59 protein-coding genes and 1 tRNA gene are annotated in these 55,854 nt (G+C 66.0%); 40 read left to right on the forward strand and 20 right to left on the reverse strand.

Annotation, left to right across the window (positions count from 1 at the left end; translation table 11 throughout):
- Window positions 1-109: 109 nt before the first annotated feature.
- A tRNA-Ser gene (locus ACIOU8_RS13770) sits at window positions 110-196 on the forward strand.
- A gap of 53 nt (window positions 197-249) precedes the next feature.
- On the opposite strand, the gene ACIOU8_RS13775 is transcribed toward ACIOU8_RS13770, so the two are convergent.
- Window positions 250-1,416, reverse strand: coding sequence for an IS481 family transposase (locus ACIOU8_RS13775; protein ID WP_400790494.1), 1,167 nt, complete (start codon window positions 1,414-1,416; stop codon window positions 250-252).
- A 493-nt stretch (window positions 1,417-1,909) separates the two neighbouring features.
- On the opposite strand from ACIOU8_RS13775, the gene ACIOU8_RS13780 reads away from it, so the two are divergent.
- From ACIOU8_RS13780 to ACIOU8_RS13815, 8 genes are all read left to right on the forward strand, one after another.
- Window positions 1,910-2,731, forward strand: coding sequence for an SGNH/GDSL hydrolase family protein (locus ACIOU8_RS13780; RefSeq protein WP_400790496.1), 822 nt, complete (start codon window positions 1,910-1,912; stop codon window positions 2,729-2,731).
- Between the two features lie 373 nt (window positions 2,732-3,104).
- Window positions 3,105-3,407: an urease subunit gamma gene (locus ACIOU8_RS13785; protein WP_400790498.1), complete on the forward strand. Its 303-nt coding sequence runs from the start codon at window positions 3,105-3,107 to the stop codon at window positions 3,405-3,407.
- A gap of 24 nt (window positions 3,408-3,431) precedes the next feature.
- On the forward strand, window positions 3,432-3,758 hold the full coding sequence (ureB, locus tag ACIOU8_RS13790) for an urease subunit beta (RefSeq protein WP_400790500.1): 327 nt from the start codon (window positions 3,432-3,434) through the stop codon (window positions 3,756-3,758).
- The gene (locus ACIOU8_RS13795) at window positions 3,751-5,448 is read left to right on the forward strand and encodes an urease subunit alpha (RefSeq protein ID WP_400790502.1); all 1,698 of its coding nucleotides are present in this window, start codon (window positions 3,751-3,753) and stop codon (window positions 5,446-5,448) included. Before ureB ends, ACIOU8_RS13795 begins: the two co-directional genes overlap by 8 nt.
- Window positions 5,449-5,553: 105 nt before the next feature.
- The gene (locus tag ACIOU8_RS13800) at window positions 5,554-6,138 is read left to right on the forward strand and encodes an urease accessory UreF family protein (RefSeq protein WP_400790503.1); all 585 of its coding nucleotides are present in this window, start codon (window positions 5,554-5,556) and stop codon (window positions 6,136-6,138) included.
- Entirely contained in the window at window positions 6,131-6,910 is a 780-nt protein-coding gene (gene ureG, locus ACIOU8_RS13805; protein WP_400790505.1) for an urease accessory protein UreG, read from the forward strand. Before ACIOU8_RS13800 ends, ureG begins: the two co-directional genes overlap by 8 nt.
- Window positions 6,907-7,596, forward strand: a complete 690-nt coding sequence (locus ACIOU8_RS13810) for an urease accessory protein UreD (protein WP_400790507.1) — start codon at window positions 6,907-6,909, stop codon at window positions 7,594-7,596. Before ureG ends, ACIOU8_RS13810 begins: the two co-directional genes overlap by 4 nt.
- 24 nt (window positions 7,597-7,620) lie before the next feature.
- Entirely contained in the window at window positions 7,621-8,637 is a 1,017-nt protein-coding gene (locus tag ACIOU8_RS13815; protein ID WP_400790509.1) for a HoxN/HupN/NixA family nickel/cobalt transporter, read from the forward strand.
- A gap of 87 nt (window positions 8,638-8,724) precedes the next feature.
- On the opposite strand, the gene ACIOU8_RS13820 is transcribed toward ACIOU8_RS13815, so the two are convergent.
- The 3 genes from ACIOU8_RS13820 to ACIOU8_RS13830 form a co-directional block, all read right to left on the reverse strand.
- Entirely contained in the window at window positions 8,725-10,056 is a 1,332-nt protein-coding gene (locus tag ACIOU8_RS13820) for an ABC transporter substrate-binding protein (RefSeq protein WP_400790511.1), read from the reverse strand.
- 79 nt (window positions 10,057-10,135) lie between these two features.
- Window positions 10,136-11,092: a nucleoside hydrolase gene (locus ACIOU8_RS13825; protein ID WP_400790514.1), complete on the reverse strand. Its 957-nt coding sequence runs from the start codon at window positions 11,090-11,092 to the stop codon at window positions 10,136-10,138.
- A gap of 74 nt (window positions 11,093-11,166) precedes the next feature.
- Entirely contained in the window at window positions 11,167-12,120 is a 954-nt protein-coding gene (locus tag ACIOU8_RS13830; protein WP_400790517.1) for a nucleoside hydrolase, read from the reverse strand.
- A gap of 235 nt (window positions 12,121-12,355) precedes the next feature.
- Here ACIOU8_RS13830 and ACIOU8_RS13835 point away from each other — a divergent pair, with 235 nt between their 5' ends.
- A complete protein-coding gene (locus ACIOU8_RS13835; RefSeq protein ID WP_400790520.1) occupies window positions 12,356-12,673 on the forward strand; it encodes a hypothetical protein in 318 nt (105 codons plus the stop codon).
- Window positions 12,674-12,711: 38 nt separating this feature from the next.
- Here ACIOU8_RS13835 and ACIOU8_RS13840 read toward each other — a convergent pair whose 3' ends face one another.
- Entirely contained in the window at window positions 12,712-13,437 is a 726-nt protein-coding gene (locus tag ACIOU8_RS13840) for a FadR/GntR family transcriptional regulator (RefSeq protein WP_400790523.1), read from the reverse strand.
- A 62-nt stretch (window positions 13,438-13,499) separates the two neighbouring features.
- Here ACIOU8_RS13840 and ACIOU8_RS13845 point away from each other — a divergent pair, with 62 nt between their 5' ends.
- From ACIOU8_RS13845 to ACIOU8_RS13905, 13 genes are all read left to right on the forward strand, one after another.
- Window positions 13,500-14,633 (forward strand): glycerate kinase, encoded by a 1,134-nt coding sequence (locus ACIOU8_RS13845; protein ID WP_400790526.1) that lies wholly within the window; start codon window positions 13,500-13,502, stop codon window positions 14,631-14,633.
- On the forward strand, window positions 14,614-15,549 hold the full coding sequence (locus ACIOU8_RS13850) for an NAD(P)-dependent oxidoreductase (RefSeq protein ID WP_400790529.1): 936 nt from the start codon (window positions 14,614-14,616) through the stop codon (window positions 15,547-15,549). Before ACIOU8_RS13845 ends, ACIOU8_RS13850 begins: the two co-directional genes overlap by 20 nt.
- Before the next feature lie 58 nt (window positions 15,550-15,607).
- Window positions 15,608-16,357: a FadR/GntR family transcriptional regulator gene (locus ACIOU8_RS13855; protein WP_400790532.1), complete on the forward strand. Its 750-nt coding sequence runs from the start codon at window positions 15,608-15,610 to the stop codon at window positions 16,355-16,357.
- Window positions 16,347-17,807: an amidohydrolase family protein gene (locus ACIOU8_RS13860; RefSeq protein ID WP_400790535.1), complete on the forward strand. Its 1,461-nt coding sequence runs from the start codon at window positions 16,347-16,349 to the stop codon at window positions 17,805-17,807. Before ACIOU8_RS13855 ends, ACIOU8_RS13860 begins: the two co-directional genes overlap by 11 nt.
- A gap of 140 nt (window positions 17,808-17,947) precedes the next feature.
- Entirely contained in the window at window positions 17,948-19,306 is a 1,359-nt protein-coding gene (locus tag ACIOU8_RS13865; protein WP_400790537.1) for an extracellular solute-binding protein, read from the forward strand.
- 12 nt (window positions 19,307-19,318) lie between these two features.
- On the forward strand, window positions 19,319-20,233 hold the full coding sequence (locus tag ACIOU8_RS13870; RefSeq protein WP_400790539.1) for a carbohydrate ABC transporter permease: 915 nt from the start codon (window positions 19,319-19,321) through the stop codon (window positions 20,231-20,233).
- A gap of 1 nt (window position 20,234) precedes the next feature.
- On the forward strand, window positions 20,235-21,116 hold the full coding sequence (locus ACIOU8_RS13875; protein ID WP_400790542.1) for a carbohydrate ABC transporter permease: 882 nt from the start codon (window positions 20,235-20,237) through the stop codon (window positions 21,114-21,116).
- A gap of 49 nt (window positions 21,117-21,165) precedes the next feature.
- The gene (locus ACIOU8_RS13880; protein ID WP_400790544.1) at window positions 21,166-21,951 is read left to right on the forward strand and encodes an SDR family NAD(P)-dependent oxidoreductase; all 786 of its coding nucleotides are present in this window, start codon (window positions 21,166-21,168) and stop codon (window positions 21,949-21,951) included.
- Window positions 21,951-22,889, forward strand: a complete 939-nt coding sequence (locus ACIOU8_RS13885; protein WP_400790546.1) for a polysaccharide deacetylase family protein — start codon at window positions 21,951-21,953, stop codon at window positions 22,887-22,889. The genes ACIOU8_RS13880 and ACIOU8_RS13885 overlap by 1 nt, the downstream gene beginning before the upstream one ends.
- A complete protein-coding gene (locus ACIOU8_RS13890) occupies window positions 22,886-23,965 on the forward strand; it encodes a M24 family metallopeptidase (protein WP_400790548.1) in 1,080 nt (359 codons plus the stop codon). Before ACIOU8_RS13885 ends, ACIOU8_RS13890 begins: the two co-directional genes overlap by 4 nt.
- 26 nt (window positions 23,966-23,991) lie before the next feature.
- The gene (locus tag ACIOU8_RS13895; RefSeq protein ID WP_400790550.1) at window positions 23,992-24,759 is read left to right on the forward strand and encodes an SDR family NAD(P)-dependent oxidoreductase; all 768 of its coding nucleotides are present in this window, start codon (window positions 23,992-23,994) and stop codon (window positions 24,757-24,759) included.
- The gene (locus ACIOU8_RS13900; protein ID WP_400790552.1) at window positions 24,756-25,673 is read left to right on the forward strand and encodes a ribokinase; all 918 of its coding nucleotides are present in this window, start codon (window positions 24,756-24,758) and stop codon (window positions 25,671-25,673) included. The genes ACIOU8_RS13895 and ACIOU8_RS13900 overlap by 4 nt, the downstream gene beginning before the upstream one ends.
- Window positions 25,674-25,709: 36 nt before the next feature.
- On the forward strand, window positions 25,710-26,711 hold the full coding sequence (locus ACIOU8_RS13905) for a LacI family DNA-binding transcriptional regulator (protein ID WP_400790555.1): 1,002 nt from the start codon (window positions 25,710-25,712) through the stop codon (window positions 26,709-26,711).
- A gap of 29 nt (window positions 26,712-26,740) precedes the next feature.
- Here ACIOU8_RS13905 and ACIOU8_RS13910 read toward each other — a convergent pair whose 3' ends face one another.
- Together ACIOU8_RS13910 and ACIOU8_RS13915 are read right to left on the reverse strand one after the other, a co-directional pair.
- Window positions 26,741-27,163 carry a cytidine deaminase gene (locus tag ACIOU8_RS13910; RefSeq protein ID WP_400790557.1) on the reverse strand — a complete coding sequence of 141 codons (423 nt, stop codon included), beginning with the start codon at window positions 27,161-27,163 and terminating at the stop codon, window positions 26,741-26,743.
- Between the two features lie 14 nt (window positions 27,164-27,177).
- Window positions 27,178-28,194 (reverse strand): LacI family DNA-binding transcriptional regulator, encoded by a 1,017-nt coding sequence (locus tag ACIOU8_RS13915; RefSeq protein ID WP_400790560.1) that lies wholly within the window; start codon window positions 28,192-28,194, stop codon window positions 27,178-27,180.
- Window positions 28,195-28,368: 174 nt separating this feature from the next.
- On the opposite strand from ACIOU8_RS13915, the gene ACIOU8_RS13920 reads away from it, so the two are divergent.
- From ACIOU8_RS13920 to ACIOU8_RS13930, 3 genes are read left to right on the forward strand one after another with little or no spacing between them, the layout of a single operon-like run.
- Window positions 28,369-29,322 (forward strand): nucleoside hydrolase, encoded by a 954-nt coding sequence (locus tag ACIOU8_RS13920; RefSeq protein ID WP_400790563.1) that lies wholly within the window; start codon window positions 28,369-28,371, stop codon window positions 29,320-29,322.
- Entirely contained in the window at window positions 29,315-30,853 is a 1,539-nt protein-coding gene (locus tag ACIOU8_RS13925; RefSeq protein ID WP_400790566.1) for an MFS transporter, read from the forward strand. Before ACIOU8_RS13920 ends, ACIOU8_RS13925 begins: the two co-directional genes overlap by 8 nt.
- On the forward strand, window positions 30,850-31,833 hold the full coding sequence (locus ACIOU8_RS13930) for a ribokinase (RefSeq protein WP_400790569.1): 984 nt from the start codon (window positions 30,850-30,852) through the stop codon (window positions 31,831-31,833). The genes ACIOU8_RS13925 and ACIOU8_RS13930 overlap by 4 nt, the downstream gene beginning before the upstream one ends.
- A gap of 145 nt (window positions 31,834-31,978) precedes the next feature.
- Here the strand turns inward: ACIOU8_RS13930 and ACIOU8_RS13935 are convergent, their stop codons facing one another.
- On the reverse strand, window positions 31,979-32,272 hold the full coding sequence (locus ACIOU8_RS13935; protein ID WP_400790571.1) for a UTRA domain-containing protein: 294 nt from the start codon (window positions 32,270-32,272) through the stop codon (window positions 31,979-31,981).
- Between the two features lie 12 nt (window positions 32,273-32,284).
- Here ACIOU8_RS13935 and ACIOU8_RS13940 point away from each other — a divergent pair, with 12 nt between their 5' ends.
- Window positions 32,285-32,785, forward strand: coding sequence for an MFS transporter (locus ACIOU8_RS13940; RefSeq protein WP_400790573.1), 501 nt, complete (start codon window positions 32,285-32,287; stop codon window positions 32,783-32,785).
- Between the two features lie 295 nt (window positions 32,786-33,080).
- Window positions 33,081-33,470 (forward strand): hypothetical protein, encoded by a 390-nt coding sequence (locus ACIOU8_RS13945; RefSeq protein ID WP_400790575.1) that lies wholly within the window; start codon window positions 33,081-33,083, stop codon window positions 33,468-33,470.
- A gap of 262 nt (window positions 33,471-33,732) precedes the next feature.
- On the opposite strand, the gene ACIOU8_RS13950 is transcribed toward ACIOU8_RS13945, so the two are convergent.
- From ACIOU8_RS13950 to ACIOU8_RS13980, 7 genes are all read right to left on the reverse strand, one after another.
- A complete protein-coding gene (locus tag ACIOU8_RS13950; protein WP_400790577.1) occupies window positions 33,733-33,918 on the reverse strand; it encodes a hypothetical protein in 186 nt (61 codons plus the stop codon).
- Window positions 33,919-33,937: 19 nt separating this feature from the next.
- Window positions 33,938-35,059, reverse strand: a complete 1,122-nt coding sequence (locus ACIOU8_RS13955; RefSeq protein ID WP_400790579.1) for a hypothetical protein — start codon at window positions 35,057-35,059, stop codon at window positions 33,938-33,940.
- A gap of 13 nt (window positions 35,060-35,072) precedes the next feature.
- On the reverse strand, window positions 35,073-35,831 hold the full coding sequence (locus ACIOU8_RS13960; RefSeq protein ID WP_400790581.1) for a hypothetical protein: 759 nt from the start codon (window positions 35,829-35,831) through the stop codon (window positions 35,073-35,075).
- Entirely contained in the window at window positions 35,828-36,208 is a 381-nt protein-coding gene (locus ACIOU8_RS13965) for a hypothetical protein (RefSeq protein WP_400341450.1), read from the reverse strand. Before ACIOU8_RS13965 ends, ACIOU8_RS13960 begins: the two co-directional genes overlap by 4 nt.
- Window positions 36,209-36,302: 94 nt before the next feature.
- A complete protein-coding gene (locus tag ACIOU8_RS13970) occupies window positions 36,303-36,608 on the reverse strand; it encodes a hypothetical protein (protein ID WP_400790585.1) in 306 nt (101 codons plus the stop codon).
- Window positions 36,609-36,819: 211 nt separating this feature from the next.
- A complete protein-coding gene (locus tag ACIOU8_RS13975; protein ID WP_400790587.1) occupies window positions 36,820-37,179 on the reverse strand; it encodes a hypothetical protein in 360 nt (119 codons plus the stop codon).
- A gap of 179 nt (window positions 37,180-37,358) precedes the next feature.
- Window positions 37,359-38,111, reverse strand: a complete 753-nt coding sequence (locus ACIOU8_RS13980; RefSeq protein WP_400790589.1) for a DDE-type integrase/transposase/recombinase — start codon at window positions 38,109-38,111, stop codon at window positions 37,359-37,361.
- Window positions 38,112-38,828: 717 nt separating this feature from the next.
- On the opposite strand from ACIOU8_RS13980, the gene ACIOU8_RS13985 reads away from it, so the two are divergent.
- The 5 genes from ACIOU8_RS13985 to ACIOU8_RS14005 all read left to right on the forward strand — a co-directional run bounded on the left by ACIOU8_RS13985 (window position 38,829) and on the right by ACIOU8_RS14005 (window position 43,627).
- On the forward strand, window positions 38,829-39,857 hold the full coding sequence (locus ACIOU8_RS13985) for an ABC transporter substrate-binding protein (protein ID WP_400790591.1): 1,029 nt from the start codon (window positions 38,829-38,831) through the stop codon (window positions 39,855-39,857).
- Window positions 39,857-40,642, forward strand: a complete 786-nt coding sequence (locus tag ACIOU8_RS13990; protein WP_400790594.1) for a class I SAM-dependent methyltransferase — start codon at window positions 39,857-39,859, stop codon at window positions 40,640-40,642. Before ACIOU8_RS13985 ends, ACIOU8_RS13990 begins: the two co-directional genes overlap by 1 nt.
- Window positions 40,643-40,719: 77 nt before the next feature.
- On the forward strand, window positions 40,720-41,823 hold the full coding sequence (locus ACIOU8_RS13995) for a FecCD family ABC transporter permease (RefSeq protein WP_400790596.1): 1,104 nt from the start codon (window positions 40,720-40,722) through the stop codon (window positions 41,821-41,823).
- Window positions 41,820-42,611, forward strand: a complete 792-nt coding sequence (locus tag ACIOU8_RS14000; protein WP_400790599.1) for an ABC transporter ATP-binding protein — start codon at window positions 41,820-41,822, stop codon at window positions 42,609-42,611. Before ACIOU8_RS13995 ends, ACIOU8_RS14000 begins: the two co-directional genes overlap by 4 nt.
- A gap of 8 nt (window positions 42,612-42,619) precedes the next feature.
- Window positions 42,620-43,627 carry a CobW family GTP-binding protein gene (locus tag ACIOU8_RS14005; RefSeq protein ID WP_400790602.1) on the forward strand — a complete coding sequence of 336 codons (1,008 nt, stop codon included), beginning with the start codon at window positions 42,620-42,622 and terminating at the stop codon, window positions 43,625-43,627.
- Here the strand turns inward: ACIOU8_RS14005 and ACIOU8_RS14010 are convergent.
- The 3 genes from ACIOU8_RS14010 to ACIOU8_RS14020 all read right to left on the reverse strand — a co-directional run bounded on the left by ACIOU8_RS14010 (window position 43,598) and on the right by ACIOU8_RS14020 (window position 46,504).
- Entirely contained in the window at window positions 43,598-44,602 is a 1,005-nt protein-coding gene (locus tag ACIOU8_RS14010) for an arsenic resistance protein (RefSeq protein WP_400790604.1), read from the reverse strand. The two genes, ACIOU8_RS14005 and ACIOU8_RS14010, sit on opposite strands and share 30 nt — an antisense overlap.
- Window positions 44,590-45,708 carry an NAD(P)/FAD-dependent oxidoreductase gene (locus ACIOU8_RS14015; RefSeq protein WP_400790606.1) on the reverse strand — a complete coding sequence of 373 codons (1,119 nt, stop codon included), beginning with the start codon at window positions 45,706-45,708 and terminating at the stop codon, window positions 44,590-44,592. Before ACIOU8_RS14015 ends, ACIOU8_RS14010 begins: the two co-directional genes overlap by 13 nt.
- A 97-nt stretch (window positions 45,709-45,805) precedes the next feature.
- Window positions 45,806-46,504, reverse strand: coding sequence for a TetR/AcrR family transcriptional regulator (locus ACIOU8_RS14020; RefSeq protein WP_400790608.1), 699 nt, complete (start codon window positions 46,502-46,504; stop codon window positions 45,806-45,808).
- Between the two features lie 68 nt (window positions 46,505-46,572).
- Between ACIOU8_RS14020 and ACIOU8_RS14025 the strand changes: the two genes are divergently transcribed.
- Genes ACIOU8_RS14025 through ACIOU8_RS14055 form a run of 7 tightly spaced genes read left to right on the forward strand, consistent with a single transcriptional unit; the run spans window position 46,573 to window position 55,096 of the window.
- The gene (locus ACIOU8_RS14025) at window positions 46,573-48,435 is read left to right on the forward strand and encodes an ABC transporter ATP-binding protein (protein WP_400790610.1); all 1,863 of its coding nucleotides are present in this window, start codon (window positions 46,573-46,575) and stop codon (window positions 48,433-48,435) included.
- Window positions 48,432-50,168 (forward strand): ABC transporter ATP-binding protein, encoded by a 1,737-nt coding sequence (locus tag ACIOU8_RS14030; protein ID WP_400790612.1) that lies wholly within the window; start codon window positions 48,432-48,434, stop codon window positions 50,166-50,168. Before ACIOU8_RS14025 ends, ACIOU8_RS14030 begins: the two co-directional genes overlap by 4 nt.
- A gap of 28 nt (window positions 50,169-50,196) precedes the next feature.
- On the forward strand, window positions 50,197-50,847 hold the full coding sequence (locus tag ACIOU8_RS14035) for an MptD family putative ECF transporter S component (RefSeq protein WP_400790614.1): 651 nt from the start codon (window positions 50,197-50,199) through the stop codon (window positions 50,845-50,847).
- A 52-nt stretch (window positions 50,848-50,899) separates the two neighbouring features.
- Window positions 50,900-51,574 carry an energy-coupling factor transporter transmembrane component T gene (locus tag ACIOU8_RS14040; protein ID WP_400790616.1) on the forward strand — a complete coding sequence of 225 codons (675 nt, stop codon included), beginning with the start codon at window positions 50,900-50,902 and terminating at the stop codon, window positions 51,572-51,574.
- The gene (locus ACIOU8_RS14045) at window positions 51,571-53,058 is read left to right on the forward strand and encodes an ATP-binding cassette domain-containing protein (RefSeq protein WP_400790618.1); all 1,488 of its coding nucleotides are present in this window, start codon (window positions 51,571-51,573) and stop codon (window positions 53,056-53,058) included. Before ACIOU8_RS14040 ends, ACIOU8_RS14045 begins: the two co-directional genes overlap by 4 nt.
- Window positions 53,055-54,344, forward strand: coding sequence for an MFS transporter (locus tag ACIOU8_RS14050; RefSeq protein WP_400790620.1), 1,290 nt, complete (start codon window positions 53,055-53,057; stop codon window positions 54,342-54,344). The genes ACIOU8_RS14045 and ACIOU8_RS14050 overlap by 4 nt, the downstream gene beginning before the upstream one ends.
- Window positions 54,345-54,364: 20 nt before the next feature.
- Window positions 54,365-55,096 (forward strand): class I SAM-dependent methyltransferase, encoded by a 732-nt coding sequence (locus ACIOU8_RS14055; RefSeq protein WP_400790622.1) that lies wholly within the window; start codon window positions 54,365-54,367, stop codon window positions 55,094-55,096.
- Between the two features lie 50 nt (window positions 55,097-55,146).
- Here the strand turns inward: ACIOU8_RS14055 and ACIOU8_RS14060 are convergent, their stop codons facing one another.
- Window positions 55,147-55,443: a hypothetical protein gene (locus tag ACIOU8_RS14060; RefSeq protein ID WP_400790624.1), complete on the reverse strand. Its 297-nt coding sequence runs from the start codon at window positions 55,441-55,443 to the stop codon at window positions 55,147-55,149.
- Complete coding sequence (locus tag ACIOU8_RS14065) at window positions 55,440-55,751, reverse strand: ArsR/SmtB family transcription factor (protein ID WP_400790626.1); 312 nt, start codon at window positions 55,749-55,751, stop codon at window positions 55,440-55,442. The genes ACIOU8_RS14060 and ACIOU8_RS14065 overlap by 4 nt, the downstream gene beginning before the upstream one ends.
- Window positions 55,752-55,854 lie beyond the last annotated feature (103 nt).

A 55,854-nucleotide genomic window follows, 5' to 3' on the forward strand; every position in this document is an offset into this window, starting at 1 on the left:
CGAGGATCAGGGTCTCGGTCGAGGATCAGGGTCTCGGTCGAGGATCAGGATCTCAATCGAGGATGCCGCCGATTCGCGCCGTGGCGCGGGTTGTCGTAAGCTAGTCCGCGGTGACGTGTCCGAGCGGCCGAAGGTGCAACACTCGAAATGTTGTGTAGGTTAATCCCTACCGTGGGTTCAAATCCCACCGTCACCGCCGCTGTGATGTCGCAGGACATCGTGAACGGTTGAACCCCCGGTTTCGGGGGTTCAACCGTTTTTGCGTTGGTAGTTCTTTTCTGGGTTGAGGGTGAATTCGGCGAGGAGTTCGCCGGTGGTGAGGATGATGATCGTGGCGTCGTCGTTGTGGACGAGGCAGATGATTTCGGTGCGGGTGTGGGCGCGTCCGATGCCGAGGTGGAGGAGTCTTCCGTGGTGGCGGAGGGTGATTTTTCCGTCGTTGTCGATGGTGTCGTAGCGGACGCGCCAGATGTTCGGGTCGTCGGGTCGTGCGGGGTCGGCTTTCGGGATGAGTTCGTAGGCGAACGTGGGGGTTTTGCGTCCGAGGGCGCGGTGTGGTCGGACGGTGTTGTAGTAGTCGCGGAACGCGTCGAGGGTGTGTTGCAGCTCGGTGATGGTCGCGGCGGGGTGGGCTCGGAGGTGGTTCTTCAGCGTCTGCCAGAACCGTTCGATCTTGCCTTGTGTGGTGGGTTTGAAGGGTTTGCCGTTCTTTTGGATGATGCCCAGGGTGGCGAGGAGAGTTTCGAACGCGTTGCCGGCTCCGTCGCCGCGCCCTCTGCCTCCGCGGGCGAGGCGGGTGGTGTAGACCATGCCGTTATCGGTGAGCGTTGCGGCGGGATACCCGTGCTCGTGGGCTGACGCGGTAAACGTGTCAGTGACGGTGTGTCCGGTGATGCGCGGGTGGGCGCTGAGATGCAGCAGATAACGGGAATGATCGTCGATCCAGCCGATCACTTCGACGTCCGCGCCGGTGCTGAGGGACACGTGGGTGAAGTCGGATTGCCAGAGCTCGTTGGGGCGGTCGGCGGTGAATCGGCGCCAGGACGAGCGGGGACGCTTCTGTGGTTGCGGGCTGACCTTGCCCGCTGCGGTGAGGATCCGCCAGATCGTCACCCGGGACAGGGAGATGCGTTCACGGGCCAGGTGCTCGCTGATCGTGTCCGCCCCGGCATCGACGCCGAGGGCGATGAGTTCATCTCGCAGTGCGAGGACTCGTTCGCGGATTCGGTCGGGCGTTCGAGTGGGTGACGAGCGGGGACGCCGCGAGCGAGGCTCGTACGCGGCGTCGCCTTCGACGAGCCACCGGTGATGGAGCTTGTGGACCAGCGTTTTGGAGACGCCGTATCGCGCGGCCACCTCGCCGTAGGAGAGCTTCTGGATCGTCACGGCTTTGATGAGGATCTCGTACTTGGCCACCGTTCACGATGTCCTGAGACACCACCACTCCACCAGACCAGCCGTTCACGATGTCCCGAGACACCCGTTCACGATGTCCTGAAACCAGACACCACCGTCACCGCCACCACGAAGGCCCCGACTCCCCTTGTAACGACTGGGATTCGGGGCCTTCTTCATAGCCCGGATGCGCCGTGCGGTAACACAGCAGTAACAGTTCCTTGACCATGGTCATAGCCGCCGGATCGTCTCGTGCGCGTCTGTACACCCAGACCTGGTCGACGGCAGAGGCGGCTTCCGACAACCATCCGCGGGGCCGTCGAGATCCAGCAGTCACCTGGCGGAGTGGTCTTCCACCGCTCGACCGAGCGCGCGCGGAGCACCATCACTGATCCCCAGTTCGACTTCGTGAGTTCCAATCCGTCCGGCGTCCGATTCGACTTTCAGACGGATGCGGAGTGGGTTGAGCTCGAGGCGGCCATCGCCCGCGGAGTCCCTTTTCGGTGCTCCCATCATGGACTCGTTCATTGGTGTCGAGATCGATGGCGTCAAGATTGCACCTCTGAAGTTCGACGCCCAGACGGTCCTTTCGCTGGATGCGTCCGATCAGTCCATTGTCGTGCCCGCGGGTCCCTCGCGCATTCGGGTCGACCTCGGTGCCGATTCGACGCGCCGCCGAGTGCGCATATGGCTACCCACGAACGCTCGCGTCGCAGTCATCGACTTCGGCGTCGCCCCGCGCGCTTCCCTGCGAGCAAGCGATGCCGCGGGTCGGCGGTGGACCGATCACGGCAGCTCTATCAGTCAATGCGCGGATGTCGACCTCCCGATGGATGCGTGGCCGATTGCGGTCGCTCGTCACAACGACGTTGAACTGGTCAGTCTCGGTCTGGGTGGCCAGTGCCACCTTGATGCCGCTATGGCTCGCTGTATCGTCGACACCGCGCCAGATATCGTGAGTCTCGAGATCGGCATCAACATCGTCGGGGGAGTGACGATAACCGAGCGTACGTTCCTACCGGCGCTCCACGATTTCGTCGACATCATCCGCGCAGAGTTGCCACTCGTCCCAATCGTGCTGGTCAGTCCAATCTACTGCGAGCAGCTCGAGTTCGAACCTGGGCCACTCGTGATGGGTGAGAGTGGAAGCTACTTCCGCGCACAGAGCGGTGCGGCTATCGGCGGATCTCTCACCCTCGGCAGAGTCCGAGAGATCATGAAGCTGCACGTCGAACAGCGGACCAGCGCGGGCGACGACAACATCCGGTACGTCGATGGTTTGGAGCTCTTCAGCGCCGAGGACGCCGCACCTCCTACCGGATGCGTTGCCCCCTGACGCAGAAGGCTACCGCCGGATCGCGGATCGGTTCTCAGTCAAGGTGTTCACGTAAGCCATCTTGCGAAGGCGACGGGTACCAGCTTGTGACTACGAGCCGCTCGCGCGGGCTGCTCGTGAAGTGTGACGTGGTGATTGAGAGCGTCGTAGACGCAACTCCGTCCACTCCCGTGGTCTGGCAGGCATGAACTGATCGTCTGAGCTCGTCGACCTGTACTGACAGGTACGCGGGCGGGCTCCCATTACGAGTGTGAGTCGAGGAAGTTTCGACCATGTAAAGATGCGACCATTACACATCTGATGTCTTGTTCCTCAGACATTAGATATGTAACGTCGGGCTCATGACCTATTCAGACCCCGCAGAGACACGATCGTGCTGATCTCACCATCGGAGCAGGAAAAGCTTCTCCTCGCTGTTGCGGGAATCGTCGCGAGAGATCGACACGGCAGGGGTCTGCGCCTCAATCATCCGGAGTCGGTCGCCCTGCTTGCGACCTGGGTGATCGAACGCGCCCGAGAGGGCAGCTCTGTCGTCGAACTCATGTCCGAGGGGCGAACCGTTCTGACCCGCGCAGATGTGTTGGAAGGTGTGGCGGAGATGCTCACCGACATTCAGGTCGAAGCCACCTTTCCCGACGGTCGCAAGCTCGTGACCATCCACGATCCTATCGACTGAGCAGGCGACGACAACATGGTACATATGCAGGAGTCAGGGCCCGGAGCGATCCGCGTCGCACCGGGTACTCACACGCTCAACTCTGACCGTCACGACGACGAACGAAACTCAATCGTCTTCGTCAACTCGGGCGACCGGCCGATTCAGATCGGTTCTCACATCCATCTTCCCGACGTCAACCCCGCACTCGAGTTCGATCGTGCGACGGCTCTCGGCCACCGTCTCGACATCCCATCGGGAACCTCGCAGCGTTTCGAGCCGGGGGCATCGCGCCGACTACCTGTCGTCCGGCTGCGAGGTCGCGCTTTCGTCGCGGGTATCAGGATCGTGGATAGGAGAGCTCATGAGTGAAATCGACCGGCGCCGCTACGCCTCTCTGTACGGGCCGACGGTCGGAGACCAGGTCCGGCTCGGCGACACCGACCTCTGGATCGAGGTCGAGCAGGACTTCACCTTCGGAGGCGAGGAGGCCGTGTTCGGCGGAGGAAAATCGATCAGGGAGTCCATGGCGCAAGGAACGGCGACCCGCGCCGACGGAGCTCTCGACACCGTCATCACCAACGTCATCGTGCTCGACTGGTGGGGAGTCGTTCGTGCTGATGTCGGATTGCGGGAGGGCCGCGTCGTTGCATTGGGGCGCGCGGGCAACCCCGACATCGCCGACGGCGTGCACCCTGAACTGCTAATCGGTCCTTCGACGGACGTGATCGCGGGAGAAGGGAAGATCTTGACCGCAGGGGCGATCGATTCGCATGTGCACCTGCTGTCGCCGTCACAGCTGCACGAGGCCTCGGCTGCCGGCATCACCACTGTCGTCGGTGGGGGCACGGGTCCCTCGGAGGGCTCGAAGGCGACAACGGTGACGGCCGGAGCGTGGCATCTCAAGGCGATGCACCGGGCACTCGACGACTACCCGATGAACGTGCTGCTTCTCGGGAAGGGCAACACGGTCTCGTCGGCGTCACTCGCCGAGCAGGCCCTGGCTGGCGCCGCAGGATACAAGGTGCACGAGGATTGGGGCGCCACACCTGCAGCGATCAATTCCGCACTTACCGCGGCCGACGAGTTTGGGCTTCAGGTTGCGTTGCACTCCGACTCTCTCAATGAGGCGGGCTATCTTGAATCGACGGTCGATGCTATCGGCGGCCGCTCGATACACGCCTTCCACGTCGAAGGCGCGGGTGGTGGGCATGCTCCCGACATCTTGAGTATCGCGGCCATGGAAAATGTCCTTCCCGGGTCCACCAACCCGACCCTGCCGCATACAGTCAACACTGTCGCAGAGCATCTCGACATGCTCATGGTCTGTCATCATCTGAAGTCCTCCGTGCCTGAAGACCTGGCCTTCGCCGAGTCGAGGATCCGGGCGACCACGATCGCTGCCGAGGACATCCTGCACGATCTGGGTGCGCTGTCTATCACCTCATCGGATGCCCAAGCTATGGGGCGGATCGGAGAGACCATCACACGGACGTGGCAGGTGGCGCATGTCATGAAGCATGCCAGGGGCAAGCTGCACCAGCGGGAGCGGGCGGACAACACCCGCGCGTGCAGATACGTCGCGAAGTACACGATCAATCCTGCGATCGCGCACGGCATCGACCGTGTCGTCGGGTCGATCGAGCAGGGCAAGATCGCCGACCTCGTCCTCTGGGATCCTCGCTTCTTCGGCGTGCGTCCGTCGCTCGTGGTCAAGGGAGGCGCCATCGCCTGGGCGGCCCTCGGCGACCCGAACGCCTCCATCCCAACCCCTCAACCCGTGCTGATGAGGGAGACCTTCGGCGCGATCACCGGCGCTGATCACAGCATCACTTTCGTGTCCCCCGCAGCTTCCGGACTCGCGGACGAGCTGGGGCTCCGACGTCGTATCGACATCGTGGATCCGACGCGGGATGTCGGCAAGCGAAACATGAAGAACAACGACGCCATGCCGCGCATCGACATCCGAGCAGACACTTTCGAGATCGCCATCGACGGCGAGCCCGTGCGCCCGGCGCCCTCGGAGCTCCTCCCGCTCGCGCAGCTCTACAACCTCTTCTGATGGCCTATGTCTGCGGCCTTTCTCACGTTTCTCCTGAACGACTCTCGGCTCCCGGCCGGCTCGCACGTCTCGTCCTCCGGACTGGAGCCTGCGCTCGCTGCCGGCATGCCTCCGAGCGATGTGTTCGCGTATATCGACTCCAGGTTGCGCGCGAGTGCGACGGTGGAAGCAGCGACTGCTGTGGTCACCGCACATGCAGTCCGATCGGCTGGTCCCAGCGAACTCGAGTCGTCATTGTCCCGAATCGAGAGGGAATGGGTCGCGCGGACCCCGGTCCTCGACGTCCGGAAAGTCTCCCGTGGATTGGGACGTGGTCTGCTCCGGTTCTCGCGCGTCCTCTTCCCGTCTGCAGATCAGCGACGACGACTCGATGCCTTGCCGGTCCTGCCTCCGCGCGCCATGGTGACGGGGACGTTCGCAGCGCTCGCCGGCATTTCCGCTCACGATCTGGTGCGTTCCGTCTTCTACGACGAGGCGATGGCCGTGGTGACGGCATACCTGAAGCTCGCGCCGGCCGATCCCTCCACCGTGATCTCCGGCGCCGTGCAGATCTGCGCTGACCATGAGAGCCGGATCGAGTCGCTCGTCGAAGTGCGCGATCCCCGATCCATCCCGTCCTCTTCCGCCCCGCTCCACGAACTGTGGGCGTTCCAGCACTCCCGAAGAAAGCAGAGGCTCTATCGTGCATGAATCCACCCCTCGAACCACCCTGAGGCTTGGGGTAGCAGGCCCCGTCGGTACCGGGAAGAGCTCTCTCATCGCCACGGTGTGCAGAGCCCTGTCGGGTGAACTCCGACTGGGTGTCATCACGAACGACATCTACACCGACGAGGACGCGCGCTTCCTTCGTTCCGCCGGTGTCCTGGAGCCGGAGCGTATCCGTGCTGTCGAGACCGGGGCATGCCCGCACACTGCCATCCGCGATGACATCACCGCGAATCTCCTGGCAGTCGAAGACCTCGAACACGACTTCGCTCCTCTCGACGTCGTACTCGTCGAGTCCGGCGGTGACAACCTGACGGCCACGTTCTCGCCTGCTCTGGTCGACGCCCAGCTGTTCGTGCTCGATGTCGCGGGAGGTGGCGACGTCGCCCGCAAGGGAGGACCGGGGATCGCCCGCGCGGACCTGCTCATCATCAACAAGACCGACCTCGCTCCGCACGTGGGAGTGGACGTCGAACTGATGCTCAGCGATGCAGCGGTCGCGCGTGACGGGCGAGTCGTCCTCGCGCTCTCCAGGCACGACGACGACTCCGTCCTCGCGCTCAAGGCCTGGGTGCTCCGTACGCTCGGTGAGTTGCGATCGGGAGCCCTCGTGCCGCAGGACCCCGGTCCGATGGCCCCGCACTTCCACGCCGATGAGGACGGCGACCACGAGCACCCGCACAGCCATGATCACGATCACGCGCACACCCATGTCGAAGGCGACGAACACGAACCCCGTGCGGTGCGCGACGAGTGACCACTCGCATCCGCGTCGCGCCCGGCGAGCAAAGAGCGTCGGTCGCACTCGAGGGAACGCTGCTCGTACCGCGGCTCATCGAACGAGGTCCGCGACATGTGCGCGTCGCCTTGCTCAGCGGCGGCGCGATGCTGCTCGGAGGGGACTCCGTGCGCATCGACGTGAGAGTCGATGACGGGTGCGATCTGGAGATCATCGACGTCGGCGGCACCGTGGTCTATCCGAGCGATGGAGCCGAGTCGGAGTGGGTCTTCAGCGCCGTGATCGGAGACCGTGCCTCGCTGCGATGGGACGCGCACCCCATGGTCGTCTCCGACCAGGCGCACGTGGTGCGCCGCTCCGAGGTCCGTCTGATCGGTTCGGCTCGTCTGCATCTGCGCGATGTCATCGTTCTCGGCAGGGCGGAGGAGCTGGGCGGAATCGTGCACTCCTTCCTGCACATCGAGGACGGCGAGGGGGCGATCCACGTGGAGGAGTTTCGCGTGGACGGACAGCGTCCCGATCTGACCGGCACGAACGGATGGAGGGTCGTCGACTCCGTGCAGATCGTGGATCCCACCGCCTCCGGCGTGCAGTCGACCGATGATCACACGACAGTCATGGACTTCGGTGCCGGGCGGTTCGGCGCGCGGTGGCTCGGCACCGAACTCCATCTCTCACCCTTCGAGAACACTCGTCCACTATGACCGGCACGCCTGAGGAGGCCGCAGATGTCCATAGACCAGATCGCTCCCACTGACTCCCGCCGACGTGAGGTGCGCGACCTGATGCCCGCCGTGGTCATCGTCGTCGGGCTCCACCTCGTCGGTTGGGGCGTGCTTCTGCTGGCCGTCGTCCCTCAAGGCTTCGTGATGGGCTCCCAAGCAAGCGGAGCCACGGTGTTCGGCGCTGCGCTCGGAATCGCCGCCTACCTGCTCGGGATGAGACATGCTTTCGACGCAGACCACATCGCGGCGATCGACAATACCACGCGCAGGATGGTCGAACTGGGCAGGCCGTCATCGTCGGTGGGACTGTGGTTCTCTCTCGGGCATTCCTCCGTGGTGCTCCTGATGTGCATCGTCCTCGCTTTCGGCGTCCATGCGGCCGGCGAACTCCTTCTCGACGAGGATTCCGCATTGCAGACCTTCACGGGTTTCTGGGGGCCGACGTTCTCAGGAGTGTTCCTCCTTCTCCTGGGCGTGCTGAACCTCATCGCGTTGCGGCGTCGCCGTCGGCGCGATGTCTATTCGGTCCACTCGGTGGGCGGGCCGGTGACCCGGGTTCTCGAGCGGGTGGGCGCGAAGATCGACAACCCTCGCCGGATGTACCTCGTCGGAATGCTCTTCGGGTTCGGGTTCGACACCGCGACGGAGGTGGGCCTGCTCATCCTCGCCGGCACGTCATCGATCTCAGGAGTACCGTGGTACGCGATTCTCGTCCTACCCGTGCTCTTCGCCGCGGGGATGACGTTGCTCGACACGGCGCAGGGGGCTGCCATCGGCCGAGCGTACAGAGCCACGGCGAACACCGGCGCTCTGCGCAACCATGCCGTGCTCCTGACCCTCGTCGGCATCGTCGTGGCATTCGTCGTCGGAATCGTCCAGCTCGTCGACGTCGTTCTCGCCGCGGTCGGTGAGCCTGCGTGGGGCATCGACGTGTCCTATCTGGGTATCGGTCTGACGGCGGCGCTGCTCCTGATCTGGGGCCTTGCCTCGCTGCACGCCCGGGCGGCCCGCCGTCGCTGAGTTCGCCGCGGGGAGAGGGGCCTCGACCAGAACAGAACCGGGTGGGTGTCTCAGGGACACCCACCCGGTTCTGTCTCGTGGAGATGCTTACTGGAGCATCGGGGTCAACTGCGCGACGGCGGAGTTCAGTTGCTCTTCCGGATCACTGCCGTAGGCGATGTTCTTCAGAGCGGTCTCGACGATCTGGCTGTACTGCGAGAACGCGACCGTCGGGGGACGCGGCTGGCCCCACTGGGTCAGCTCTTCGAAGAACAGCGCACGAGGCGGCTCGTGGAACTCCGGGATCTCGTCGTACACCGATGTCAGGTTCGGCAGGCGGCTCTCGGCGATGCTGTGGTTCTTCGCGCCGTCGCCAGTGCTCGCCCACACGACGAACTCCGCAGCCTCATCGGCGTTCTTTGACTTACTGCTCACGCCCAGCGTCACTGCGCCGGTGTGCACGATCGGCGACTTGATGTACGGAAGGGGCGCGACGCCCCACTCGAAGTCCACGCCCTCCACGGCGGAGATGCCCAGCGACTGGAAGATGTCGAAGCAGGCGATTCCGTCGGCGAATGCGTTCGGACGGCCGGTCTTCGAGGTGACGGCAGTGTCGCCGTTGAAGAGCGACTGGTAGAACTCGGCGGCCTCGATGGCCTCCGGCGTGTTCAACCAACCATCGACTTCGTCGCCATCGGGAGACAGGGCGTAGAACGTCTTGTACGCACTGGAGTCCTTCGGCGCGTCCGGGTCGCCGGCACTGCGCAGGTACAGCAGGTCGCTGTACACGGGGCCAGGTGTACCCGAACCGAGCTGTGTCGGAGCGAGGCCGTAGATGTCGGGATTCTCCGGCGTGCCTTCCTGGCACTGCATCATCGCCTCGTGAGCCTCAGCCCAGGTCCAGCCGTCCTCGAGCGTCGTGGGAACTTCGATGCCGGCTGCGTCGGTCAGCGTCTTGTTGTAATAGAGGACGAGTGCGTCCTGGATGACGCCCATCGAGTAGATCTGGTCGTCGTAGGTCACTTCCTTCAGCGTCGCGGGGAGGACGTCGTCCTTCCAACCGTCGGGGAGGTACTCGTCCAATGGGAGCAGAACACCCTCGGAGGCATAGTTCGCGGTGTTCGGCATGTCGTACCCGTAGATGTCGGGCGGATTGGCCGAGGTGCTGAGCACGCTCACCTTGTCGGCGAACTGGCCGAAGGGCACTTCGGTGAGGTCGAACTGGACTCGGCCGTCCGTGTACTCGGTGTAGGCCTCCATCTGTGCGTCGGTGGGCACGTTGTCCGCCGAGCGGATGACGGTGAGCGTCACCGTCCCGTCGGAGGAGGTCGAACCGTTGTCGGCCGAGCATCCGCTCAGGACCAGAGCCGTTGCGGAGATCGCGCCGACAGCGAGAAGGGTGACACGCCGTGCGCGTCGCTGTGGTGCAAGGGAGTGCATTCGTCGCTCCTTTTCAGCTGGCGCATCGTCACGCCAGAAGTGGTGGCGATGCGTCTTCGCATCGCCGTGCAGTCGAGCCCTACCTCCCCTCTGACAGCGTGCGGAACATCAGATCGTTGAAGAGTGTCGCGTCGGCGCCGAGTGCCACGTGACAGTTCGCGGCGCTGCGCGCACGATTGTCGACGTCGACGATGGTCTTGCCGAAAGACAGGGGGCTCACCGTGTCGATTTGCACGCGGTACGGCGCGACATCGAGCACCGCGGGGTCGAGAAGGTAGGCGATGCACAGCGCATCGTGCACCGGAGCCGTGTCTGCTGCGCCGGTGGGCAGGATCTCGTTGTACCCCGTGATGCGTTGCTCGATGATGGCCGCAGCGGCGACGGCCGCCGGGGTGCCCGTGGCGCGCAGAGCGCGTGTCTGGTCGAGCGAGACGATCGCTTCATGCGTGGCGTCGAGCGGCACCAGCACCAGACGTTCGAAGCCCGCCTGGAACACGACGTCGGCGGCCACCGGGTCATGCCAGATGTTGGCTTCGGCCGCCGGGGTGACGTTGCCCAACGCGTGAGCGCCGCCCATCAGCACGACCTCATCGACCGCGTCGACGATCCGAGGATCGAGAGTGATCGCCGCGGCGATATTGGTCAGCGGTGCGACCGGTACGAGGGTGACTCGCTCGGTGGCGGCGCGCAGCGTCTCGACGAGCCATTCGACGGCCGGCGTCGCGCGCACATCACTCGTGCGTGAAGCGATCGGGAAGTCGTGGGGATGGACGATCGTCCTGTCGCTGTCGGCGTAGTCGGGAAACAGGAAGGGGATGGGCGCGTAGGGCTTCCCCAGTCCGCGATACACCGGCACATCGGAGTGGTCGATGTGGTCGAGCACGCGGAGGGTGTTCTCCGTCGTGGTGTCGACATCGTGGTTTCCCCATACAGTCGTGCACGCGATCAGATCGAGGTCCGGGGAGAGGCCCGCCATCATGATCGCGATCGCGTCGTCGGTCCCTGTGTCGACATCGAGGATGAGTCGTCTGTTCATCTGCTTCACCTCGTTCGAGGGCGGGTGGTGAAAGGTGCGCGGCCGCGATCGGCTACGACCGCGCACCGGTCTTGTCAGGCGCTGAGGCGCTTGATGGCGTCGACGATGAGATCCCAGAAGGCGTCGAAGTCGAGCTTCGTGGCAGCCAGGTTGTTGAACGGCTGTCCGCCGGTGCCGGTGAAGTCCGTCACCGTCTCGCCGTAGGTCCACTGACCCTTGGTCTCGACCGCGATCCACGCCTCTTCCGAGTGCACGACCTCGGGCGCGATGACACGGGCGACCGCGCATGCATCGTGGATGGGCGGGTACGGCATCTTCCAGACCGACTCGTAGCCGGCTCCGAAGAAGTCGAGCCACTCGTCGACGACGCGCGAGAGGTCGGTGCCGATGGCACGGATCCGATCGCGGACCTCGGGGGTGGCGATCGCCTGGTGCGTGAGGTCGAGCCCGACCATCGTGACCGTCCAGTCGGCGGCGTACACGGCTGCTGCAGCCTCGGCGTCGGCGAGCACGTTGAACTCGGCCGCGGCGGTGGCGTTTCCGATGGTGTAGCCGCCGCCCATGTGGACGACCTCTTTGACCCGACCCACGATGCGCGGCTCGAGACGCATCGCCAGGGCGAGGTTGGTCAGAGGTCCGGTGGGCACGAGGGTGTACTCGCCGGGCTCGCCTGCCATCACGAGGTCGATGATGAGCTGTGCGGCAGAACGCGGATCCAGTTCCATCGAGGGCTCGGGAAGCTCGGGTCCGTCGAGACCGGTGACACCGTGCACCGATCCCGCGTCCACGCTGCCGTCGGTGATCTGTTCGCGCACGAGCGGGAACTCGGCACCGCGAGCGATCGGGATGTTCGTCGCTCCCACGAGCGTGGCGACGCGCATGGCGTTGTAGGTCGTCTTCTCCAGCACCTGGTTTCCGGCGACGGAGGTGATGGCCGCGAGTTCGATCTCAGGGTTGCCCTGAGCGAGCAGAATCGCGATCGCGTCGTCGTGCCCGGGGTCGACGTCGAGGATGATCTTCTGAGGCATGGTGCCGAACTCCTTGATTGTAATAACGATTACGCACGAGCCTCGACTAAGCGGGGCGTCATTGCCGTGGGCCACCCGGCCCGTGGGCGTTGTGGTGGGGTGGCTCGACTGTACATGTCCAACCTCTGATGTGCAAGACATCTGTTCTCTGTTTTTGCGTTGGAAGCGAGAACGATTACGCTTGCGCCGAAGCGGCGATGGCTGCGCGATCGACGATGAGCAGGCGGAGATGGACATGCTGTATGAAACGGCGGGCTGGATCGGGATGATCCTCGTTTTGAGCGCCTTCGCGATGCTGGCGAGCCAGCAGCTCGACAGCCGGAGTGTGGTCTACCACTCGCTCAACGCCACGGGAGCCTTCCTCATGGTGCTGAGCACCGTCGCCAGCCAATCGTGGCCCGCGGTCGTGCTCAACTCGGCATGGAGCGCCATCGGCGTCATCACGCTCGTGCACATCCTGGTGACCCGACGCCGCGCCGCTCAGAGCGCGATGATCCCCGGCAACGCGCCCGTGCTCCAGGAGGCCGTGGGCCGAGCGGTGTCGGAGCGGTGATGCGCGCTCCGACACCGGCGGTCGAACGGTCGCCGGCGTCAGCCTCGGGGGACCAGTGTCGTGCGGGGCGCGTGGGGGAACATGGCCGTGTCGAGCGCGCACAGATGCGTGCGCATCTCGGTCGTCGCGGTCGCGGAGTCATGGTTCGAGATCGCGCTGAGCACCTTCCGGTGCTCATCGATCTGCGCGGTCCGATCACGCAGATCGAGCATTCCGCGCTGATTCACGAGCGCCCACAGCGGGTGGGTCTCGACGCTGACGAGCTGCGACACGATGTCGGCGAGCACATGGTTGCCGCAGGTGGGGGCGAGATCGGCGTGGAAGCGCAACCCGAGCGCGACGAAGTCGGCGATGCGCGTCTGATCATGGGCGATCGCCGCGGCCTCCTCCACATTTCTCTCGAGCCTCTCCAGCTGCGCACCGGTGATGCGTTCAGCGGCCAGGCCAGCAACCAGGGGCTCGATCGAGAGCCGCGCTTCGATGAGATCGCGAGGCGGCGAGTCGAGCGGGGACCCAGAATCGGACGCGACCGCAGCGAGGCGCTTCACGAAGGTGCCGTCGCCGTGGCGGACCTCGATCGACCCGACCAGCTCCAGCGCCAGGAAGGCCTCTCGGGCGGTCGCGCGCGAGACTCCGGCGTCGGCGGCGATGTCGCCGTGCGAGGGGAGGCGGTCGCCCGGAGCGTAGTCTCCGTTCGCGATCGCCGAGAGAAGATCTTGCGCAACGGTGAGATAGCGACGTCGCGAGGGAGAGTCCGGTGGCATGTATCGACCGTAGCGCCTCGCGAGGTCGTGCCAGCGCACGCGAAGCGTAGGAGGAGGACCTGATGGTATTGCGAGTACTCATCGCGCCGGACTCGTTGAAGGGGACGGCCACAGCTGCGGAGGCTGCGGCGGCGATCGCGTCAGGATGGCGAGCGATCCGACCGGAGGACGAGATCGAGTGCCGACCGATGGCAGACGGGGGCGAGGGCACACTCAGCGCCTTCGAGGCCTCGGTGCCGGGTGCGGTGCGTCGCTGGACACAGGTGAGCGGCCCGCTCGAGGGCGACGTCCTCGCCTCCTGGATCGAGCTGCCTGACGGGGCTGCGGTGATCGAGCTCGCGGAGTCGAGCGGCATCACCCTTCTCGACCCGCTGTCTCCGATCGAAACGCACACCTACGGGTTCGGCCAGGTGATCGACCATGCGCTGGAGCAGGGGGCCGAGCGGCTGGTGCTCGCGATCGGTGGGAGCGCCTCGACCGACGGCGGGGCGGGAATGCTGACCGCCTTGGGCGCCCGTCTTCTCGATGATTCCGGTGAGCAGATCGCGCGCGGCGGCACCGGGTTGGCCGACATCGCCTCCCGCGACATGTCGCACATGCGCCCGCTGCCTCGAGGAGGCGCGGTGGTCCTCAGCGATGTCGTCAATCCGCTGTTCGGTCGCCGGGGCGCAGCCGCGGTGTTCGGCCCTCAGAAGGGGGCATCACCCGATCAGGCTCAGACCCTCGATCGAAACCTCCGACGGTTCGCTCGCGTCATGGCGCGCTCGGGCGACGCGCCGGGCGCCGGTGCAGCGGGTGGAGCCGGGTACGGCCTGCTCGTGTGGGGTGCTCAGATGTCGTCCGGCGCGGACGGTGTCGCCTCGGCGCTGGAGCTCTCTGCCGCAATCGCTCGTGCCGACGTCGTGATCACGGGCGAAGGGCGGTTCGATCATCAGACCGCTGGTGGAAAGGTCGCTTCGTACGTGGCGCAACTCGCCCCTGACCGTACCTTCCTAATCGCAGGGCGCATCGAAGCCCCTACTCGACCGGCCTTCCAGGACGCCGTCGCCCTCGACGACCTCGCGGGATCGTCCGAGAGTGCGATGCTCCATACGCTTCGCTACCTGTCTGATGCAGGAAGCGCGCTGGCTTCCCGGGTCGCACTCTCTCGCGCGACCCGCGATGAAAGGAAAGAAGATGAAGGTACTCGTCCCTGACACCATCTCACTCGACCTCGATGCGGATGTCGATGTCGTGAACTACGTCGTCGGCGATCCGCTGCCTGCTGAGCATGCCGACGCGGACGTGCTCGTGGTCTGGCAGAACCCGCAGCACCGTCTGGAGGAACTCGCCACCGCGCTCACCCGCGTGCGGCTCGTGCAGACGTTGGCCGCAGGTCCGGATGCGGTGATCGCCGCGGGATTCGCTCCGGAAGCGGTCATCGCATCCGGACGCTCCCTTCACGACACCACGGTGGCAGAGCACGCGCTCGCTCTCACGCTCGCGCTCGTCCGTCGGCTCGACCTCCTGCTCGGCGAACAGCGTGAGGGCAGGTGGGCGCACGGCTTCGTCGCCGTTCAGCAGGCTCCGCAGACGCAGGGGCTCTACACATTGTCAGGCGCCGCGGTGACCATTTGGGGCTTCGGCTCGATCGCCCTCGAGCTCGCGCCGCTGCTCACCGCGTTAGGGGCCGACGTCTTCGGCGTCGCGCAGTCCGACGGCGAGCGCGGCGGGTACCCCGTCGTGGCGGCGGAGCGACTCGACGAGCGTCTGGCCGTCACCGATGTGCTCATCTCGATCCTGCCTGCCTCGAAGGAGACCCTGCGGGCGATGGACCGCGAACGGTTCTCGGCTCTCAAGCAGGGTGCGGTCTTCGTCAACGTGGGCAGAGGAGCCACGGTCGATGAATCCGCGCTGCTCGGAGCGCTGAGAGACGGTTCCCTCCGAGCCGCAGCCCTTGATGTCATGCAGGTCGAGCCGCTTCCGGCTGACAGCGAGCTCTGGACGGCGCCGAACCTCATCCTCACTCCGCATGTGGCGGGCAACAGGCCGCGGGGTGCGACCGCGTTGGTGCGCGCGAATCTCACCGCGCTGCGGAACGGAAGCCCCGTGCGTAATTCGATTTCGCGATGAATAGATATTAGACATCTAAAGTGTTGCAACACAGACGTCAGATGTGTAATGTGAGGGCATGCGCAATGAAGCCACTCACCGCCGCCGCTACCTCGCGGTCGCGCAATCGCTCCTGAACGCGATCGCGCGCGGAGATTATGCATCGGGTGACCGGCTTCCGTCGCATGCCGAGGTGGCAGTGGAGGCAGGAGTCTCCCGAGCGACAGCCCGCGAAGCGCTCCTTGCGTTGGAGCTCGTCGGAGCGGTCGAGGTTCGCCACGGCGACGGCACCTTCGTGCGCGGTCTCGCCGGAGACACCGAGCAGGTCATCACCCCATTGACGTCTCTGCCGCGCGAACTGATCGAGAGCCGGCTGCACATCGAACCGACCGTCGCGGGCCTGGCGGCGCTGCGCATCGACCAGCACGACATCGAGACCCTCGTCGCAGATCTCGCGGTGGCCAGGGAGATCATGGACGACGACGCGAAGGCGCCGCAGTTCATCGCCCTCGGACTGCGTTTCCACGCGCATATCGCATCGTGCGGCGGGAACCAGCTCCTCGCCGAGATCGTCTCCCAGCTCGTGAACGTGGAGTCGCATCCGCTGTGGGCTCTGGTCAACCAGCAGGTGATGAGCGCCGCCGAGGCCCGGCGACTCCAGGTGGAGGAGCATCAGCGCGTACTCGACGCGATCGTCGCCGGTGACTCCGCAGCAGCGATCTCCGAGATGAGCGACCACCTGGGGGAGCTCATCCGCACGGTCTTCCCCCATGGCCCCAAGCCCCGCACCCGCACCGAAGTAGAAAGCAGCACGACCGATGAGCACTGAGATCCCCGCCGACATCGTCATCCACGACGGCGTCATCGTCAACGCGACCGGTCGCCGTCGCGGCACGGTCGTGATCCGTGACGGACGCGTCGCCGAGATCCTCGAGCCCGGCATGACGGCGCCGGCCGCGCACCGCGAGATCCAGGCGGAAGGACGCCTCGTGATCCCCGGCGGAGTCGACCCGCACTGCCACATCGGTCAGGAGCTCGGTGAGTTCCCCATGCTCGACGACTACCGCGAGGCGACGACGGCCGCACTCTGGGGCGGAACAACGACGGTCATCGACTTCGCGATTCCGACCCCCGGAGAGGCGCCTCTGCACGCCGCTCACGCTCGGCTGAAGCTGGCGGACAGCGCGCGGTGCGATGCAGCCCTGCACGGCGCGGTGGTCGACTGGGATTCCACCACGGCGGCGCAGCTCGAGTCGATGGCCGAGATGGGCATCCTCACGACCAAGATGTTCACCACCTACCGCGATGGCGTCATGGCAGGGCCCGACACCATCGACGCCGTCATGAAGACACTCGATCGTCTCGGCGGCATCGCTTATGTGCACGCCGAGTCCAACCACGAGATCGAGGATGCGGTGAGCGCGGCGGTGTCCGCCGGACGAGCGGGAGCCAGGCATCACGCCGAGACCCGACCGGAAGACGCGGAACTCGCAGCCGTACGGGCCGTGATCGATGTGGCTGAGCGCACGGGAACGGCCGTGTACTTCGTGCACCAGACCACGCCGGAGGCCGTCGACCTCGTCGCGCAGGCTCGCGCCCGCGGAGTCCGCGCTTACTCGGAGACCTGCCCGCACTACCTGGTGCTCGACGACTCCGCCTACGCGACCGAGGTCGCGGAGCGATTCGTCTGCTGCCCGCCGCTGCGTTCCCGTGCCACCGTCGAAGGACTCCTCGCCCGAGTTCTCGCGGGTGATGTCGACACCATCGGATCCGACCACTGCTGCTACAGCACGGAGCAGAAGCTGCGCCATGCGCATGACGTCCGTGAGATGCCCAACGGGATGCCGGGTGTGGAGAGCCGCCTCACGGTGACGTTCGACGCGCTGGTCGTGCGCAACGGCATGCGGGAAGAGGACTTCGTCGCCCTGGTGTCGAGCAATCCGGCCGCACTGAACGGATTGCGGACCAAGGGGTGGGTCGGTCCGGGCGCAGACGCCGACTTGGTCGTGTTCGACCCGGAGCTCTCGAAGCCGATCACCGCGGCCGGCAGCCACATGGCCACCGACTACTCGCCGTACGAAGGCCGTGAGTTCACGGGCTGGCCTGTTGTCGTGGTATCCCAGGGGCGGGTCGTCGTCGATCAGGACGGCTTCCACGATCCCGGTGCCGTGGGGCGTCCGCTTCGTGCCGTCGCCAGCCTCGACGGCACGCACGGCCTCACCCGAGTGGGGCGCTCGCCCCAGCTCGAAGCCGATCATCCGTCGAGGGGGACGCTCTGAACCTTCGACCACTGAGATTTCTTCCCTGACACAGAGGAAGATGCGGCGAAAGCAGCCGCGCTGAAAGCGAACGGCCCGACCGTTCTAACCCATCACCGAAGAATCCGGCACCCCTCGCCGGATCGAACAATGGAGTGTTGATGCGTACTACAGCAGTGTCACGACAGCGCACCGTCAGGGCAGCTGCGGCCATCGCCGCGCTGACCATGGGCGTGACCGTCCTCGCAGCATGTTCAGCAGAAGGAGGCGGTCGTGGTGAAGCGACCGACGACTGCCCGGACGGAACGGTCGAGCTGACCGTCCTCCGCGCGACCGACAACGTCCCCAGCGATGAGCAGCTCGCCGCCTACACGGACTCCGTCAACGGGTGCGTGACCTTCGACGTCACCGAGGTGCCGTTCGGACAGCTTGCCGACAAGATCAGCATCCTGGCGCCGTCGTCGAACGCCCCGGACATCCTCGGATATGACAGCCCCGACACCAGTGACTTCGCGTCTCAGGGCATCCTGCTCGCACTCGACGAGTACCTGCCCGACGGTTGGAAGGACGATGTCCTGCCGGCGACGCTCGACGAGTTCACCTACGACGAGCAGGTGTACTCGATGGGCGTCCAGCAGGATGCACTGACGCTCTTCTACAACAAGACGATGACAGACGCCGCCGGCATCTCGGTGCCGTCGACACTCGAAGACGCATGGACCTGGGAAGAGGCACGTGGGGCGTTCCTCTCCTGCCAGGTCGGAGAGCCGGGCAACGCGGACGTGTACGGACTCGCACCGTCGCGTATCGGCGACGGAACGCCGGGCGCGATGTACCGCGACCTGCTGTTCCTGCGCAGCGCGGGCGACCCCGAGGCTCCGGAGGACTCGTCGGCGTACAAGACGTTCTTCGCGCTCTCTCCCGACGGCACCGAGGCCGAGGGCTGGCTGAACACGCCGGAGGCCGTCGAAGCGGCGACCTTCTACCAGAGCCTGTTCCAGGGGCCCGAGGCGGTCACGTCGAAGACCGGGCGCCCGAACGCCTTCATCGACGGCAAGGCCTGCTTCGACCTCGAGGTCAACGAGATCATCCAGAACGTCCAGGATGCGAATGTCGACTTCGAATGGGGCCTCGCCCCGATGCCGTACTTCACCACCCCGATCGTCCACACCGGAGCGATCACCATCGGGGCGGGCGCCAAGTCGAAGGAGCCGGAGGAGGCTGCCAGGGCCGTTGTCGCGATGAGCTCCGGCGCGCTGGTCGAGGAGTACAACCAGGAAGCATTCCGCATGCCGACCCTCACTTCGGTCTATGACGCGCTGCCCGAGTTCCATGAGGTGCCCTACGACCTCATCCGCGACGAGCTGCTCGAGTGGGGCCAGCCCCGCCCGCCGACGCCCTACTTCAGCCAGTACAACCAGATCGTGACCGACGCGCTCCGGGACATCGCCTACGGCGGAGACCCCAAGAGCAAATTGGACGCAGCTGCCTCGCAGCTCGAGTCGGTCCTGCCTCAGTAAGGAATACCTGCCATGACCACCCTCGTGACCCGCGACGGGGGGAAGGCAACGAAGAAGCGGGCGCGGCGAGTTCTGCTCGTCGCGTCCGCCTTCCTCGCCCCCTTCCTGATCCTGTCGATCGTCTTCCAGTACGGCCCGCTGCTCATGCTGGTCCGCGACAGTCTGTTCTCCTACCGACTGACGAATCCGGATGCGCGGGAGTTCGTCGGGCTCCAGAACTTCATCCGAGCGTTCACTGACCCCTCGACAGTGCAGTCGCTCATCGTGACCCTGCTGTTCGCGATCGGTGTCGTCATCCTGACCGTCCCGCTCGCCTTCCTGCTCGCGAACTTCCTCAACAGCAAGCTCCCCGCGCGCGGCTTCGTGCGGACGCTGATTTTCCTGCCGGTCGTCACCTCGGCGGTCGTCGTCGCGACGCTGTGGACGTTCCTGCTCAACAACAACGGCCTCTTCAACTCGATGCTGGCGATGTTCGGCCTCGGCCCCTTCGACTTCCTGACGGACAAATCGCTCGCGTTGCCCGCCATCATCGTGATGAGCGTCTGGCAGCAGATCGGTCTTGCGACTGTGATGTACCTCGGTGGTCTCCAGTCGATCCCCGGGGACGTCGTCGAGGCGGCCACGCTGGACGGCGCCAGTGCGTTCAAGCGTCTGATCACGATCACCATCCCGCTCATGTCGCGCACCACCGTGCTGGTGGTCGTGGTGATGACCGTATTCGCGCTGCAGTCCTTCGCGCCCGCATATGTGATGACGGCCGGGGCGCCCGAGGGCACCACGAACACGCTCGTCTATCACATCTACAAGACGGCGTTCAATCTGCAGCAGCCGGGCTTCGCCTCCGCGATCTCGGTGATCCTGCTCGTGATCGCGATCGTCATCAGCCTCGTGCAGATGCGACTGCTCCGTACCCGATGGGACTACTGATATGACAACCGCAGCGATCATGACGAAGGCGAACCAGGACTACCGCCGTCTTCGTATCCTCCGCGGCATCGCGTCGGTGCTCATCGTGCTGATGATCATCGTGATCTTCGCCTTGCCGTACGTGTGGATGCTCTCGTCCGGGCTCAAGACCCAGGCGTCGATCTTCTCCGACACCAGCCCCATCAGCTGGCGTACTTTCATTCCGACCGACGTGACGTTCGATAACCTCGTATCGCTCTTCGTCGATCGGGGAGTGGGGCGGGCTCTGATCAATTCGGCGATCGTCGCCGCGGCGCAGGTTATCGGAGCGCTCATTGTCTGCACCCTGGCTGCCTACCCGCTCACCCGCATGAACTTCCGCGGACGCGGCGTGATCTTCGCGCTCATCCTCGCCACGTTCATGCTGCCGACCGAGGCGCTTGTCGTCCCGCTCTACCAGCTCGTCGCGGGAATGGGGCTTCAGGACACCCTCGCCGCCGTGGCGTTGCCGTGGATCGCGAGCGCGTTCGGGCTCTTCCTCCTGAAGCAGTCCTTCGAGCAGGTCCCCGCCGAGCTCGACGAGGCGGCCATGCTCGATGGCGCGGGTCACTTCCGGACGTTCTTCTCGGTCATCCTGCCCGTGGTCCGTGCCGACCTGGTCACGTTCGTGCTGCTCATCTTCCTGTTCTCCTGGAACGGGTTCCTGTGGCCGCTGGTCGCGGTGCAGAGCACCGAGAACGTGCTGGTCCAGGTCGCGATCGCGCAGTCCGTCTCGCCGGGCGAGCTGCCCAACTGGGGTCTGACTTTCGCCGGTGCCACCGTGGCCACCATCCCCCTGATCATCCTCTTCATCTTCCTGCAGCGCCTGTTCATCCCCGGTCTCGCGCGCACCGGTATGAAGTAGACCGTCGATCCCGGTCCGACCCATTTACACACCGCACAAGGAGAGAGCAATGAGACTTCAAGGCAGAGTCGCCGTCGTCACCGGCGCCGCATCGGGAATCGGGCGGGCGATCGCTCGACGGTACGCCGCGGAAGGTGCGTCGGTCGTCGTCAGCGACGTCCGATCCGAGCCGATCTACGACGGCACGAGCGGGCGGCCGACCGCGGAGGAGATCGTCGAGTCGGGGGGAGTCGCCGTGTATCAGCAGTGCGACGTCTCGCGCACCGATCAGGTGGAGGCCCTCATGCAGCGCGCGGTCGACGAGTACGGCCGGATCGACATCCTCGTCAACAACGCCGGGCTCGTGCAGTCCTCGACGATCCTCGGAACGTCCGAGGACGACTGGGACCGCCTGATGGGCGTCAACCTGCGCGGACAGTTCCTGTGCTGCAAGGCGGCCCTCTCGCGGATGGTCGAGCAGGAGCCGATCGGCGAGGTGCGCGGCCGCATCATCAATGTGGCCTCGCAGCACGGCATGGTCGGCCCGCCCGAGTTCTTCGCCTATGCCGTGAGCAAAGGCGGGATGGTGCAGATGACCCGGCAGCTCGCCGTCGACTACGGCCGGCTCGGCGTGCTCGTCAACGGCATCGCGCCGGGACGCATCGTCACCGGAACCCATCCGGGTGAGATCGACATGAGCGACCCTGTTCTGGAGTACTCGCGTTCCCGGACGCCGTTCCACAGGCTCGGACGCCCGGAGGACATCGCGGGGGCCGCGCTGTTCCTCGGCTCCGACGACTGCAGCTACATCAGCGGCCACAACCTCCTCGTCGACGGCGGATGGATGGCGTACTGATGATCTCGGAGTCCTCGAGCGCCGGGCCAGAGCGCGACCTCGTCGGGTACGGACGCCACGCGCCGCGGGCCATATGGCCGAACGGGGCGAAGATCGCCGTCAACATCGTGGTGAATTATGAGGAGGGCTCCGAGTACTCCTACGCGATGGGCGACGGGGAGAACGACATCCTCGGCGACTCCTCCTATTCGTTCCCCGCCGACATCCGGGATCTCGCGCAGGAGTCCATGTACGAGTACGGCAGTCGCGTCGGGGTCTGGCGCCTGCTGCGGTTGTTCGCCGAGTTCGGCGTCCCCGCGACGTTCTTCGGCTGCGCGGTGGCGTTCGAGCAGAATCCCGAGGTCGCCACGACCGCGCGGGAGCTTGGCCACGATCTGCTCGGGCATGGTTGGCGGTGGGAGGAGCACTGGCGGTTGAGTAGGGACGAGGAGCGCGAGCGGATCGCCCGCGCTGTCCGATCCTTCGAGCAGACCTGGGGGGCAGCGCCCGACGGCTGGTACTGCCGATACGGCGCATCGGTCAACACGCGCGAGCTCGTCGTCGAGCATGGGGGCTTCCTCTACGACTCGGACGCATACAACGATGACCTGCCGTACTACGTCGACGTCGCCGGCGCCTCGCAGCTGGTAGTGCCGTACTCGCTCACCTACAACGACGTGCAGGGGAGTAAGACGCCCGGCGACTTCCGCGATTACCTCATCCGAGGGTTCGACGAGCTCTGGCTCGAGGGGCAGCGTGGTGCGCCGAAGATGATGTCCGTCGGCCTGCATCCGAGACTGATCGGTCAGGCGGGACGGACGTCGGCGCTGCGGGAGTTCATCGAGCACGCGCAGGCGCGCGGAGACGTCTGGTTCGCGCGCCGAGGCGACATCGCGCGGTGGTGGTCCGACAACCACGAGGGATTCGCGCTCGTAGACCTCGCCGACCCGCGATCGTGACGTCGACGCCCGGGGATCTCCGCGACAGGGAGCGACGGCTCGATGCGGTGCTCGCATCGCTCTCCCTCGACGCCGCGGTGATCACCGGCGTGGGCACGGTCGGTGGCCACGCCGAGCTGTCGTGGCTGACCGGCCACGTCCCCGACCACCGCGGTGCGTGGGCCCTGCGCGTGGTGGGCGAGGCGACGACTCTGGTGATCCCCGACGGCGGACCCGAGCCGACCGATGACGAGTCGTCGTCGATCCGCAGCCCCGAGGACGGCCGCTGCCCGCAGGCGCAGATCGCCGCAGCACTCCTCGACGGAGCGCGGATCGGTGTCGCCGGCACAGGGAGCACGATCGCCTCGTCGTTCCCCGCGGTCGTCCTCGACATCGGGGCACACCTGGCCGGACTCGCGCGTGAGGTCTCTCCGACGACGGCGACCGCGCTCCGGGAGCATGCAGAGGTCGTTCGACGCGCGCTCGCCGCAACCGCGACGGTCCTCGTGCCGGGTGTGAACGAACTCGACATCGCCGCGGCGACGGCGTCCGAACTCGCGCGCGGCGGCTCGGTCCTCCAGATCATCCACGCGTCGGTCGATCGCTTCCACGCGCAGCGTCCGTCGGCTCGTCGCGTCGCCCCGGGGTCGATCGTGACGATCTTCGCCGAGAGCGCCCCCGCCGTCGGGGGGTGGGTCGAGGGCGGGATCGTCGTCCCTGTGGACGGCGCCGACACGGCGGCCCAGCGCATGATTGAGGCGCTGGACGCAGCATTGCGGGCGGGCATCGCCGCCGCGCGGCCGGGACGGACTCTGGGCGAGGTCGCAACAACTATGGCGCAGCACCTGCGCGACGTCGGAGAGCCGACGATCGGGTGGGGGCACTCCACGGGCTCCGATCAGGGGCCGCTGGTCGTGCGGCACGATTCCGTCGAGACGATCCGGGCAGGGGACGCCCTGTGCCTGCATCCTTCTGTCCGCGCGGCCGACGGCCGTTCGGCCGGGGTCGCGACCACGGTGCTCATCGGCACCGACACCACCGAGGACCTCATCCCCGCCGCCGTGCGGGATGCGATCCGTGCAACGGCGCGGGCGTGACGCCCGCACCTCTGAGAGGAGTCATCATGTCGGAGCAATCCGTCGCCATCATCACCGGTGCCGCGAGCGGCATCGGTCGAGCACTCGCTGTGGCCTACGGCAAGGCCGGAGTCCGCACGGTCGTGGGCACCTTCCCCGGTGACCCGCACGACCCCGAGGAGACGGTGGCAGCCGTGCGCGCCGTCGGCGGCGAAGCTGTCGTACAGGAGGTCGACGTGCGCTCGAGCGCGATGGTGGATGCCTTCGCCCAGCGTGCGCTCGACGAATGGGGGCGACTGGACATCGCCGTCGCGAACGCCGGCATGGTGCGTCTCGCGGCACTCTCCGATCTCGATGACGACGCATGGAACGACACCCTCTCCGTCGACCTCGGTGGCGTGGTGCGGGTCTTTCGCGCGGCGGCCGCACGCATGCCGGACGGCGGAGCTCTCGCCGGCGTCTCCTCGATCTCCGGCGGGGTGTACGGATGGCCCGATCACGCCCATTACACCGCGGCGAAGGCGGGAGTGCTGGGCCTCTGCAAGGCGCTCGCGGTCGAGCTCGCGCCGCGCGGCATCCGGGTGAACTCCGTCATCCCCGGAGTCATCGAGACCGCGCAGACCCAGGACGCCGTCAACTCCTTCGGCGTCGACGGGCTGGCGGCCGCGGGGCCGAAGATCCCGGCCGGTCGGGTCGGGCGCCCTGAAGAGGTCGCCGAGGCACTCCGCTTCCTCACCTCTCCGCTGGCGAGCTACATCACGGGGCAGCAGCTCATCGTGGACGGCGGCCTGACCGTGCAGATGCCGATCTCATGAGCCGCGTCATTGTTCTGGGGTCGCTGAACGAGGATCTGGTCGTCGAGGTCGACCGGGCCGCGGCGCCGGGGGAGACGATCCTCGCCCGCTCGCTCTCCCGCCACCCCGGTGGCAAGGGCGCCAACCAGGCCGTTGCGGCGGCGCGCGCGGGAGCGAACGTACGGATGCGCGGTGCAATCGGCGCCGACGACGCCGGAGCTCGACTCGTCGGCAACCTCGAGGCCCAAGGAGTCGACACGTCCGGCGTCTCCCGCGGTTCCCGATCGACGGGACTCGCGATCGTCACCCTCGACAGTACGGCGGAGAACTCGATCGTCGTCGTCTCGGGGGCGAACAGCGACGTCACCGGTGTCGAGGGCGGCGACGTCGGGCTCGCGGACGCTGTCTTCGTGACCCAGCTCGAGATCCCCCTCTCCTCGGCGCGCCACGGTCTCCGGGACGCGCACGAGGCAGGCGCACGCACGGTGCTCAATGCCGCCCCGGCCGCGGACGTCCGAGAGCTCATGCCCTACGTCGATGTCCTGGTCGTCAACGAGACGGAGGCTGTCGCCCTCGCCGATGACGAACCCGATGCCGCCCGGGCCGCCGAGCGGCTGAGCGCGGAGCACGATGCCGACTTAGTGCTCACCCTCGGTGCAAAGGGCGCACTGATCGTACGACGCGGCACTTCTCCGCAGCGGATAGACGGAGTGCGCGTGGACGCCGTGGACACGACGGGAGCAGGGGACACGTTCGTCGGCGTCCTGGCCGCCGAACTCGCGCACGGTCGCACGCTCGCCGAGGCTGCGGACACCGCCAACATCGCCGCGGCGCTCGCCTGCACCGCCGTGGGGGCCCAGGCGGCCATGCCGAACCTGTCCGCGATCGCCGCTTTCCGCGAGGCGAGCACGGCACGGGGAGGCGCGCGCGCCTAAGGTGGGGGAAGCACACGACGGCGGAGACGGGGCGGCATGCGCAGCACGGTGACACTCCTCGAAGTCGCGGCCGCTGCCGGAGTGTCCGTGGCCACCGCCTCGCGGGCTCTCGCGGGCAAGGATCGTGTCTCCGCGGCGACCGTGGTCCGTGTGAAGGCCGAGGCCCAGCGACTGGGCTATCGGGTCGACCCGATAGCTCGGGCGCTCCGTGAGGGATCGACCCGGCTGATCGGCATGGTCGTCCCCGTGATCGGCAATCCCTTCTACTCGCGGCTTCTCGACGCGGTGGAACAGGTGTCGCACGCGCACGGCTTCGAACTGCTCGTCGCCGATTCGCACGCGGATCCGACGGAGGAGGCGCGACGCCTGCGGGTCCTCGCCGGGCGCAAGGTCGACGGGATGCTCCTCGCTCCGACCGTCAGCGCCGCGGCGCGTGAGTCGACCGTCCCCATGCCGGTCGACGTACCCCTGGTGCAGATCGACCGCGTCGTCGGTCCCGCTGCTGCGGACTTCGTCGGAGTGGACAATGCGCTCGGCATCGGGATGCTGGTGGAGCATCTCGTGAGCTGCGGCGCACGCACCATGATGTACGTCGGTGCGGATGACGTGAACAACAGCGGGCGGGAGCGGTGGCAGGCCTTCGGCGCCCATGCGGAGATTCACGGCGTCACCACGCCGCCGCCGGTGCGCGACGGGTTCGACGTGAAGACCGGCGTCGCTGGGGCCGAGGCGATCCTGCGGATGCCGGAGCGTCCTGATGCTGTGGTGGCCGGATCGGATCTGATCGCCTTCGGCCTCATCTCACGACTTCGGGAAGGCGGTGTGTCGGTGCCGGAGAACATCCTCGTGACCGGTTTCGACGGCACTGACATGGCGCAGCTGTTCTATCCGACTTTGACGACGGTCGTGCAGCCGATCGAGGCCATCGCCTATGAGGCGGTGCAGTTCCTGCGGTCGAGGATTGACGGTTCGGATGCGCCGTGGCGCAGCAACCGCATCGCCCCGGCGTTGCGGGTCGCCGGCTCCACGACACGGTAGGAGCGGATCCGGAACGCTGGAGCGTCACCTCACGCGGGGTGCGTGTCCTGATACGTGCGCAGCGTGCTAGGTCCGAACGCGTCGGGGAGTACCTCGTCGATCGTCTTGATGCCGCTTAGCGTGTCGAGTAGCATTCCTTCGGCGGAGTGCTCGAACAGCAGCTGACGGCAGCGTCCGCACGGCATGAGCACCGCGCCGTCCCCGTCGACGCAGGCGAAGGCGACGAGTGAGCCGCCGCCCGTCATCACGAGGTTCGAGACGAGAGAGCACTCGGCGCACAGACCCACCCCGTAGGACGCGTTCTCGATGTTTGCTCCCGTCACGATGCGGCCGTCGTCGACGAGCGCGGCCACCCCCACGGGGAATCTTGAGTAGGGCACATAGGCCCGGGTCACCGCCTCGCGTGCGTGTGTGCGGAGCGTGTCCCAGGTCGAGGGGGTGATCTCGGTCATCGTCATGATCCTCTTCATCGTGTGGTGGTGGTGTGTGACAGGGAACGGGTCGAGCCGCCGACCCGTAGCGTCGGAGCAAAGGTGGCGTCGGTCGGAGCGGACGCCTTCCCCTCAGAGATCCGTCGGGTGAGCATGTCGACGGCGGCGAGCGTGATCGCCTCGAGTGGCTGGCGCACGGTCGTAAGTGCGGGCTGGACGACGTTTGCGAACACCGTTCCGTCGAAACCCGTCACCTGCGTGTGGTCGGGCACGCGGTGCCCCGAACGCTGGATCTCGCCCAGGGCGCCCAGGGCGATCAGGTCGTCGGTGCAGACGATCGCGGACGGTAGGTCAGCCAGCGACCGCACGGCGTCGCGACCGGTCTCGATGGTGAACTGATGGCGATGGACGCCGATCACCTCGAGCCCGAACGCGGTCGAGGACTCGAGGAACGCCGCGATGCGTTCCTCGCCCGTCGTGGTCGCCGTATCGGTCCCGACCAGGAGCACGGATCCGGAGCCGATCAGGGCGAGGTGTTTGGCGACCAGCCTCATACCCTCGACGTTGTCGACACCCGCGAAGTCGGCGATCCCCGACTGGGCGCGTCGGTCCAACTGCACGAGGGGAGTGCGGGAGGCCGTTTCGCTGATCGCCGCCGCGGATTCATCGTGCACGGCGGGGACCACGAGGATGCCGTCGACCCGTCGCGACTCCAGGAGACGCAGGCGCTCCGCTTCGGCGGAGGGATCCGCGTGAGAGTCTCCGACGATCAGCTGGTATCCGAGGTCGTGCAGCCGGGACTCGGCGGCGCGGATGAGTTCGGCGAAGAACGGATTCTCAATGTGGGGGACAAGCATCCCGATAGTGGAGGAGCTCCCTTCCCGGAGAGCGCGACCGATGGCGTTGGGGGCGTAGCCCAGGCGCTTCGCCACCGCCGTCACATGCTCGACGGTCTGCGGCGACACACGTCCGCGGTTGCGCATGGCGCGCGATGCCGTCCCGATCGACACCCCCGCGGCCAGGGCGACGTCGTTCAGAGAGACCGGCTTCATATGCGTTCTCCTTTCTCGCGTCGCACATGTTTGACATGTCGGAAACTTCATTCTACGATCCGATACGGCCAATGCGTAATCGATTACGCTGGCCTATCGCGTCGGCATCTGCGACGTCCATCCCGCTGTCGCGACGGAACCGGTCACGACACCCTCGAAGGAGAGAAACACCCCATGGCTCAGAAGATCATCCTCGACTGCGACCCCGGCCACGACGACGCGATCGCGCTGATGCTCGCGCACGGCAACCCCGATATCGACCTCGTCGCGGTGACGACGGTCGGAGGGAACGCGGTCCTCGAGAAGACGACGAAGAACACCCTCGGCATCCTCACCATCGCCGGCATCACAGGCGTCCCGGTCGCCGCGGGATGCGTGCGACCCCTCATCCGCGAGGGCGAGGACGCCGACGTGCACGGAGAGTCCGGCCTCGACGGTGTCGTCCTGCCCGAGCCGATCATGGAGCTCGACCGACGCCACGGCGTCGACCTCATCATCGACACGATCATGGAGGCGGAGCCGAAGACGATCACGCTCGTCCCCACCGGCCCGCTGACGAACATCGCGATGGCCATGCGCAAGGAGCCACGCATCATCGAACGCGTGAAGGAGGTCGTGCTCATGGGCGGGGGCGTCCACGTGGGCAACTGGTCCGCCGTCGCGGAGTTCAACATCAAGATCGACCCCGAGGCCGCGCACATCGTGTTCGACGCGCCGTGGGAGGTCACCATGATCGGTCTCGACGTCACGCACCAGGCCCTCGCGACCGACGAGGTCGTCGCGCGGATCAAGGCGCTGAACACGCCGCTGTCTGAGTTCGTCCTCGGGCTGTTCGGCTTCTTCCAGGAGGCGTACCGCGACGCGCAGGGCTTCGAGTTCCCACCGGTGCACGACCCGGTTGCCGTCGCCCGTGTCATCGACCCGAGCATCGTGGGCACCGTCCGCGCCCCCATCCGCGTCGAGATCCACGGCGACTACACGCTCGGAATGACGGTCACGGAGCTGCGCCCCGCGCACATCCCGGCCGACTGCAACACGCGGGCGGGGCTGACCCTCGACGCCGACCGCTTCTGGGACCTGACGATCGACGCGATCGAGCGCCTCGGCAAGGCAGCCGCGAATGGCTGATCAGCGGGATGAAACGCTGAAGCCGAACACGGAGGTGATCGTGTCGCGGCAGATCGTCACGATCGCCCACACGAGCACGGCGGCGCTCATGGTGGCGCTCCTCCTCGCGTGCTTCGCGTTCCAGCTCAACGCGTCGATGCTGTCGCCCGCGCTCAAGGGCATGGAGACCGACCTCGACGCGACGACCGCGCAGATCGGGCTTACCCAGACCGCGTTCTTCGCGTCGGCGGCGGTGTTCTCGCTGTTCCTGCCGCGTCTGGCGGACCTCCGCGGGCGCCGCAGAGTGCTCACCGTGATGCTCGTCGTGACGGCCGTCGGCTGCGTCGTCAGCGCGATCGCTCCCAACGTCGCCTGGCTGTTCGTCGGACGGATCATCCAGGGCGTCGCCGGTCCCACGGTCGTGATGTGCCTGATCCTCCTGCGCACTCACGTCACGAACCCCCGCCGCTACGCGACCCTGCTCGGAGTGATCACCTCGGTCAACGGGGGCATCGCCGGAGTGGACGCGATCGCCGGCGGGTGGCTGGCGGAAAACTTCGGTTTCGAGGCGATCTTCTGGGTCATGGCGGTCGTCGCGCTCATCGCCGCCGCCGCGCTGCGGTTCATGACCAATGAGTCCACAGTGGTCGACCCGCCTCCGATGGACTGGCGAGGGGCGCTTCTGCTCGTCATCGCTGTCGGTGCTCTCTACCTGGCCTTCGATCAGCTCGCCGCCCTGGGAGACGCCAACCCGGTGCTCATCGGTGTTCTTCTCGTCGTGGCCGTGGCAGCGTTCCTCCTGTTCTGGCACGTCGAGTCGCGGCTCGAGCATCCCCTGGTCACCACGGTCTACCTCAAGCAGCGCAGCACGTGGGGTCTGCTCCTCACCACACTGCTGACGTTAACCGGGGTGTTCGCGGTGATGAACCAGATCGTCCCCGCGATCGCGCAGGACGCAGATGCGGGGGCCGGCCTCTCGGCGTCGATCGCCCCGTTCGTCACGCTGACCCCGTACGCCCTCGCCGGCCTCGCGATGGGGCCGCTGTCGGGCTACCTCGCCGGCCGGTTCGGGTACAAGCGCGTACTTCAGATCGGACTGATCACGAGCATCGCGGGTGTTGCGCTCACACTGACGCTGGTGGGTACCGACAACCTCGTGCTGCTCGCCGGAGCGTCGATCTTCGTCGGCATCGCCTATGCGGGCATGGTGAACATCATGCTCAACGGCCTTTGCGTGGTGCTGTCACCTGAAGACAACCCGGGCTACCTGCCCGGCCTGAACGCGGGGGCGTTCAACCTGGGTGCCGGGCTGTCGTTCGTCGTCCTCCCACTCGTGCAGACGGTGTTCGGCGGGCCGGACGACACTGGAGCCGGCTACGCCGCCGGCATCCTCACCGGTGCGGGGATCCTCGTGCTGGCTTTCCTCGCCAGCACGCTGATCCCGCGCACTCCGGCGGGCGCTCAGCTCCGACAGCGCTCGGTGAGGCGCATGTCTGCGGCGTTCGCCCCACCACCGCCATTAACCCTCAAGTTAAGGAGAACTCCGCGATGAGTAGGTCAACAGTCACGGCGCCGCCGGTCATCGATATCTTGAATCGCGTTTCGGGCAGCGTCGCGATCATCGGCTCCGCTAACGCCGACATCACCGTACGCACGTCCACGCTGCCCCGACCGGGTGAGACTGTTGCAGGAGCGCCAGTCGATGTCCTCCCCGGAGGGAAGTCTGCAAACCAGGCTGCTCAGGCGTCGTTGCTCGGCGCGGCGGTGGCGTTCCTCGGGGCTATCGGTCAAGACGCCTACGGCGACCTTCTCGAGGCGTCGCTGATCGAGTCCGGCGTCGACATCACCCACCTCGACCGCATCGCCGAAGCTTCGGGTACTGCGGTCATCACGGTCGACGATTACGGTGAGAACACGATCGTGGTGAGTGCAGGTGCGAACGACGCCGTCGACGAGTACTTCGTCGACACTCGTGCGATCGTGATCCGCGACGCGGTCGTAGTCGGGCTGTGTCTCGAGGCCCCGCTGAGCGGGGTGCTCGCTGCCGCGCGCCTCGCATCTGAACACCACTCGCAAGTCCTCCTGAATCTCTCGCCGTTTCGCGAGGTTCCCGCCGAACTGCTCCAACTGGTCGACGTCCTGGTGGTGAATGAGACCGAACTGTCGGATCTGCTCGGAGAGCCCGTCGACGTCGACGGGCTGCTCTCCGACCATTTCGTGCAAGAAAGCGTCGCCGTGCGCCTCGCCGTCGTCGGTGTTGCGCGCGCAGTGGTGACTCTAGGAGGGCGGGGAGCGTTGGTCCTCGACGGTCACGTCGCTACGCCGATTCGCGCCATATCGATCACTCCTGTCGACACGACCGGGTGTGGGGACTCGTTCTTCGGCGCGATACTGGCGGCGCTGGCTTCAGGGGCTTCCCTCGTCGACGCCTGTCGCATGGCGACCGTGACGGCTGCCGTAGCTGCAACTCGAAGGGGAGCACAGCGGAGCTATGCGGATCGGTCCGAGCTGAGAGACCTACTCGGCCACTGATCGGGTTGACTCATGGAGCATCGCGATGGACTGAGCCGTTTACGTGCGAGGTCATGGCGTCCCCGGAGGCCACGTGTTCCTGTCTGAACTCGCGCCCTGGTGTAACACGCAGCTTCAGCGATCTGCAGCGCGTCGCCCTCGCGTTTCAGGTGGCGGGGCCTGACCCCGGCTCCGAGGCGATCCTGTCAGTGCGACCTCTCCGCTTTACTTGTCGACGAGCGTGATCTCGAACGAGTAGCGATCGGGGGGAGTAGGCGTGGTGGCCGTATTCCACGGCCCGCCCCGAGTTGTCGAACGCCGTGCGCGACATCGTCAACAGTGCCGCGTTCTTCGGAAGGCTCCGAAGCTCGCTTTCCCGTGTCGTGGCGGCGCGCGCTCGATCCTCTGCTTCGCGACGCGCATCGTGACGCCGCGCATGCGCAGCAACTGGTAGGGACACATCGTCTCGAGGGTGCTGATCCTCGTGTTCATCGCGTTCATGCAGGGAACAACCGCACCCGGGACGTTCCTGATGATTGCCGCGATCTTCTCGCTGAAGATGCGCGGTCTCATGGTCGGAGCGAGCCCGTTCGTCCTGTGGGTCGTCAACGCCATCATCCAGCTGGTCTCCCCCCCTGTCGCAGCCCTCGGCTTCGGAACGTTCCTCGCCTTCGCCGCAGTCGGAGTGTTCGCCATCTGGTTAGTAGCGACCGCGGTCCCCGAGACGCGCGGTCACACGCTCGCGCGACTCGAGGAGATTCCGCACTCGCTGGAGCTGAGTTGGGCCCGCATCAGAGGCCCCACCAATGCGCCTGGAGGCGTTGCATCGACGATAAAGACTTTGTTCGATGCCTGCTTCCGGGTGGCGTGGGGATGTCGTCGTGCTCCCGTGGGGACGGGGTTCGCGCTGATAGTCCGGATTGGGGGTCTTATCGCGGCCAATGGGCCAGACGTTGAAGTGAGATGGGGCTGAGTAGGTATCTGGCGTCTGAGCAGTGCTCGAGCGGGATCGCGAGGGTTCGAGCGTCTGCAAAGTAGCGAGGTCGTCCGGAGGCTGACCGATACGCTTCGACGGTGAACATGAAACCTCTCGGCGTCGGATCACAGCAGGCGTACAGGCATGCGCAGGTTACTCACGCCACGATGACCACCCAGTCGTACTGCCAGTGGAAGTACAGTTCCCCGACACCAGGGACAACCTGGGGCATTCAGTGCCGATATCGGCTTTGATGGATCGCATGAAGAGGCCTGTGCTGTTCGGAGCGTCAGTGCTGATGATCGGGTTGCTCGCCGGCTGCGTCGCGCAACCGGACCGCACCCCGGAATTGAGCGAAACCGCGAACGCGGAAGACGCCCTGCCTGCGGAGGTGGATGAGGTCGGCGGTTTGCAGCTGGACGAGTCCACCGTTCGCTTCGCGGGCGAGGAGGAGGGCTGGCGAGTGTTCATCGGTCGGTCCGTTGAGGTCGATGATGTGACCTCGTATCGCTTCGTGGCCGTCCCAGAAGACGACGAGAGTCAGGGCCTGTGCGGGGACTCGCTCCCCGCTCGGGTGAACGTTCTGGATGGACCCTCGTTCTGGTTCACAGGTGACACGGGAACGACACCCGATGGATTCGAGCAGCTCTCGCCGAGCGTGTACTGGAAGCCGGCGGAGTAGACACGAGAGCCGCGAGCCGCTCAGGTGCGCTCGGTTGCTGGGGGTCTCTGATCGGAGTGCCCCAGCAACCGAGCGCAGCGGAGCGCACGAAATCCGCGAGATTCCGCGGAAGTCGGATCGGGGGTCATAAGCAGTGCGGACCCGCCATGGCTTATGACCCCGTGCTGGCGCGCCGCTTCGCCTGCTCGATCAACTCGTCGATCGTCACGTCTGCGTCGACGTATGACTGGGCACTCCCCAGGACTGCCGGATCCGGCTCCAGTCACTCGGGACCCAGTCTCCCCACCGTGTCTGCGGCATCATCATGTCGCCGGATCAACTCGAGCGTCTCTTCGGTCGTGAAGGTCTTTCCTCCGCGTTCGGCGAGAGCCTCGATCCGAAGTGTCTCCATACCATCTCGGATCTCCTGGAGACGTGCGAGACGCGCCTGGTCTTCTGGGTCGGTCACGGTGTCTCCGTTCAGGTGCTCAGGTGGTCGCGATATCAGGATTCAGGTCTGACGTTCCCGTCGGTTCTACATCCCGCGCGGGGTCGATCTCGCGCGTGCGCATGACAGCGTCGACGCCGAGAAGTCCTGCGAAGCGCGCGGCATCGCGCCCACCGATGATGCGGTTGAGCGCGAACTTCGGCGGGAACTGGTCGAGGACAGAGATCTCCTCATCGAAGTAGTCCGTGGTCATCATGGCGAAGATGCGCGTGGTGTCCAGGGCGCGGAAGCTGTCGATCGACAGGATCGATGTCGTCACGCCGCCCCAGATGAGGCGGTCGAACTCTTTCTGGTTGGTCCAGTGCTGGCGTATGCGCTTGGCGATCCCTGCGGACTCGGATGACTCGCCGACGTAGACCTGCCGGTACTCGTCGAGCACCATGATGTAGACCCCAGGCACGCCAACCCATTCAGTGAGATCTGTCACCTCGACCATGTCCGGGTGACCGTCGAGCGCCAGCTGCAGAGTGGCTTCGAACTCGACCGGGTCGAGCGAAGCGAAATGGGCCATGTTCATGTCGAAGTTCGCCAGCACGTCGGCCTGGTGCGCTTCGCACCACTCGTCGGTGAGGATGCGGTGCTCGTCGTCGTCGAAGTAGCGACTCTGCCGGTCCCATGCCTCCGGGTTGGCATCCCGGGACCCGCGAGGCATCGAGGATCGCTTGTTGATCGTGGCGTATGTGTCGCGTGACATCTTCAGGCCGAGACCGACGTTACTGCGCACCTTGGTGCCGAAGTGCGTGGCTCTCTCGATGCCGTCAGCACGAGGCCGACGCTTGCGCGGTATCGCGATGTTGACGCCCCATATCTTCCGGGCGAGACGCGTCTGCCAGTGGTGCCAGATGAGCAGGTGACCGGAGTCCGTCAGCGCATGCAGGGACGCATTCGCGTTGGGACCGATGCCGACGTTGAATATCCGTTCAGGATCGAACTCGAGGTGCTCACCTTCGGGTATGAGGCCGGCGCTGGTCAGCTCGAACGGGTCAGCGTCGCGCACGAGATAGCCGGACTCTTCGAGCTCGCGACGCACCTCCTGCGCCCCCTTGGACGACTGAGCCCACACGAGTGTCTCGCGGGGTGTGACGGTGATCTCGAGGTGCATGCGGGAGCGCCGCTCAGAAGACGCGGATGCGGAAGCGATCCGCCGCGGTCTTCAGGTCGTCGTCGGTGACGAGGATCGGCTCTGCGGCCAGAGTGAGCACATCGCGGGCTTCGGGATGATCCAGCCATATCGCCTTGCACCAGGCGGCGCCGTGCTTACTGCCGAAGTGCACTCCGAGCGGAGTGGTGCCGGTGTCGAGAGTGAGGCCGTGCAGGTGCTCGGCGATGCGGGTGGTGACGTGACGCTTCTCGCTGCGGAGCGTGCCGGTGGTCAGGTGGGTGACGTTGAAGCTCGCCAGCAGCGGCCCGATCGCACCCTCGATGGCGGAGATGGAATCGGGGTGCTCGACGTCGACGAGCCAGCCGGGATCGGGGAGTACAACGGGGATGAGCCCGCGGTCGTATCGCCAGCCGGCGGGGATGGCGCCGAGACCCATGAAGTCGCGCTCCGACCACTCGCGAGCGATCTCCTCGATGTACTCCTCGAGGGAGACCCCGGCGAACTCGGCATCCTTCGTGAGCGTGTCTGTCGCGCCGTTGGCGCGCTTGAAGCCGGAGAGCACCTCGGCATAGGCCGCAGCGCTTGTCTCGGCGACGTAGAAGGTCTGACCGGGCACGTCGTAGCGGCCCCAGGCCTGACGCCACTTCGCAGCAGCGTCACGGGGCGCGCCAGACAGCGCGGGGTAGTCGTTCTTCCCGATGTGGAAGCCGTAGGCGCCGGGGTCCGAGATGAGTCGGAGGCCGGTGACAGAGCAGGTCCGCGCAGTCGTCACGCGTCGGCGGTCCCGGCGATGAACGACTCGACCGCGTCAGCGACCTCACCATGACGACCCTCGCGGATCGCAGTGATCGGGGTGTCTTCCCGCAGGTGCGGGTTTCCACCGATGAACCACTGGCGGGCGACGTGATCACCGTCAGCTGCAGACAGGAGACTCCACTGACGGTGAGCGAACGTCAGACGGTTCGACGCGTCCGAGCGCGGCTCGGGACCGTCAGCCTTGGCCCAGCGGATCGGGAGCTTGCGGTCCTTGGAACCCGCGAGCCCAGCAACGAGCGTCGGGCCGAGGGCCGCGTTGAGCTCGCGCACGATGTCGTGGATGTCCATCCGCATCGTGCGGCTGTGCGCTGTGGTGGGGGTCAGGGTTTCCATGACTTTAGGATACCTCTGATCTACCCGCTAAGCCACCCTAATTACACCCATCCATTACCGGTGTCGACTGGATACCCGTCGTGGCTGAACCGGGCTACTGCCGCGTGCAGGTGCCGGCGTCCCAGATGACGTCGCCGTCGGACACCTCATTCATTGTCACGTTGAAGCTGGACCCATCGACCGTTGCCCGCAGCTCAGCCGTCCCCGCTTCACCGCTCGGGGCAGTCATTGGCATCGAAACGAAGCCTTCGTCCTCGGGCTTGGTGGCAGGAAGCTGCACAGCGAAGTCGGGGCCTGTTACGAGGCCTTCCTCCTCGTCGATTGATAGCGGAGATATCCAGTCGAAGAACCCGGTCAAGAACTCGCTCTCGGTTTCGAAGGAGAAGGCTTCGTCCTTCACGTGCATGGTGAAGGGTGCCACGCCCCCGCCGGTGGCCGTGGGCTCTGTACCGGTGCATTCCCATGATCCCTGGAGGTAGTCGAAGGTGGACCGAGATTGCGCAGCGCACCCGCTGAGAGCCAGTGCGGCACCCAGGGTCAGGGCGGTCAGGGCGAGGGGTTTCCGGGACATGGCGTTCCTGTCTGATCGAAGGTCACTCAGGACTATGACGTCACGAGAGGGCATTGGTCACCTCGCGAAGTGAGTCGATGAGCTGACGAGCAGCCTCTGGGATCGGCGCCGCTACTGGGTGTCGGAGCGAGCACTCGTCGTCCACCGACATCGAGATGAACCCGATGAAGTGGTCGACGGGGTCGCGGTGCCGGGAGGGCAGCATCTCGCCGTCGAGGCTCTTGCACGACGCGCACTGGTGGGGGCGTGGGGAGAAGCGATTGCGGATGCTGCGCTGGGCGCCGCACGACGCACACCGCCAGCGACCGCACGTTCGGCACACGCCGTCCGGCGGCAGCATGCGCACGATCTCCGCGAGCTCCTCAGGTGAGGGGGTGTTCGGAATACGAGTGATGGGCATGAGCGCTCCTTCGGGTCGGAGTGCCGGCGGCGAATAGCCAGGCATCAGGTGAGTCTGTACGGTGAGGGGCATGCAGCTGCTCGAGCTACCCGACCCGCTTGGCAAGAAGCCGTCGATGTGGGTGAACGTCGACCACGTGGTTAGCGTCATGCCGATGTATCGAAATACCGGAACGGCGATCACAGCTGAGGCCGAGGTGAAGCTCGAGGGGATGCCTCTGCGTTCTTTTGGATGATGCCCAGGGTGGCGAGGAGAGTTTCGAACGCGTTGCCGGCTCCGTCGCCGCGCCCTCTGCCTCCGCGGGCGAGGCGGGTGGTGTAGACCATGCCGTTATCGGTGAGCGTTGCGGCGGGATACCCGTGCTCGTGGGCTGACGCGGTAAACGTGTCAGTGACGGTGTGTCCGGTGATGCGCGGGTGGGCGCTGAGATGCAGCAGATAACGGGAATGATCGTCGATCCAGCCGATCACTTCGACGTCCGCGCCGGTGCTGAGGGACACGTGGGTGAAGTCGGATTGCCAGAGCTCGTTGGGGCGGTCGGCGGTGAATCGGCGCCAGGACGAGCGGGGACGCTTCTGTGGTTGCGGGCTGACCTTGCCCGCTGCGGTGAGGATCCGCCAGATCGTCACCCGGGACAGGGAGATGCGTTCACGGGCCAGGTGCTCGCTGATCGTGTCCGCCCCGGCATCGACGCCGAGGGCGATGAGTTCATCTCGCAGTGCGAGGACTCGTTCGCGGATTCGGTCGGGCGTTCGAGTGGGTGACGAGCGGGGACGCCGCGAGCGAGGCTCGTACGCGGCGTCGCCTTCGACGAGCCACCGGTGATGGAGCTTGTGGACCAGCGTTTTGGAGACGCCGTATCGCGCGGCCACCTCGCCGTAGGAGAGCTTCTGGATCGTCACGGCTTTGATGAGGATCTCGTACTTGGCCACCGTTCACGATGTCCTGAGACACCACCACTCCACCAGACCAGCCGTTCACGATGTCCCGAGACACCCGTTCACGATGTCCTGAAACCAGACACCACCGTCACCGCCACCATGAAGGCCCCGATTCCCTTGGAAACACTGGGATGCGGGGCCTTCGTCATGCGTGCGCCGTATACAGCGGTAACGCAGCAGTAACGCGAGCGGAATCGGAATTGCAGCTGCTGATCGACTCAGCGCGGCCGGCGCCATCGCTACGGTCGCCGCCACGGATGACGCCGCGCTTCGGGGGCCAAGGCCTTTGGTCCGTCGTTGTCGCCGGAACGGCCTCTTCTACCGGCACGCGGGCAAATGCGATGTTCGTGAAGCCGAGCCGATTCAGGTCGCGGACGGTTTGCATTGGCGTCAGCCCGTGGCTCCAGCTGCCTTGGTGATGGCTGCTCGCACTTGGTCCCGGAGTTGGCCGTCGGCAAGCGCCTGGGTGATTAGGGGGTTGGGTGCTCGACGAGTGCATATGTCCATCTGCTCGAGGATTGAACGGGGCACGCCAGGTCGCGGCCCACTTTCCGCTCAGAGAGAAGCTGCGCGCCTCGGAAATCGCGATCGACCTACGGACGCCTTCTGTCTGCCTGAATCCCACGCGAATCGCGGTGGCGCGGTTTGGGCGCGCAGTTGAGCCGATTTCCGCGGAGCGGTCTCAAGCGATACGCTCGACTCATGAGAGTGAGAATCATTATCATTAGTGCGATCGCTGCGGCGACGCTGGGACTTGCCGGGTGCGGCGCGGCATCTGCCCCCGCTTCGAACGATGCGGCCGGTGTGGATGCCGGCGCCGACGTTGGCTTCCCGCTCACGCTCGAGAACTGCGACGCCGATGTCACGATCGAGCACTCGCCGCAGCGCGCGGTCTCGCTCAATCAGTCCGCCACCGAGATCATGATCGCGCTCGGGCTCGAAGAGCGCATGGCAGGCACCTCGTACGAGACCGACCCGATCGGCGAAGACATCGCTGACGCCTACGCCGAGATCCCGCTGCTGACCGACGGGCTCCTCAAGCTCGAGACGTTGCTCGAAGCCGAACCAGACTTCGTCTACTCCTCCTTCGCATCCTTCCTCACCGCCGAGAACGCGGGAGAACGCACCGAACTGCACGACCTCGCCGTGCCCACCTACCTCAGCGAGTTCGACTGCACCTATCACGTCGCGGTCGAAGGCGGGGCGACCTTCGACATGCTCTTCGAGGAGATCGAGACCATCGCCCAGATCTTCGACGTTCCGGAGCACGGTGAAGAAGTGGTCGCGGCCCAGCAGGCGACCGTCGACGAGGGGCTCGATATCGCGGAGCAGATCGAGGGCACACCGAAACTCGTCTGGTTCTACTCGACAGCGGCATCCGCATCCACGCCATCGGTCGCCGGTCCAGGCGGCTTGCCGCAGACCGTCACCGACATGCTCGGCGCCGAGAACCTCTTCAGTGACGCCGACACGAAGTGGCCCGAGGTCAGCTGGGATGAGATCGCCCTGCGCGATCCCGACGTGATCATCCTCGGTGACCTCACCCGCGGATACCCCGGCGACACCGCCGAGGAGAAGATCGACTTTCTCAAGAGCGATCCTCTGACCTCGACCATGGATGCCGTCATCAACGACCGCTTCATCATCGTCCCCGGCCAGTACATGGACCCATCGATCCACAGTGTCCAGGCGCTACCGACCGTGGCTCAGGGGCTCGTCGATCTGGAGGCGAAGTGATGCCGGACGGGATTGAAGACCTCATCCGCCGCTGGGATGACCAGCAGTCCGCGTACATCACCCACCGCGAACAGCGCTTCGAGATCATGCTCGACGTCATCGCCCACGTGTGCGAGACCGCGCCGGGCCTGGATCCCGACGGCTCAGGACTCACCGCTCTCGACCTCGCCTGCGGGCCCGGAAGCCTGTCGCAGCGGATACTCGAGCGATTCCCCCGCGCGCGAGTGATCGGGATCGACTACGATCCCGTCCTACTCACCCTCGCCGGCACCTGGCTCGGCGCCCGCTACGGCGAGCGATTCACGGCTCTCGACGCCGACCTCGCAGCACCCGGATGGGACGCAGGATTGCCGGAAGGCGCGGCCCACGTCGCCGTCTCCTCGACGGCGCTGCACTGGCTGGAGCCCGCGCAGCTCGTCGCGCTCTACGCCACGCTCGGCGAACTGCTGCCGCTCGACGGCGTCTTCATGGATGCCGATCATCTGCGCTTCGATCCGGCCGCCCAGCCCCTCCTCAGCGCACTCTCCGCCGCTGACGACGAACGAACCCAGCACGCCGCGCACTCGCAGGGCGTGCAGACCTGGGACGAATGGTGGGCGGATGCCGTCGCGCTGCCGGAACTCGGTGGGCGCAAAGCCGCGCGGGACCGACGGTTCGCGGATCGCCCGCCGACGCCGCACGCACCGCTCGAGCTGCACCTCAGCGCGCTGCGCACGGCCGGCTTCGCCGAGACGGGCGTCATCTGGCGCCACTTCGACGACGTCGTCGTCCTGGGGCGGCGATGACCGAGGTCACCGAGACGTGTGCCGCGATCGACAGCACGACCCGGCATCCGTCTGTGGCAGCCCGACCAGGAACGGGCGTGACCGCCCCCGCCGGCGAGGCGACTCACCCGGCCTCCGGCGCGACAGCGGCCCCGGCCTCCGACGACCGCGTGCGCCAACGGCTGCAGTCGTCGGCCGTTCTCATCCTCTTCACTGCGGCGCTCGTCGCATCGATCATCGCGGCGACCTTCGTCGGCACCGCGAGCATCGGACCGCTCGATGTCATCGGGATCGTCCTCCGGCACCTCGGTCTCGAGGCACTCGCCCCGGCGCCACCCGTCTCGCCGCTCATCGACGCGCTGATCTGGGAATCACGCCTGCCACGGGTGCTGCTCGCCGCGACAGTCGGACTCGGGCTCGCGGTCTCCGGCGCCGTGCTGCAGTCGATCACCCGCAATCCTCTCGCCGAGCCGTACTTGCTGGGCGTCTCGTCCGGCGCCTCCACCGGCGCCGTCGCTGTCATGATCCTCGGATTCGGCTCCGGCGCCGTGAGCCTCTCGACGGGTGCGTTCGCCGGCGCGATCGTCGCCTTCACGATCGTGCTGCTGCTGATCGGAGGAGGCCGCGTATCCAACCCGGCCCGCGTCGTACTCACCGGCGTGCTCGTGTCGCAGTTCTTCTCAGCCGTCACTTCTCTCGTGCTCATGCTCAACGGCGACGCCGACTCCACCAGGGGCTTCACCTACTGGCTGCTCGGCTCGCTCGGCGGCGCGCGATGGGAGCCGCTCATCGTCGCATCCATCGTCATCGTGATCTGCGCCGTCGCCTGCCTGCTGTTCGCACCGGCCCTCGACGCCTTCACCTTCGGCTGGGACACCGCCGCCTCGGTCGGTATCAACGTCACCCGCGCGAGGGTGGCGCTGATGATCCTCACGGCGCTCATGACTGCGGCAGCTGTCGCGGCATCCGGGGCGATCGGGTTCATCGGCCTCCTCGTCCCGCACATCGTCCGCCTGCTCGCCGGTCATGCGCACCGGATGCTGCTGCCGCTTTCAGCGCTGGGAGGAGCGATCTTCCTCATCTGGGTCGACATGTTCGCACGCTCGGCGTTCGCTCCGCACGAGGTGCCGGTCGGCGTCATCACCGCGCTGCTCGGCGCACCGGTCTTCGCCCTGGTGCTGCGCAAGGCGGCCAGGCGATGACCGCGCTCACGGCCCACGGCATCGTCTGGTCGGTGGGCGGACCCGCGATCCTCGACGGTGTCTCGCTCGAGGCCCGCTCGGGGGAGATGCTCGGCATCCTCGGCCCGAACGGCGCCGGCAAGACCTCGCTGCTGCGCATCCTCGCAGGCCTGCGCCAGCCGGATGCGGGCACGGTCACCCTCGACGGCCAGGAACTTCGAACTCTGAGGCGACGAGCCGTCGCCCGACGCCTCGCGATCGTCGAGCAATCCCCGGAAGTGCATGACGACATCACCGTGCAGGAAACCGCGGCCTTGGGGCGCACGCCGCATCGCGGCACGTTCGCGGCCATGGACCGCGAGGATCGTGCGGCGATCGAACGCGCACTCGCGCTGACGGGTATGGGGCCGTACCGCTCACGCACCTGGCGCAGCCTGTCGGGAGGCGAGCAGCAGCGCGCGCAGCTCGCACGTGCACTTGCGCAGGATCCCGACGTGATCGTGCTCGACGAGCCCACGAACCACCTCGACATCCGATACCAGCTCGACGTGCTCGCTCTGCTCTCGTCGCTGGACATGACCGTCATAACGGCGCTGCACGACCTCAACCTCGCCGCGCGGTTCTGCGACCGGGTCGTGGTGCTCCACGACAGCGGAGTCCGGGCGGCCGGGCCGCCTGCCGACGTCCTCACCTCGGAACTGCTCCGCGGAGTGTACGAGGTGGACGCCGTGGTCGAGACGTCGCCCCACACCGGATCGCCGATGGCGACGTACCTCGGCGCGATCGCGAGCCGTGCGGCGGCGCGGTGACAGGGAGGGTGCCGGTCATCGCCCTCACCGGACACCTCGGTGCAGGTAAGACGAGCCTGCTCAACCATCTATTGCGCACCCCAGGCGCCAGGCTCGGCGTTGTCGTGAACGACTTCGGCGCGCTCAACGTGGACGCTGCGCTCGTGACCGGGCAGATCGACGAGGCCGCGGCGATCTCCGGCGGTTGCCTGTGCTGCCTGCCCGATGCGGGTGGGCTGGATGCGGCGCTGGAGAAGCTCGCGCATCCCCGGCTGCGACTGGACGCAATCGTGGTCGAGGCGAGCGGTGCCGCCGATCCCGTCAGCCTCGCGCGACTGCTGCGCTTCAGCGGTGTCGAGCGGATCAGGCCTGGCGGCATCGTGGAGGTGATCGATGCGGTCGCACACTTCCAGACGGTCGACACCTGGCCGGACCCTCCGTTGCGTTACGCAGCGGCGACCGTTGTCGCGATCGGCAAGACCGACCTACTGCCTTCGCAAGAGCGAGAAGATCGGGTGAAGCTCATCGAACAGCGTGTGCGGGCACGCAACCCCACCGCGCAACTGGTCATCGCGCGGGAAGGGCGAGTCGACCCCGCGCTCGTGTTCGACACCGCGACCATGGAGGATCCAGAGGAGCAGCTTCCGATCGCGCGGCTGCTTCGCGAGGAGAATTGTGGACATGACGATCATGAGCACGCCCGCGCCGCCTCCATCGCGCTGCCCCGACCAGTGTCTCCGGGCGCCCTGATCGATCTGTTCGAGCAACCACCCGCCGGTGCGTACCGGATCAAGGGTCGGGTGCGGGTGCTCGGGCCCAAGGTGGACCGCGGCTATGTCGTCAACGTGGTCGGGCGGATGATCCATATCGCCCCGTTGGCGGAGCCGCCCGAGGTGGGGGAACTCGTGGCGATTGGCATGAGTCTTGACGTCACGGCTGTTGAGCGACGGCTGCGGGCGCTGGCCGCCACGTCAGCGGACCGCCCGGACGCGGCCGGGCTGCGCCGGCTACGGCGATACCGTCGGCTCAGCGATTGACCTTGCGGTCCGTCTCATCTGCCGGCGTCGAAGCACCTGCGTGATCACAGCGAGGTGCGGGAACTCGATGAGCATGCCCAGGATGATCGCCGCGTGAACGACCGGCTGATCGGGGAGGGCGATCGTCGTCATAGCGAGCATCAGAGGAGCGTTGCGCGCCGAGGTGGTCATCGTCAGCAGCGCGTGCTCGGGGTGGCGGAGTCGGAATACGTGGGCGATGCCTTCTCCGAGCGCAAAGGTGATGGTGAAGAAAAGGCACACCACGAGCAATACGCGCACGAAGGAACCAGGATCCGCTAGGACAGTGCCGACGTTGCCTGCGAAGATCGTGACGATCACGGCTGCGATGACCGACGGTACGACCCGATCCATCGTTTCGACGATCCGCTCCCGGCGTGCGGCGGGCAGCGCGAGCTGCAGCAGGAGGCGCAGCCCGAGGCCGATGGTGGCCGGCAGCACGAACCAGGTAAGCAGAGTCGGGCCTACGACGCCGGAAACTGTGGACTCTGTCTGCGGGCCGGTGAGGAGAGTGAGCCAAACCGGGAAGAGGGCCAGCTGCAGAGTCAACTGCAGGGGGATGAGCGCCGCTCCGGTCGCCGTGTCGCCGCCGGCGAGGCGCGTGAATCCGAGGAACCAGTCGGTGCACGGAGCCAGGCAGTAGAGCAGCACACCGAGTCGCAGGGCGTCGTCCGGCAGCAGCACGGTCAGGACGACAGCGACCAACGGAATCAGCAGAAAGTTCATCCCGACGGCGAGCAGCACGGTTCGCGGTGCGCGCCTCAGAGTGGGCAGCCCGTCAAGTCGCACGGTGAAGAACAGCAGGCCGACGAGTAGCAGGATCAGAGGATCCACGAACTCGCCGATGCTCTCCGCGGCCCCCGGCGTCACCACCCCGAGCAGGCTCCCGCTGAGGATGGCGGCCAAGAACAAGGCGGTCGCGGCGCCGGCGCGCCGAGGTGGCGTCAGCAGGCGCATTCCACCCCGCAGCAGGAGAGGTCATCGGTGAGCATGCCGGCAGCGCGCCAGGCATCGAGCGCGCCGGTGTCTTTTCCGGCCCTTTCGCCGATGACGCGGGCGATGTGGGCGAATCGCTGTCGGAACTTGTACACGAAGCAGAACTTCAGACCGCCATGGCGGATTGCCGGCCCCGACAAGAACAACCCTGGAGTGATCGTCGACTGATCGTCCTCATCGAGCTCCGGCCAGCCGTCCGATCGTGGCGCGAATAGATGTTCGACCGGGCCGAGTCCCGGTCCGTACCCCGTCGCGACGATCGGACGGGAGTCGACGCGTAGCCGGGATCCATTGTCCAGGCTCACCACCCACTTCGTTCCCTCGCGCTTGATCCCGCTGGCGTGCGCGCCGACGAGCGCGAGCCGACCCGTGCTCAGTGCCCTGGCGAGACGTGCCCGTGAACGAGGGGCGAGTCGGAAGGAGGGGTCGGAACCCGCCCCGGCATCCCAAGGAGTCGCTCCGTCGACGACGGTGACACTGGCGCCGCCTTCGACGTGGTGGCAGGCGATGTCGATCCCGGACTCGTAACCCCCGATCACCACGGAGCGATCCTCGCGCGGTTCCCAGGCCGCAGCTGCGGCCGCGCGGTCGCTCAAGCCGCTGCCGGAGAGTCGCGGATCCAGTGGTTGATGGAACTCACCACCAGCCCAGACCAACGAACGCGCAAGTACCGGGCCCCGCGGGCACGCGATCTCGAAGCCCTCCGCCTTCCGGGTCACGGCGGTAACCTCTGTCCTGTCCAACACGGGCACCCTGAAGTGCTTTACGACGCCGCGCAGGTACTTCGCGTACTGCTGACCGGTCGGGTAGTCCACACCGAGACTGAAGGCCGGCGACGTCTCCGGATGCACCGCGTTCAGGTCAGTGGCCCCGAAGCCGTTGCCGGTGAACGAGGGGGTGAGGAAAGTCTGTGCGGTCGGCCAATCGATGAATGTCTGCCCGATCTGGCCCCGTTCAAGCACTCCGAAGGTCAAGTTCTCCACAGCAGCCAGCGCGAGGGCGGTGCCGATGCCAGCCGGGCCAGCACCCACGACGAGGGCATCAAGGATCTTCGGGTTCGCAGACATGAACTCACCATCTATTGAGAATCGTTCTCAATAGGCTACGGCAGAACCTGCGCCGCAGCGAATCGCGCCCGTTCGGCCTGCCGCAGCGGCGGGGTGACTAGGCTTCGGCCGGATCGCCAAGTCGAAGCGTGGCGTCGACACCAGAGACAGTGCTGTCCACGACTGCGCGGTAGTAGTTCCAGCGCATTCGCGAGGCGGCATCACCACCATCAGCGAAGGGGCGGATGAACTCCTGCCCCATTCTGTGGACCGCGGCCGAAGCCGTGGATATCGCCTGAAATTCCGACATCATGGTCGCGTGGTCGCGCGGCCCGTCGCCCTCGTGCTGGAGACGGTCATCGCTGATCGAGATGGTGAGCATGGCGTTGTTGAGCAGCACCGCATAGGCGATCTCGGAGCGGCCTCCGAAACCGGCGCGCTGCAGGGCGGATATTCCTGCGTCGAGGATGGGCAGTACCGCGGGGAGCGTGGGGCCGTGCATGAGCATCCACTTCGCCGTGCCGGGATACTCCGCGGCGCGAGGTCCGGCAGACCACAGCAGTCCCCGAAACCAGTCCTGCCACGGCAACTCCGGCGCGGGTAGCTCAATCCGCTCGAGCATCCGCTCGACGACCCGCCTGCACAGCAGATCCTTTCCGCCTACGTGATGGTAGATCACGGACGGAGCCACACCGAGCCGGCGGGCGAGATCTCTGATCGACCAGCTCATTAGATGCGACTCGCGCGTGAGGTCCGCTGCTGAATCGACGACGAGAGTAGGGGTCAGTCCGACGTGAAAAGGCGCGGGGTCGGTCATGTCGACGATGTCTCCTTGAGGGACTGGACCATAAGTCTCAGACCGTTGAAGTTAGGTTCGCCTTACTTGTGCGCTGGGGCCAAATAGAACACTGTTCATACTACTATGTGATAATGGTTCTCAATAAGCTTCAGGAGGTTAAGCGCATGGGCGAGCAGAGCCACGAATGGACCGTTCGAACGGTGGAGGAGTCCTTCTTCGCGCCGGTGCGCAGGAGTCTCGCTGGCATCGTCGTCCTGAGTATGATCGGGGCGCTCAGCGGTGTCGTTCCGTTTATCGCGATCGTCGAACTCGCCCGTACGTTGCTGCCGGCGTTGTCGGGCGGCAGTGTCGACGCCGCCCGAGTGTGGATGATCGTCGCCGTTGCTGTGGTGGCGTTGTTCGTGAGTTTCGGTTCGGCATTCCTGTCTGGTCTGGTGAGCCACTTCGCTGATGCCGAGTTGCAACTGACGCTGCGACAGCGAATCGTGCGTCATCTGCAGGAGTTGCCGTTGGGGTGGTTCGACCGGCGTACCTCGGGGACGGTACGGAAGCTCGTGGAGAACGACGTCGTCGCGCTGCACCAGCTCGTCGCCCACGCGATCCACGACGTCGTCACCGCGGTCACGGTCCCGGTGGCCAGCCTCGCCTATCTGTTCGTGGTGCAGTGGCAGTTAGCCGTGGCGGCACTGGTTCCTCTGTTGATCACCGCGATCCTCTACCCGCTGCTGATGCGTGGCGGGGCGGAGAAGTACCGGCAGTACGACGAGTCAACCGAGGCGCTTTCTGGGGCGACTGTTGAGTTCGTCCAGGGGATCGCCGTGGTCAAGCGATTCGGGCACATCGGACGCAGCCATCAGCGATATCGGGACGAGACCAAGAAGTATGTGCGCTTCGTCGGCGAATGGACACGTGAGACGGCGGTGATGTTCACGGTCATCGAGATCATCACCTCGCCGGTGGTGGTGCTGGTCTGGCTGCTCGCCGTCGGCGTCTGGCTGGTAGGTGCCGGCGCCGCGGCTCCGGTCGACGTGCTGCCCGGCCTGCTGCTGGGGCTGGGGCTGACTGGCCCGCTGATGAAGCTCGGATCTTCGGCGCAGTTCCTGCGCAATGCGACCAAAGCGCAGCAGTCTCTGTCTGAGTTCTTTGCGCTCGATCCCGTGTCGCGCGTAGATGCCCCGCTCAGTCCGAAGGGTCACGAGGTCGCGTTCGACGCCGTCTCCTTCAGTTACGACGGTGAGCACCAGGTGCTGCATGAGATCACCGCGGCGTGTGCGCCCGGCACGGTGACCGCGTTGGTCGGTGCGTCCGGCTCCGGAAAATCGAGCCTTGCCAAGCTCGTGCCGCGCTTCTACGACGCTCAGGACGGCACGCTTGCGATCGGAGACGCCGACGTGCAGCGGATCACCGCGACCGAGCTGTACCGCCAGGTCGGTTTCGTGTTTCAGGACGTGCAGTTGCTGCGGGCGAGTCTGCGCGACAATATCCGCCTCACGCGCCCTGCGGCCACTGACGAGGAAGTGGAGGACGCGGCTCGGGCGGCACAGATTCACGAGCGGATCCGGCGGTTCGATCGCGGATACGACTCCGTTGTCGGAGAGGACGCGAATCTCTCCGGCGGTGAGGCGCAGCGAGTCACCATCGCCCGGGCTCTGCTCGCTGACACGCCGGTGCTCGTGCTGGATGAGGCGACCGCGTTCGCTGACCCCGATTCGGAGGCGTCTATCCAACGCGCACTGTCGACTCTTGCCGCCGATCGCACGGTGCTGGTGATCGCGCACCGGCTGCACACAATCGCCGGCGCAGACCAGATCCTCGTGCTCGAAGAGGGCCGAATCGTCGAGCGTGGCACGCACGCCGAGCTTGTCGCGGCCGAAGGAAGGTTCGCTCGAATGTGGTCCGACTATCAAGCCGGCCACGCGCGCTCTCTCCCGGAAGGAGTCCAGCCATGATCCGCCGACTTCTGCGTTACTCATCACCCACCGCACGCCGTCTACTCATCACCGAGTTGGTGTTCATCGTTGCCGCTGCGATCCTCCAGGGCCTCGCGTTCCTTCTGCTTGTGCCTCTGCTGCGCGCGCTATTCGCCGGCGACACCGCTGCCGCGGCGTCCTGGCTGATCGCGATCGCCGTCGTCGGAGTCGGTTATGTGCTCGCGGCGTGGGTTGCCAGCCAGTTCGGCATGAAAACGAGCACGGCGTTGCTCGATTCCCTGCTCACTCGGCTGGGCGACCGGCTGGTGGAGCTTCCGGTGGCGTGGTTCGGTGCGGACCGCTCCGGCCTCATCTCCGGCATTGCAACCCAGGGCGCGATGTTCGTCTCGAACATGCCATATGCGATCCTGCGGCAGATCCTCACCGGGTTCATCACTCCGGGCACGGTACTGATCGGGATGTACTTCTTCGACTGGCGTCTCGCCCTGACGATGACCTTCATGGTGCCTATCCTGATCATCGGGTATCGGTGGTTGCGAGGAACGATCGGCCGGGGCGACGCGATCCACGCGGAAGCCGTGGACGACGCATCCAACCGGGTCATCGAGTTCGCCCGCGTACAGCCCACCCTGCGCACCGCCGGACACGGCTCGATTGCAGACCGGCTGGTGGACGACGCCCTGCAGAACCAGCACCGCGCCTACCGAGGACTGCTCGTCACAGGCGGAGCCGGTATCGCGACCTTCGCGGGCATAGTCCAGCTCTCCCTGACATCGCTCCTCGTCGTCGGGGCGTATCTCGCGGTCGGCGGCACCGTCGACATCGCAACGCTCATCGCGCTGCTCGTGCTCGGTGTGCGCTTCAACGAGCCCATCGTCGCCGCTGGCGATCTCGGGGGTGGCGTCGCCGTCGCTCGCACCACCCTCGACCAGCTTGACCGGCTCGCCGCCGTGACCGCGTTGCCGGAACCGGCAGAGCCCGCCGAACCAGCGGATTGGAGAATCGAGTTCGCGGACGTGACCTTCGGCTACGGCGGTGACACACCGGTGCTGCGAAACATCTCGTTCACGGCTCCCGCCGGTGGTATGACCGCGCTTGTGGGGCCGTCGGGTTCAGGGAAGACGACGATCACGAAGCTCGTCGCCCGCTTCTACGATCCCGAGGCGGGGACCGTGTCGATCGGTGGCGTCCAGCTTCCGCATCTCGGCACTGCCGTGGTCGAATCCGCGGTCGCCCCCGTTTTCCAGGACGTCTATCTGTTCGACGACACGATCCTGAACAACGTCTGGATCGGCAATCCCGATCTCAGCCGGGAGGAAGCAATCGCCGCGGCGACCCGCGCCAAGGTCGACGAGATCGCCGCACGACTTCCCGACGGGTGGGATGCCAGGGTCGGGGAGGGCGGTTCCAACCTGTCCGGCGGTGAGCGTCAACGGGTGTCGATCGCGCGAGCGCTGTTGAAGGATGCGCCGATCGTCTTGCTGGACGAAGCGACCGCGGCGCTGGACATCGGCAACGAGATCGCGATCGGCGAGGCCATCGATGCTGTTCGATCCGACCGGACGATGATCGTCATCGCCCACCGGCTGCAGACGATCATGACCGCCGACCGCATCATCATGCTCGACGGAGAGGGCGGCATTCGCGAGACCGGAACCCACACGCAGTTGCTCGCCGCCGGCGGCGCGTACGCCCGCTACTGGACCGAGCGCGTCGACGCTGCCGGTTGGCAGCTCGCCCCACACGACTGAAGCACCCACCCCGAAAGGACCCGATTCGATGACCGACCACACCCTGTCGTCCCCCACAGCAACGCCCGCTCGAGTGAAGGCTCGATCGCCATTCTCTGTGCGATTCTCCGCCCGAGATCTGCTCAACGTCGCGATCTTCGCCGTCATCTACTTCGTGATCGTGTTCACGATCGCGATGCTGGGCATCATCAGCCCCGTCGTGATGCTGCTCACCCTGCCACTGTCCGCCATCGCTGCAGGCATCCCCTACATGCTGTTCCTCACCCGCGTCCGGCATGCGGGCATGGCGGCTCTTTTCGGTCTCGTGGTGGCGCTCCTGTACCTCATGATGGGGCAGCCGTGGCAGAGCACGCTCGTCACGATCGGAGTGTCCGCCCTCGCCGAACTGATTCTGTGGGCTGGCGACTACCGGTCGAAGTGGGCGACGATCTGGGCCTATACGGTGTTCACCGCGTGGTCCGTCGGTCCCTGGGTCCCGTTCTTCCTCGACCGCGACGCCTACCTGCACTCGTCGAGCATGGAGGGCATGGGTCCGGAGTACGTCGCCGCTTTCGATCAACTCGTCTCGGCGCCGATGGTCCTCGGAATGGTCGTCGCGACCGTCGTGTGCGGATTCCTCGGCGGGTTGCTGGGCACCAGAATGCTCGGCAAGCACTTCCAGAAAGCCGGCCTTGCCTGAGAGCGAACCCCCCACGGCCGGCACGCCGCGCCAGGGCAGTCTGGATCCTCGGATGAAGATTCTGCTGGTGCTGGCCTGCAGCATCGCTGTGATGAGTCCCGGCGGGCTGCGCTTCGTCCCATTCGTCCTGCTCCTGGGAGTCGGGCTCGCACTGTCAGAACGAGAATGGACGCGCGCGGTCGGGCTGACGGCGACCGCGATCGTGATGTGGGCGCTGGGCTGGGTGCTGCCACTCTGGTGGCCGAACGCGTTCACCGCGATCGTCGCGATCGTGTGCATCTACCTGATCCGGTTCGTCGCCGCTATCGGCATCGGTATGCACCTGATCGGGACGACCTCCCCGACTCAGCTCGCCTCGGCATTGCGCGCCTGGCGGATTCCACGTCCGGTCTCGGTGACCCTCGCTGTCATGCTGCGGTTCTTCCCTGTGGTGAGCGCCGAGGCCGCGTCGGTGATGGATGCGATGCGGTTGCGGGGGCTCGCAGGGGCGAACGGGTTGCTGCGCCACCCAGTCCTCACCCTGGAGCGGTTCACAGTGCCGATGATCGCCGCGAGCCTGCGCGCCAGCGAAGACCTCTCGGCCTCCGCCGTTCTCCGCGGGCTCGGCTCTCACCGCGTCCCCACGGCCATGCACCCGCCGCGCTTGGGAACTGCCGACCTCCTTCTCGTCCTCGCTGTCGCCGTGCTCGCCACGGCGGCCCTGATCCTTCCGGCGCTGCTGACATGATCCGTATCGAACACACCAACTGGACATACCCCCACGCCGAACAGTCGAGCCTGCGGAACCTCGACCTGCAGATCTCCGCTGGCGAGTTCGTCATCCTGTGCGGCGCGTCAGGATCCGGCAAATCCACTGCCCTGCGGCTCATGAACGGTCTCGTCCCGCATTTCCACGACGACGGCACGCTCACCGGCACTGTCACCGTTGGCGGGATGATCACCGCTGACACGGAGCTCGATGCGATCGGCCTCCTCACCGGAACGGTGCTGCAGCATCCCCGGCGTCAGTTCTTCACCGACAGCGTCCCGGAAGAGGTCGCCTTCGCGATGGAGAACTTCGGCGTCGCACCCGAGGAAATCCGCAACAGAGTCACCACAGCGGTCGCCGACCTCTCCGAGGGGGTGCCGGTCGGGCAGCGGCTACGGGATCTGTCCGGAGGGCAGCAGCAGCAAGTCGCGATCACCGCCGCGACCGCGCATCGTCCCCACCTCCTCCTGCTCGACGAGCCCAGCTCCAACCTGTCGGCCGACGCCGTGCGCAGGTTGACGGCCACCCTGGCAGAGCTCAAAGCCAGGGGAGTGACGATCGTCGTCGCCGAGCACCGTCTTCGCTACCTGGAGGATCTCGTCGACCGTGTGATCGTCATGCGCGACGGGGCGATCGACGTCGAATGGACCGCCGCTCAGTTCCGTGCAGTGCCGGATGACGAGCTTGCGCGGGAAGGGCTGCGGGGAGTCGTGGCCGCGGTCCAGCTGCCCGTCCTCCCGGCCGCGGGGCCGAGCATCGCCGGCGGTATCGACGCATCCGATGTCCCGGAAGGTCAGCTCGAACTGGAGGCGATCCGCTGTCGCCTCGGCGGACGCGTCGTGCTTGACATCGACCGGATCGCTTTCGCCGCGGGCACCGTCACCGCGATAAGGGGTGTCAACGGTGCAGGAAAATCCACCCTCGCCCGGATCGTGACCGGGCTGCAGCGCAGCACCGGCGTCGTGCGTCTCGACGGAAAAGCGCTGGGTGCAAGGGCTCGGCAGCGGGCGAGCGCGATCGTCATGCAAGACGTGCAGCGACAACTGTTCACTGACAGCGTTCATGCCGAGATCGACCTCGCCGCCCTCCACACCCGCGCACCTCAGACGGAGGGGATCCTCGCGGCCCTCGACCTCGCTGATCTCGCCGAACGGCATCCGCTGTCTCTGTCCGGCGGTCAGCAGCAGCGGCTCGTCGTCGCGGCCGTCCGCGTCGCCGGCCGCAGAATCGTCGTCTTCGATGAGCCCAGCTCCGGGGTTGATCGCCGCCACCTGCAGTCCATCTCCGACCAGATCCGCCGGGTCGCCGAGGACGGATCCATCGTCCTGCTCATCAGCCATGACGACGACCTCCTCGCTCTCGCCGCCGACCGCCAACTCACCCTCACCTCTGCCGTCCCCGAGCCAGTGTCCGGCGTTGTCGCGGAGGCCACACAGAGCATGTCTTCGAAGGAGACCAGATGACGTCGCCGATCGCCGAAACGGCAACAGGACAGACGACATCGCGCCCGCAGATTCCACTGCTGCTGGGAGCCGTATTCCTCATCTACCTCGGGCAGATGACACTCAACCCGATCATCGCACCCCTATCACGCGAGGTGGGACTTGCCGAATGGCAGATCGGGGTCACCATCAGCGCGGCTGCAATCATGATCGTCCTCACCAGCCAGTTCTGGGGACGCCGCTCCCAATCCTGGGGTCGCAAGCCCGTGCTCGTCGCCGCCTTCTGCCTCGCGGTGGTCACCATGGCACTGTTCGCACTGCTGGCCTGGCTCGGCATGACCGGCGTGATCACCGGAACACTCCTCTTCGTCCTCTTCGTCGTGCTGCGCGGGATCGGTTTCGGCACCGCGATCGCCGCAGTGCCGCCTACCGCACAGGCCTACATCGCCGACGTCACGACCGATGAGAGCACTCGAGTGAAGGGCATGGCCGCGGTCGGCGCCGTGCAGGGCATCGCGATGATCGGCGGCTCGATCGTCGGCGGACTCCTCTCGGCATTCGGGCTCGTCAGCCCGCTCATCGCCGTCCCCATCCTTCTTTCTGCCGGCCTCGCTCTCATCGCCTTCCGACTTCGCCGTGAACCTCGCCACGAACTCATTCAGACACCGGTACGCATCAGTCCGCTCGACTCGCGCGTGTGGCCCTTCCTGCTCGCCGGATTCGGAATGTTCACCGCACTCGGGTTCATCCAGGTCATCACCGGGTTCATCGTCCAGGACCGTCTCGGACTCGACGCAGCAACCACCGGCCTAGTCACCGGCGGCGCGCTCCTGGCCGCGGGCGTCGGCATGGTCCTCGCGCAGACCGTCATCGTCCCTCGCAGCGGTTGGAACCCGGTGACGCTGCTACGCGTCGGCGGCGTGATCGCACTGACGGGCTTCCTGCTGTTGATCATCGACGCAGGTCCCGTGCTGCTGTTCGCCGCCATCCTGATGGTCGGACTCGGTCTGGGCATCGCGATGCCCGGGTACACCGCCGGCCCCACCCTCGTGGTCGGCAGAGAGGAGCAGGGCGGTCTCGCCGGAATCGTCGGTGCGACCACCGGGCTCACTTTCGTCATCGCCCCTACGGCCGGTACCGCGCTCTATGGCGTCTGGGCGCCGTTGCCCGTCATCACCGCCGCCGCGATCATGCTCATCGTCACACTCTTCGTCCTCGCCCATCCTCGATTTCGACGCCTCCCGTCTCAGGCGTCGTCGAGCGATGACTATCCCACCCACGTACTGAGAGAAACGGATCAGTCATGACCACGTCCACGCACGACTCGATGCCGACGCAGCACGAAGAGACCGTCTACGAAAGGCTCGGCGAGTTCCACGACCTCTTCATGGAACCGACGTGGGCTCGACTGCGACCCCACATGCAGACAGTGTTCGGCCACCTCGATCGTTCCGCAGCTGTCGCTGAAATCGGCGCAGGAACAGGGCTCGGCGTCAGAACACTCGCCGCCGTATCCGACACCCAGATCTGGGCGCTGGAACCAAGCCTCGTCATGCGCGCGACGCTCACCGCGCGCATCGCCGACGACCCGGAACTGTGCGAGCGCGTCACCATTCTGGCTGGACCAGCACCTGCATCACTTCGGGACCTTCCCGAGCGGATCGATGGAGTCGTTTGCGCAAACATGCTGGGTCACCTCGACGTCGATGAGCGTCATGCCCTTTTCGCCTGGCTCGCCGCGCACCTGAGCGAGACCGGGACCTGCCTCGTCACCACCCAAGAACCCGCCGGCTCCACCCGTGGCAGCCGCATCGCCGAGATCTCCGAAGCCCGCTCGATCGGCTCATACGAGTACCGCGCTACCTATCTTGAAAGCGGGGAGACCGGTTCTTTCTCGACTCGATATGAGGTGTGGGATGGCACAACCCGGCTGCGTGCAGAAACCTACACCGGCCGGTGGCACGTACTATCCGCTCAGCAACTCGGAGCAGAGCTCGCAGGTACCCGGCTCGCGATACAAGCCATCGAGCCGGGAATCGCGCTCATCCGACGGGCCTGAAAAAAAGGAGGACCGGCGGAGATCCGCCGGTCCTCCTCATCTTCGATGAGTCAGTGCTCGTCGTAGTGCTCGCCGTGTGCGGCGTGCTTGTGTCCGTCGTGGACGAAGTCGACGTGGTCCCCGTGCTCGACTGTCTCGTGCCCGCAGTCGGCGCCGTGGGCGTGGTCGTCGACGGTGTGCTCCGCGACGGCTTCGTGCTCGTCGTAGTGGTCCCCGTGCAAGGCATGGTGATGGGTGCCATGAACGTAGTCCGTGTGGTCGTCGTGCTGCACGGCCTCATGGCCGCAGTCCGAGCCATGCTGGTGCTCGGTGATGGTGTGCTCGGCGTGGATATCGGTAGTGCTCATGATGCTTCTTCCTTGGGGGTTGTGTCTTCGAGGACATGGGCGATCGCGTCGTCGACAACGTGCGCGATGTGATGGTCAGCCAGCTGATACGCAGCCTCGCGACCCGTGCGGGAGACCGTGATGATGCCCGCCTGACGCAACGTCTTCAAGTGCTGCGACACCAACGGCTGCGACATCCCGCTTCGCACGGCCAACGCGCCGACCGTGGCTGGCTCGGTCGCGAGCAGACGCAGAAGCAGAAGCCTCGACGGCGACCCCAGCACTTTGAAAAGTGCCGCGGTAGCTTCCAGGCCTGCTTCTGTCTCCATGTGTTTAGCTCACCACACACATAAATAAATCGCAATATGTTTATACTGTTGAGAACAGTTCTCGTGTCGTCTCATTTCGCTGGCCAGCGCACGCCGACCTGAC

The sequence above is a fragment of the Microbacterium sp. NPDC087589 genome, from assembly GCF_044743635.1.
GTDB lineage: Bacteria > Actinomycetota > Actinomycetes > Actinomycetales > Microbacteriaceae > Microbacterium.

Coding starts and splice junctions, on each gene's coding strand:
- ACIOU8_RS13780 (WP_400790496.1), top strand. CDS start 1,910: ATGGACTCGTTCATTGGTGTCGAGATCGATGGCGTCAAGATTGCACCT.
- ureB (WP_400790500.1), top strand. CDS start 3,432: ATGCAGGAGTCAGGGCCCGGAGCGATCCGCGTCGCACCGGGTACTCAC.
- ACIOU8_RS13795 (WP_400790502.1), top strand. CDS start 3,751: ATGAGTGAAATCGACCGGCGCCGCTACGCCTCTCTGTACGGGCCGACG.
- ACIOU8_RS13800 (WP_400790503.1), top strand. CDS start 5,554: ATGCCTCCGAGCGATGTGTTCGCGTATATCGACTCCAGGTTGCGCGCG.
- ACIOU8_RS13815 (WP_400790509.1), top strand. CDS start 7,621: ATGTCCATAGACCAGATCGCTCCCACTGACTCCCGCCGACGTGAGGTG.
- ACIOU8_RS13820 (WP_400790511.1), bottom strand. CDS start 10,056: ATGCACTCCCTTGCACCACAGCGACGCGCACGGCGTGTCACCCTTCTC.
- ACIOU8_RS13825 (WP_400790514.1), bottom strand. CDS start 11,092: ATGAACAGACGACTCATCCTCGATGTCGACACAGGGACCGACGACGCG.
- ACIOU8_RS13830 (WP_400790517.1), bottom strand. CDS start 12,120: ATGCCTCAGAAGATCATCCTCGACGTCGACCCCGGGCACGACGACGCG.
- ACIOU8_RS13835 (WP_400790520.1), top strand. CDS start 12,356: ATGCTGTATGAAACGGCGGGCTGGATCGGGATGATCCTCGTTTTGAGC.
- ACIOU8_RS13840 (WP_400790523.1), bottom strand. CDS start 13,437: ATGCCACCGGACTCTCCCTCGCGACGTCGCTATCTCACCGTTGCGCAA.
- ACIOU8_RS13845 (WP_400790526.1), top strand. CDS start 13,500: ATGGTATTGCGAGTACTCATCGCGCCGGACTCGTTGAAGGGGACGGCC.
- ACIOU8_RS13850 (WP_400790529.1), top strand. CDS start 14,614: ATGAAGGTACTCGTCCCTGACACCATCTCACTCGACCTCGATGCGGAT.
- ACIOU8_RS13855 (WP_400790532.1), top strand. CDS start 15,608: ATGCGCAATGAAGCCACTCACCGCCGCCGCTACCTCGCGGTCGCGCAA.
- ACIOU8_RS13860 (WP_400790535.1), top strand. CDS start 16,347: ATGAGCACTGAGATCCCCGCCGACATCGTCATCCACGACGGCGTCATC.
- ACIOU8_RS13865 (WP_400790537.1), top strand. CDS start 17,948: ATGCGTACTACAGCAGTGTCACGACAGCGCACCGTCAGGGCAGCTGCG.
- ACIOU8_RS13870 (WP_400790539.1), top strand. CDS start 19,319: ATGACCACCCTCGTGACCCGCGACGGGGGGAAGGCAACGAAGAAGCGG.
- ACIOU8_RS13875 (WP_400790542.1), top strand. CDS start 20,235: ATGACAACCGCAGCGATCATGACGAAGGCGAACCAGGACTACCGCCGT.
- ACIOU8_RS13880 (WP_400790544.1), top strand. CDS start 21,166: ATGAGACTTCAAGGCAGAGTCGCCGTCGTCACCGGCGCCGCATCGGGA.
- ACIOU8_RS13885 (WP_400790546.1), top strand. CDS start 21,951: ATGATCTCGGAGTCCTCGAGCGCCGGGCCAGAGCGCGACCTCGTCGGG.
- ACIOU8_RS13895 (WP_400790550.1), top strand. CDS start 23,992: ATGTCGGAGCAATCCGTCGCCATCATCACCGGTGCCGCGAGCGGCATC.
- ACIOU8_RS13900 (WP_400790552.1), top strand. CDS start 24,756: ATGAGCCGCGTCATTGTTCTGGGGTCGCTGAACGAGGATCTGGTCGTC.
- ACIOU8_RS13905 (WP_400790555.1), top strand. CDS start 25,710: ATGCGCAGCACGGTGACACTCCTCGAAGTCGCGGCCGCTGCCGGAGTG.
- ACIOU8_RS13910 (WP_400790557.1), bottom strand. CDS start 27,163: ATGACCGAGATCACCCCCTCGACCTGGGACACGCTCCGCACACACGCA.
- ACIOU8_RS13915 (WP_400790560.1), bottom strand. CDS start 28,194: ATGAAGCCGGTCTCTCTGAACGACGTCGCCCTGGCCGCGGGGGTGTCG.
- ACIOU8_RS13920 (WP_400790563.1), top strand. CDS start 28,369: ATGGCTCAGAAGATCATCCTCGACTGCGACCCCGGCCACGACGACGCG.
- ACIOU8_RS13925 (WP_400790566.1), top strand. CDS start 29,315: ATGGCTGATCAGCGGGATGAAACGCTGAAGCCGAACACGGAGGTGATC.
- ACIOU8_RS13930 (WP_400790569.1), top strand. CDS start 30,850: ATGAGTAGGTCAACAGTCACGGCGCCGCCGGTCATCGATATCTTGAAT.
- ACIOU8_RS13955 (WP_400790579.1), bottom strand. CDS start 35,059: ATGCACCTCGAGATCACCGTCACACCCCGCGAGACACTCGTGTGGGCT.
- ACIOU8_RS13965 (WP_400341450.1), bottom strand. CDS start 36,208: ATGGAAACCCTGACCCCCACCACAGCGCACAGCCGCACGATGCGGATG.
- ACIOU8_RS13975 (WP_400790587.1), bottom strand. CDS start 37,179: ATGCCCATCACTCGTATTCCGAACACCCCCTCACCTGAGGAGCTCGCG.
- ACIOU8_RS13990 (WP_400790594.1), top strand. CDS start 39,857: ATGCCGGACGGGATTGAAGACCTCATCCGCCGCTGGGATGACCAGCAG.
- ACIOU8_RS14000 (WP_400790599.1), top strand. CDS start 41,820: ATGACCGCGCTCACGGCCCACGGCATCGTCTGGTCGGTGGGCGGACCC.
- ACIOU8_RS14010 (WP_400790604.1), bottom strand. CDS start 44,602: ATGCGCCTGCTGACGCCACCTCGGCGCGCCGGCGCCGCGACCGCCTTG.
- ACIOU8_RS14015 (WP_400790606.1), bottom strand. CDS start 45,708: ATGTCTGCGAACCCGAAGATCCTTGATGCCCTCGTCGTGGGTGCTGGC.
- ACIOU8_RS14020 (WP_400790608.1), bottom strand. CDS start 46,504: ATGACCGACCCCGCGCCTTTTCACGTCGGACTGACCCCTACTCTCGTC.
- ACIOU8_RS14030 (WP_400790612.1), top strand. CDS start 48,432: ATGATCCGCCGACTTCTGCGTTACTCATCACCCACCGCACGCCGTCTA.
- ACIOU8_RS14035 (WP_400790614.1), top strand. CDS start 50,197: ATGACCGACCACACCCTGTCGTCCCCCACAGCAACGCCCGCTCGAGTG.
- ACIOU8_RS14040 (WP_400790616.1), top strand. CDS start 50,900: ATGAAGATTCTGCTGGTGCTGGCCTGCAGCATCGCTGTGATGAGTCCC.
- ACIOU8_RS14045 (WP_400790618.1), top strand. CDS start 51,571: ATGATCCGTATCGAACACACCAACTGGACATACCCCCACGCCGAACAG.
- ACIOU8_RS14050 (WP_400790620.1), top strand. CDS start 53,055: ATGACGTCGCCGATCGCCGAAACGGCAACAGGACAGACGACATCGCGC.
- ACIOU8_RS14055 (WP_400790622.1), top strand. CDS start 54,365: ATGCCGACGCAGCACGAAGAGACCGTCTACGAAAGGCTCGGCGAGTTC.
- ACIOU8_RS14060 (WP_400790624.1), bottom strand. CDS start 55,443: ATGAGCACTACCGATATCCACGCCGAGCACACCATCACCGAGCACCAG.
- ACIOU8_RS14065 (WP_400790626.1), bottom strand. CDS start 55,751: ATGGAGACAGAAGCAGGCCTGGAAGCTACCGCGGCACTTTTCAAAGTG.